We start from the raw sequence: 54,398 nt of genomic DNA, 5'->3' as shown, positions 1-54,398 counted from the left end.
CACAGGTGGCGGAAGAAACCAGCGGTTTCGCTGTTGGTGGCGTAGCGCTGGTTGCTGTTGGCCTTGATCACCGGACCGGCATTGAGCTTCGGGCCGTGGTTGGCGTCGTGACGGTCGGCATAGTTGGGGTGCACGCCATGGGCGTTGTCCGCGGAAACCAGCAGGGACTGCTGCAGGATCCGCACGAAGTCGTCGCCGTCCGGCAGCAGACGGCCGAGCACCTGCTCGAGGAAAGGGCCGTCGGCGCCGCAGGTGGAACAGGAGCCGATCTCCTCGTGGTCGGTGCAGACCAGCACGCAGCTTTCCGCGTCGCCGGCGGCGAGCAGTGCCTGCAGGCCGGCATAGCAGGACAGCAGGTTGTCGAGACGGGCGCCGGCGATGAAGTCTTGGCTCAGGCCGATCAGCGCCGCTCCCTGAGTGTCGTAGAAGCAGAGTTCGAAATCCAGCACCACATCGGCGTTGATCTCGTGTTCGCGCTGCAACTGCTCGGTCAGCAGGGCACGGAAGTCGCCCCGCTCTTCGCCGGCGATCTGCGCGAGGATCGGTGGCAATTCGTTCTGCGCGTTGATCGCCCAGCCCTGGTTGGCCTCGCGGTTGAGGTGGATCGCCAAGTTGGGAATGATGGCGATCGGCTGCTTGAAATCGAGCAGCTGACTCTCGACCCGGCCGGCACGGCGGAAGGTGACCCGTCCGGCCAGCGACAGGTCGCGGTCGAACCAGGGGGCGAGCAGGACGCCGCCGTAGACTTCCACGCCGAGTTGCCAGAAGCCCTGGCGATGCAGTTCCGGCTGGGGCTTGACGCGCAGGCAGGGGCTGTCGGTGTGGGCGCCGACCAGTCGCAAGCCGCCTTCCAGCGGCGAGCGCCGGCCGAGCTGAATGGCGATGATCGAAGAGTCGTTGCGGGTGACGTAGTAGCGTCCGCCAGGCTGGTTCGGCCAGGCTTCACGCTCGTTCAGACGCTGGTAGCCGGCGGCTTCGAGGCGCTGGACCAGGCTGGCGCAGGCGTGGAAGGGGGTGGGGGAGGTCTTGAGGAAGTCGATCAGGCCCTGATTGAGTTCTGTACGCATAGTGGACTCCAGACAGCGTTGCGGCGGAGTGTATCGAAAAGGGCGCTGGGCTGCAGTCAGACATCCGGCGCGCTCGCGCTGGGCGCTCAGAACGGCGCGGGGCTTTCGAAACGCAGGCGCTCGCCGCTCTGCGGGTGGCCGATGACCAGCAGGCTGGCATGCAGGCACAGGCGCCCGGCGGCGGCCAGGGCCTCGTCATGGGCATAGAGGCGGTCGCCCAGTAGAGGGTGGCCTATAGCTAGCATGTGCACGCGCAGCTGATGAGAGCGGCCGGTGATCGGGGTCAGTTCAACGCGGCTGTAGTGGCCGCAGCGCTCCAGTACCCGCCAGAAGGTCAGGGCGTGGCGGCCCAATTCGTGGTCGACCACGTGGCGCGGCTTGGTCGGCGGGTCGTAGCGCAGCGGTAGCTCGATGCGACCGCTGTCAGCTTTCGGTTCGCCCCAGCAGAGCGCGGTATAGGTCTTTTCGGTTTCCCGGTCGTGGAACTGGCGGGACAGTTCGCGATGGCTGTCGGCGTCGCGGGCCAGCACGATCAGGCCGGAGGTCTCCCAGTCGAGGCGATGCACGATGCGCGCCTCGGGATAGTCGTTGTCCTGCAGGCGGGTGACCAGGCAGTCGCGGTTGTCCTCGGCGCGGCCCGGCACCGAAAGCAGCAGGGTGGGCTTGTTGACCACCAGCAGGGCATCGTCCCGGTGGAGGATTTCGATGTTCGACAGGGGCATGGGGGGTATCCGGAAACGACAGCGGCGGCCAGAGCCGCCGCCGTTGCAGGGCGAACCGCTCAGCGATCCGGCAGGGTGACGTTGAGTTCGAGAATCGAGCAGTTGCCCTGGTCCTCCAGGACCACCTGCACCTGATCGCTATCGATATTGACGTACTTGCGGATCACTTCGACCAGCTCCTTCTGCAGGTCCGGCAGGTAGTCCGGCGTACTGCGCTGGCCGCGCTCGTGGGCGACGATGATCTGCAGACGCTCTTTCGCGATGGACGCAGAAGTTTCTTTTTTGCGTTCGCGAAAGAAGTCGAAAATATTCATTCACGTCCTCCAAATAGGCGCTGCAGGAGTCCCTTCTTCTGCGCATCGAGGAAGCGGTGCGGCGTTTCCTTGCCCAGCAGGCGCTCCACGGCATCGCTGTAAGCTTGGCCGGCGTCGCTCTGCTCGTCGAGGATTACCGGGATGCCCTGGTTGGAGGCCTTGAGTACCGACTGGGATTCGGGAATCACCCCGAGCAGGCGGATGGCGAGGATCTCCTCGACGTCTTCCACCCCGAGCATCTCGCCCTTGGTCACGCGCTCGGGGCTGTAGCGGGTCAGCAACAGGTGTTCCTTGATCGGCTCCTCGCCGTTCTCGGAGCGCCGCGACTTGCTGGCGAGCAGGCCGAGCATGCGGTCGGAGTCGCGAACCGAGGACACTTCGGGGTTGGTCACCACGATCGCTTCATCGGCGAAGTACATGGCCAGGTGCGCCCCTTTCTCGATCCCTGCCGGCGAGTCGCAGATGATGTATTCGAAGGACTCGCGCAGCTCGTCCATCACCCGGCCCACGCCTTCGGTGTTCAGGGCGTCCTTGTCGCGGGTCTGGCTGGCCGCCAGCACGTAGAGGTTTTCCAGGCGCTTGTCCTTGATCAGGGCCTGACTGAGTGTGGCATCACCCTGGATGACGTTGACGAAGTCGTACACGACCCGGCGTTCGCAGCCCATGATCAGGTCGAGATTGCGCAGCCCTACGTCAAAGTCGACGACGACGGACTTGTGCCCGCGCAGGGCGAGGCCGGTACCGATGGCGGCGCTGGTCGTGGTTTTGCCGACGCCACCCTTGCCGGAAGTGACTACGAGGATCTTAGCCAAGGTGATTCACCCCAAATGAAGAAAAACGAGAGCGGTGAGCCGCGCGGGTGGCTTGTGGAGTCCAGTCCGGTAAAGCCCCTGAAAATACAGAAGTATCCGTTAAAGGCGCGTGATGTTCAACACGTCGCCAGCCAGATGAATATGCACGGCCTCACCCCAGTTCGGATCGCGTCTGAGGTCTTCGGCAACCTTGTAGCGGCCAGCGATGGAGATTAGCTCGGCGGCCAGCATCCTGCAGAAAATTCGGGCCTGGTTGTTGCCTTTGATGCCTGCCAGGGCGCGACCCCGCATCGGGGCGTACACATGGATGTTGCCATCGGCGAGAAGTTCCGCGCCAGCGCTGACCGGGGCCAGGACCAGCAGGTCGCCTCCCGGCGCATAGATCTGCTGGCCGCCGCGTACCGGGGTGGTGATCACCCGCGTCGGGCGTATCGCCGGCTCGGCCGGCTTCTCGGGCTTTTTCGCCGGAGCTGGCGCGGCGGCAGCAGTGGCGCCGGGGCTGATCGGTCGCTCCCGCGCGCTGGAGGGAGGCAGGACCGGCAGGTCCAGCGCCTGGGCGGCGGCGACGTGGTCCGCCAGGCTGGCGCGGAGCGCCAGGGTGCGCAGGCCATGGCGCCGGCAGACCGCCAGCAGGGCGCGTAGATCGAGCTGTTGCGCGTCGGGCTGGAGCTTGTCCAGAGCCAGTACCAGGGGGGTGTTCTGGAAGAAGTTGGGGGCTTGCGCCACCTTTTCGCTCAACTGGCGGTCGAGACGGGCCAGGTCGTTGTGTGCCAGTTCCAGCACGGTGATGGCGAGCATGCTGCCCTTGAGCTGGAACACGGGGGCTGGGTCGAGGAGGTCGGCTTGGCTCATGATCTGCCCATTGCAATGAATGGCGGTCTTATAACGGGAAACGCCGCGACAGGCTAGCCGGGCGGAGAAAAACTGTCGGACGGGCCGACGGCGCGCACGCCTGGCGTGCCCGTGGCGCGTTGCCGCATGGCCTGGCGGTGGGTTGGAGGTCTACCGCGGGCGGCGAATCCTCTCAACGGCCCTGGTTGGCATTTTCCCGCTAGAATGCCGGCTTTTGCTGTTTTTGGGGCCATCATGGATCGTCCGCGCTTTCGTGCCTGTTTTCTCCATCCGCGTTTCTGGGGCCTCTGGTTGGCGCTGGGACTGTTCTGGCTGGTTGCCCAACTGCCCTATGCCTGGCTGCTGCGGCTTGGCCGCGGGCTGGGTGCGCTGACCTATCGCCTGGCCGGTTCGCGCCGACGCATCGCCAGGCGCAACCTGGAGCTGTGCTTCCCCGAGCTGTCCGCCGCCGAATGCGAGCGCCTGGTGAAGGAGAACTTCGCCTCGATGGGCATCGCCTTCTTCGAGATGGCCATCAGCTGGTGGTGGCCACGCCAGCGGCTGGCCCGGCTGGCGCACATCGAGGGGCTCGAGCATCTGCAGCGGGCGCAGGCCGAGGGGCGGGGGGTCATCCTCATGGCCCTGCATTTCACCACTCTGGAAATCGGCGCCGCCCTGCTCGGCCAGCGGCAGACCATCGACGGTATGTACCGCGAGCACGGCAACCCGGTCTTCGACTACGTCCAGCGGTGTGGTCGCGAGCGGCACAATGCCGATGCCACTGCCATCGAGCGCGAGGATATCCGCGCCATGCTCAAGGTGCTGCGTGCCGGTCGCGCCATCTGGTATGCGCCGGACCAGGACTACGGGCGCAAGCAGAGCCTCTTCGTGCCACTGTTCGGCATCCCGGCGGCGACCGTGACGGCGACGACCAAGTTTGCCCGCCTGGGCAAGGCGCAGGTGATGCCCTTCATCCAGACCCGTCTGGCCGACGGTTCCGGCTATCGGCTGACGATCCACCCGCCGCTGGCCGATTTCCCCGGTGAGAGCGAGGAGGCCGACTGCCTGCGCATCAACCGCTGGGTCGAGCAGGCGGTACGCCAGCAGCCTGAGCAGTACCTGTGGGCGCACCGGCGCTTCAAGAGCCGCCCGGACGGCGAGCCGAGCCTCTACCAATAGAGGGGCGGCCGCTACTCCTCGATCTGCAGCTGGCGGGCACGGGTGTAGACGTAACGGATCTGGTTGTACTCGAACGGCGAGTTGAGTTGTCCGTAGCGAAAGGGGATGCCGTCGCGCCTGTCGACGGCCTTCAGCGCGGATATTTCCGGATGGGCATCGCTGGCCGTGGCGACGTTCAGATAGTCGATCCGGTTGGCGGTCAGAAAGTCCGTCAGATGGCCGCCAGCATCGCGCAGGTTCGATAGCCCGAGGATCGGCAGCATCAGGTAGGGGTCTGTGGGCACGCCATAGGCGCCGAGAGTCTGGCCGAAATCCTCGCTCTGCCTGGGCAGCCCCATGCGGCTGGCCGGGTCCCGCAGGCCGGCGACTCCCAGGGTGTGGTGTTGAGCAGCAGGCGGGCTCCGGTGTCGAGGGCGCGCCTGCCCCGCAATTGCAGCAGGCTGTTGAGCAGGGTGGGTATCTCGGCGAGGTTGCCAAAGAAGTTGCGCACACTGCTACGCACGAATCCCGGGATGATGTAGCGATAGCCGCGCACCACCGGCAGCAGCACCCACTCGTCGAAGCGATAGTTGAAGTAGTAGACCCGCCGGTTCCAGCGTTCCCAGGGATCGTGGACGTTGAGGATGGCGAGGCTCGAGCGCTCGAATTCGTGCTGGTCGAGGCTGGGGTTGAAGTGCAGGCGGCTCAGCGGGCGCTTGAAGCCGTCCTCGTCGACCGGGGGCTCGACGGCGTGGGCCAGGCTGCCGGCGAGCAGCGCGGCGGTGATGAGCCACGGGCGTTCAACCACGGAAGAATTCCAGCATAGCCTGGCTGTTGACCCGGTAGTTGAGGTTGCCGCAGTGCCCGCCGAACGGATAGAGGGTCAGCCGCTCGCCGAAGGTGCGGCGCAGGAAAGTGAGGTCGCCGGGGCCAAGGATGAGGTCGTCGGCATTGTGCATCACGGCGATCTTGCGGCTGCCGGCCAGGTAGTCCTGCAGGGCCTGGAGGCTGATCTGGCCGATCAGTTGGGAGAGGCTGCCGCCGTTGTGGCGGAGGCGCCACTGGGGGATCAGTTGCTCGTTCAGGTAGCAGCCAAAGTTGCACTGCAGGGCACGGATGAAGAAGGGCGCGAGCGGGGTGTCCTCGTCGACCGGGTAGTTCGACGGGGTGATCAGCCCACGGCGATTGAGCAGGTCCGAAGTATAAGCGATGTCGGCGGCCGCGAAGCGGAACACCGAGCCGATCAGCATGGCCATTTCCTCGTCCGTCAGGCGCTCCTCCGACTGCTGGAGGCCGTACAGCAGGGCTTCGTTGAGGTCGATGTGGCCGCGGCGCTGGAAGTAGCGGGTCAGCTTGCCGAAAATCAGCTCGTAGACGGTCAGATTGCCGATGATGCCGGCGGCATCAGTCTGTACCAGACGGTCGAGATTGCGCACCGAGTTGTAGGGGTTGACCGGCGGGTTGAGCAGCAGCACGCGCTTGAAGTTGAAGCTCCGGCGGGTCTCGTCCAACTGGCTGACAAAGGCCGCGTGGAGGGCGCCGAGACTGTAGCCGGTCAGGTGGTATTCGGTGACCGGCAGGTCCGCCTGCTGCGCCCGCACCGCCTCCATGACCCGGTACAGATCGTCCGCATCCTCGCGGCTGAGACCGGGCGTGGCGGCGTGCGAGGCAGCGGTCATGAAATCGTAGCTGGTCGGCGAGGACAGCTGTACCACATGGAAGCCAGCCCCGTAGAACAGCCGCTTCAGGTATTCGGTGAGGCTGCTGGCGTAGTGCGCGCCGGTGCCGGAAATGACGAAGATCAGTGGCGCGTCATGTGCCTGGCGGGCCAGGCGATAGCGCAGATCCTGCACTTGGCGAAGGTTGCCAGGCAGCGCGAATGGGCGCTCGGGGCGTAGCTGCAAGCTGTAGTCCCGCTGATTGATCTCGCTGTCGAGCGGAAGGGCGGGGCGCAGTTCCGGCGGTGTGGTGGCGATGGTCGCCTCGAAGGGATTGTGCAGCGGAAAGCCGTAGCTCGCCGGATTGATGTCAGCCGCCGACAGGCAGCTACTACAGAGCAGCAGGCCGCCGAGCAGGGCGGCGATGGAGGGTAGGCGGGGCATGCAGGATCCAACCTCGTGGGTGATCTGACCATGGAACTGCTTTTAATGCAGGGAGCCCCATGATGGAAGCCCCCGCGCGCCGGCCGGGCACGCTGGAGCTTGCTTCCGTGCCGCCGCTGGTTATGCTGGCGGGCATTTGTCCTTGGAGTGCCCCATGTCCTCGCGCCAGCCCCTGATTGTCCTGCTGATCCTCCTGCCGCTTTGCCTGGCGGCCAGCTACGGGGTGCGTTTCGCTCTGATGGAGGATGGCCAGTGGGTCGGCCTGTGCGTCGAGCAGGCGCAGCGCTGGGAGTGTCAGTTGCGCTCCGGCCTGGGCCTGATGATCCACTTCCGCCTGCTGGCCTGGAGCGCCCTGGCTGCGGCGTTGACCGGCTTCCTGCTGCCCGGGCGCGCCGGCTGGGGGCTGGCGCTCTTGGGGCTGTGCCTGGCGATTCCGGCGCTGGTGCTCTATACCGCCAGTCTGGCAGTGTTCGCTGTGGCCATCGCCGCGCTACGCCTGGTTCGCCGTTGAGGCGGCTTCCGCCGCCACCGTCGCAGGCGCGGGCTTGCGCAGACGCAGACTGCGACCGAGCGCGACCATCAGCAGCAGGCTGACCAGGGCCCAGCCGAGCGCCTGCCGGTTGAGCAGGGTTTCCTGATACAACTGGGGCAGGACGCCGGCACCGATCAGGGTCAGCAACAGGGCGATCTCCCGGCGCGGGCCGGCTACCGGGCGGCACCCATAGAGCAGAGCGGGCAGCAGCAGGGCGACGCTGGGGAAGCTGCGGTAGCGGGCATCGAACACCAAGGCCAGCATCATCACCGCCCCGGCGAAGCCGGCGGCAGCCAGCCACCAGCCGCCGCGCGCCTCCAGCCAGGTGAACAGCCGGGCGCGGAAGCCCTGGCGGGCCGATAGCAGCAGCACGCCATGGAGCAGCACGATCAGGTTCAGGCCGATCAGCAGGGCGGCCCACAACCACTCGCCGGGATAGCGGCTGGTGATCCGCGCCAGCTCGCCCCACAGACCGATGCAGGCGCCACCGAGCGCGGCCAGCGGCGGCAGCAGCAGGGCCGCGGCGGTGGAGGCCGGATGTCCGGCGATGACCAGTGCGCCGGCCATGATCAGTCCGCCGATGCCCAGCCAGAACGGCCAGTGCGGCAGGTTGGAGATCGGGCCGGCGAGGATGTGCTTGTCCTCGCGGTCGGCATCCAGCAGCCCCCAGTAGCCGCCCACCGCGCCTTCGCTCTGGCGTTTCCACGGCTGGTCGAAGGCCTCGATCAGGTTGTAGCGCCAGCCGTGCTGCTCGGCCATGGCGACGAAGCCGCGGATGAAGAGGGCCTGGTTGACCCGGCTGGGCAGGGCGGTTTCGCGCTGGCGGCCCTCGCTGGGCCAGCCGGTTTCGCCGATCAGGATGTCCTTGGGCGCGAAGCGCTGGCCGAATTCCTGGCGGACGCGGGCGACCTGGGCGAGCGCCTCGTCGATCCCGGCCGGGTCGTCCTCCCAATAGGGCAGCAGATGGATGGTCAGGAAATCCACCGCCGGGGCGACTTCCGGGTACTTCAGCCAGAACTCCCAGACATCGGCATAGGTGACCGGCTGGCTGATGCTGCGCTTCACCCGCTCGATCAGCGAAGCCAGGTAGGTTGCGGTGACTTCCTTGCGCAGCAGGGTCTCGTTGCCGACGATCACCGTCTCGACCACATCGGGGTTGGCCCTGGCCGCCTCGATCAGCAACGCGATTTCGCTCTCGGTCTCCACCGGGTCGGGGTTCACCCAGGCGCCCAGCATCACCTTCAGACCGTGCTTGCGAGCCAGGGCGGGGAGCGCCCCCATGCCGGTCATGGAATAGGTGCGCACACACTGGAAGCGTTTGGCGAGCAGCGCCAGATCGGCGTCCATGCGTGCCTCGCGCAGCACGAACGGCTTGTCGAAGGGCGACTGGTCCTTGTCGAACGGGCTGTAGGACACGCACTGCAGCTTGTGCGTGGAGCTGACCACATCCGCCAGCGCGACCGGCTGGCCGGCGTTGTACCAGATGCCGCTCAGGGCCAGCAGGGCGAGGAGGGTGGCGAACAGGTAGGGCGGTAACGGAAAGCGCGAAGTGGCGGGCATGTTTCGAAATCATCTGGCAGCCGGACCGCGCATCTTAACCGCTTCCTCTATCGCACCGCACCGGGCCTCAGGCGTGGCGATGCAGCCAGTCGCGCTGCGGGCCCCCGGCTGGCTTGTCGCGAGCCTTTTGCAGGTTCTGCCAGATCTTCTCGTGGAAGTAGAAGCCCACCGAATTGCACAGGGGTTCGACAGCCGCCACCAGTCCGCCCACTGCGACGCTGCCGGTCAGCGCATAGGCGACGCCGAAGGCAATGCAGAAGTGCATCAGCGTGAAGGTCAGGGTCTTGAGCATGGCACACCTCGCAGGGGGACGTTCCTTGGTGGATTCAAGATAACGGCCGGGCGGGCGGTACTGAAATGGCTGCTTTCCATGGCTCCGATAGGGGCTGTCAATCCAGGTCGGCCCTGTCGCTGCCGATGACCGGCAGGCTTCGCTGCGCTGCCCGTTCGGTCACGGAGCAAAGCTCCTGCGACGACCCTCACATACCGACTTTGGTTCATTAGGAGTGAGGGGTTAAGACTAAGGTCGTCTGTTGTCTGTTGGGGGGAGATCTAGAGTGTGCCTACCCCGCAACTCCGTGAGGATAATAAAAGAAATGAACGACGACGGTATCTACAAGCGGATCGAGCAGAATCCGCGCTTCAGAGAACTGGTGGCAAGGCGTGAGCGGTTCGCCTGGCTGCTTTCATCCATCATGCTGGGCCTCTACTTCGCCTACATCCTGATCATCGCCTTCGTGCCACAGGTCCTGGGTGCCAAGATCAGCGCCGAATCCGCCACTACCCTGGGCATGCCCGTCGGTATTGGTCTGATCCTCCTCGCCTTCGTGCTCACCGGTATCTACACCTACCGCGCCAACGGTGAGTTCGATCGTCTGAATCAGGAAATACTCGACGAGGTGCAGAAATGATGAAGCGTTTTCTGACCGCTGCCGCCTTGTTGGCAGCCTCCCCCCTGCTGATGGCCGACGCCCTCACCGGCGAAGTGCAGAAGCAGGCGACCAACTGGACCGCCATCATCATGTTCGTGGTGTTCATCGCCATGACGATGGGCATCACCAAGTGGGCGGCCAAGCGCAACACCTCCACCTCCGACTACTACACCGCCGGCGGCAGCATCACCGGCTTCCAGAACGGCCTGGCGATCGCCGGTGACTTCATGTCCGCGGCATCCTTCCTGGGGATTTCCGCCCTGGTGTTCACCTCCGGCTACGACGGCCTGATCTATTCGATCGGCTTCCTGGTCGGCTGGCCGGTGATTCTCTTCCTGATGGCGGAGCGCCTGCGCAACCTCGGCAAGTTCACCTTCTCCGACGTGGCCTCCTACCGCCTCGGGCAGACCCAGATCCGCGTCCTGTCGGCATTCGGTTCGCTGATCGTGGTGGCCTTCTATCTGATCGCCCAGATGGTCGGTGCCGGCAAGCTGATCCAGCTGCTGTTCGGTCTGGACTACTACGTCGCCGTGGTTCTGGTGGGCATCCTGATGGTCATGTACGTGCTGTTCGGCGGCATGCTGGCTACCACCTGGGTACAGATCATCAAGGCGGTCCTGCTGCTCTCCGGTGCTACCTTCATGGCCATCATGGTGATGAAGCATGTGGGCTTCGACTTCGGCACCCTGTTCACCGAAGCCGTGAGTATCCACACCAAGGGCGAAGCCATCATGAGCCCCGGCGGCCTGGTCTCCGACCCGATCTCCGCGATCTCCCTGGGCTTGGCCCTGATGTTCGGTACCGCTGGTCTGCCGCACATCCTGATGCGCTTCTTCACCGTGGGCGACGCCAAGGAAGCTCGCAAGAGCGTGTTCTACGCCACCGGCTTCATCGGCTACTTCTACATCCTGACCTTCATCATCGGCTTCGGCGCCATCCTGCTGGTCGGCACCAATCCGGAGTTCAAGGACGCAGCCGGCGCCATCATCGGCGGCACCAACATGGTGGCCATCCACCTGGCCAGCGCCGTCGGTGGCAACCTGTTCCTCGGCTTCATCTCTGCCGTGGCCTTCGCCACCATCCTGGCGGTGGTCGCCGGTCTGACCCTCGCTGGCGCTTCGGCCGTGTCCCACGACCTGTACGCCTGCGTGATCAAGAAGGGCAAGGCCAAGGAAGAGGACGAAATGCGCGTGACCAAGATCACCACCCTGTCCCTGGGCGTCGTGGCGATCCTGCTCGGCATCATCTTCGAGAAGCAGAACATCGCCTTCATGGTGGGTCTGGCCTTCTCCGTCGCCGCCAGCTGCAACTTCCCGGTCCTGTTCCTCTCCATGTACTGGAAGGACCTGACCACCCGCGGTGCGCTGATCGGCGGTACTCTGGGGCTGTCCGTCGCCATGCTGCTGACCATCCTCAGCCCGACTGTCTGGGTTGACGTGCTGGGCAACGCCGAGGCGATCTTCCCCTACAAGTACCCGGCGCTGTTCTCCATGGTCGCGGCCTTCACTGGCGTGTGGTTCTTCTCGATCACCGACAAGTCGAAGTCTGCTGCAGAGGAGCGTGAGCGCTTCCTGCCGCAGTTCGTCCGCTCGCAGACCGGCCTGGGAGCCAGTGGCGCCGTCGCCCACTGATCCTTCCTTCGGCAGGTCAACAAGGCAGCCCTCGGGCTGCCTTTCCTGTTTCCGGGACAGGGCTCCGCCCGGAGCTACCCGCCCTGAGCCGGGTGTCGGCGGGCAGTGCTATGGTTGTTTCACGAGTCGGCAGCGAGGCCGCACCGCCAACGGTGAAGGGTGGTCGTAGCGATGGAAACGGGTCTGCTGCTCCTGCTGATCCTGTTCAACGGCGTCTTTGCGATGGCGGAAATCGCCGTCGTCTCCTCGCGCAAAGCCCGCCTGCAGAAGCTCGTCGACGAGCAGCGGCATGGTGCGCTGGTCGCCCTGGCGCTGCAGGAGGACCCTTCGCGGTTCCTCTCCACCATCCAGGTCGGCATCACGACAGTCGGCATCCTCAGCGGTGCGCTCGGCGAAAGCCTGCTGGCCCGGCCGCTGGCGGAGCGGATCGCCGGACTGCCGGTACTGGCGCCCTATGCCGAGGGCATCGCCCTGCTTCTCACCGTGGCGGCGATCACCTACCTGTCGGTGGTGGTCGGCGAGCTGGTGCCCAAGCGCCTGGCACTGCTCTCGCCGGAAACCATCGCCGCTGCCATCGCCCCGCCGATGCAGTGGCTGGCGCAGGTCGCCGCGCCGCTGGTGTGGCTGCTGTCGTTCTCCAGCAACCTGTTGCTGCGCCTGCTCGGGATCAGGCAGCAGAACGAGCCGCCGATCACCGACGAGGAGATCCGGGTGCTGATGGAACAGGGCGCCGAGGCCGGGGTCTTCCATGAGAGCGAGCAGGCAATCGTCTCCAATGTCCTGCACCTGGACGAGCAGCCGGTCGGTGCGATCATGTCGCCCCGCCAACAGGTCTATGCCATCGATCTGGACGCGCCGCGGGAGGAGCAGCTCAGACGGCTCGCCGAGAGTCCCTACACGCGTGTCCTGGTGTGCCACGGCAGCCTGCAGCAGGTGGTCGGCGTACTGCACCGCGGCGACCTGCTCGGGCCGGCCTTGCAGGGGCTGCCGCTCGATCTGCAACGGGACATCCGCCCGCCGCTCTATGTGGAGGAAAGTGCGAGCAGTACCGGTCTGCTGGAAAACTTCCGCAGGACGCGCAGCGAATTCGCCATCGTGGTCGACGAGTTCGATGACCTGCAGGGCATCGTCACCCTCAAGGATGTGCTCACCGCGATCGTCGGCGAGATCCCCGACGAGCTGCAGGACGGCGAGCCGGCGATCGTCTGCCGCGAGGACGGCTCCTGGCTGGTCGACGGCGGCATGGGCATCGAGCGGCTGAAGGCCGCGCTGGACATCGCCACGAGCTTTCCGGGGGAGGCGGATAATGCCTATCACACGCTCGCCGGTCTGGTCATGCATCACCTGCAGCGCGTGCCGAACATCGCTGATCACTTCGAACTCGACGGCTGGTGCTTCGAGGTGGTCGACATGGACCGGACGCGCATCGACAAGGTGCTGGTGGTGCGCCTGCCCGTGCCCGCGGCCTGAGCGCCGGGGCGCCCACGGAGGTTTCCATGCTTTACCGGTTAGCCGCAGACGCGCTGCTGATGGTGCATCTGCTGTTCATTCTCTTCGTGCTGCTGGGCGGCCTGCTGCTGCTGCGCTGGCCTGTCCTGGCCGTGGTGCACCTGCCGGCGATGGCCTGGGGCGCCGCGACCGAGTTCTTCAGCCTGCCCTGTCCGCTTACCGACTGGGAAAACGCTCTGCTCCGGGCGGCCGGGGAGCCCGGCTACAGTGGCGGCTTCATCGAGCATTACCTGTTGCCGCTGATCTACCCGGCCGGCCTGACGCCGGACATTCAGTTCTGGCTGGGGACGCTGGTACTGCTGGTCAATGCGCTGGTCTATCTCTGGGTGCTCGGGCGGCGGCGCTGAGCGCGTGGCTCAGTCCAGCCACCCCTGCGGTATGTCCCGTTTCGCCATCAGTTGACACTGCTGGCTGTCCGGCTCAAAGACGATCAGCGCCTCGCCGCTTTCCAGCGCCTGGCGGACGCGCTGTACGCGGGTCGCCAGCGGAGTCTCGTCGCCGTTGTCGGTGCCTTCGCGGGTCACGAAATCCTCGATCAGCCGGGTGAGGGTGTCGGTCTCCAGCAGGTGGTGGGGGATGAGCATGAGGATTCTCCAGGATTCGAAGCGGGCGAGTTGTCCGCCCGCCTCAATTGTCCACCAGCGTCCGGACTGACAGGTAGCGCTCCACAGTGGCGTGCAGCAGCTGCTTGTCCACCGGCTTGCCGAGGAAGTCGTTCATCCCCACCTCGAGGCCGTATTCGCGGTGCTCGTCGAGGGTGTGTGCGGTGAGAGCGATGATCGGTACCGCCGGCCATTTGCGCAGGCGCTCCAGCAGGCGGATCTGCAAGGTGGCCTCGAAGCCGTCCATCTCCGGCATCTCGCAGTCCATCAGGATCATCTGGATCGAGCTGGGCGAGCGGTGGTATTCGGCCACCGCCTCGGCGCCGTTGCCCGCCAGGCGCACATTGTAGCCACGTTTCCTCAGCAGCTCCTGGACCACCAACTGGTTCACCGGGTTGTCCTCGGCGATGAGGATGCAGGGCACGTGGTTGTCGCCCGCGGGGTCCTCGATCGGTACCAGTGGATGGGCAGGCTCCATGTGCAGCTCCACGAGCTTCTTGCGCAGCGCCGCGACGCCCACCGGCTGGGGCAGGCCGAGCATGTGCAGGCTGCTGCGACTGGCCGGCAGCTGCCGGCACTGCTCAGGTGGGCAGAGCAACAGCAACCGCTGGCCGGGGGCCAGGTGCGGATAGAGGGCGTCCAGCCAGTACTCGACGCTGCCCGGCCAGGGCGAGATCAGCAGCAGCAGCGGCGGCTCGTCGAAGCCCGCCAACTGCTCGGGCAGTTTTTCCGGAATCCGGCAGCGCTCGGTATGCATGCCCCAGCGGCCGAGCAAGCGGCCGACGGCGTCCAGTGCGAAGCCGTCCAGCGAGGCGAGCAGCGCGGTGCGTCCGACCAGCAACTGGAACAGCTCGTCGCGAGCCTCGCCGCTGCGCTGCAGGGGAATGTCGAAGGTGAAGCGGCTGCCGAGACCCGGGGTGCTCTGCACCTCGATGTGGCCGCCCATCATTTCCACCAGCTCCTTGCTGATCGCCAGGCCCAGGCCGCTGCCGCCGTAGCGGCGAGTGGTGCTGGAGTCACCCTGGCTGAAGGATTCGAAGAGCCGCGCCTGGGCTTCCTGGCGGATGCCGATGCCGCTGTCACTGACGCTGAAATACAGGCGCTCCGAGCCGTCGCTCTTGCGCCGGCGACTGACATCGAGCCGCACCTGGCCCTCGGAGGTGAACTTCAGCGCGTTGCTCAACAGATTGGTCAGTACCTGCTTGAGGCGGGTCGGATCGCCCTGAATATGGCGCGGCACGCCCTCGTCGAGGCTCATCTGCAGGCGCAGGCACTTTTCCATCGCCTGGGCAGTGAACAGGTTGAGGGTGTCGGAAAGCATCTCCTCGAGATCGAACTCGATATGCTCCAGACTGAGCTTGCCGGACTCGATGCGCGCGTAGTCGAGGATATCGTTGATCACCGCCATCAGGGTGCTGCCGGAACTGGCGATGGTGTCCACGTAGAAGCGCTGGCTGTGGTCCAGGCGGGTTTCCCTGAGCAGCTGCAGCATACCCAGCACGCCGTTGAGTGGCGTGCGGATCTCGTGGCTCATCTTGGCCAGGAAGCGGCTCTTGGCCTGGTTCTGCAGGAGCGCTTCCTCGGCAGCCTGGTGCGAGTACAGGCCTTCCTTGCGAAGCTGCTGGAAACGGTCGGCCAGGCCGACGGCGAGGACCAGCAGGTTGACGGCGGTGCCCAGCTTGGCCAGCACCATCCCATGTTCGCCGAGCAGGTCCAGGCCCAGCGCAGCGCTGGCCATGCCGCCCAGCGAAACCAGCAGGAGCGACCAGGCAGCGAGGTGGTAGGCGCCAGCGCGCAGGCTCTTGCGCCACACATGGGCGCCGCAGCCGGGCAGTAGCAGGGCGCCGATCAGGGTGGCGAGATTGGCGAGGGTGCCCCAAGCCGGCAGGCCGATCAGCGGGGCGGCGAGCAGTGCAGCACAGAGGCCGAGCATCCACAGGCGCAGGGCGCGATCGAGCAGGGGAAAGTACCGGGGGATATTCAGGAAGTGCCGGGTGAGCTGGGTTGCGGTCAGCCAGAAGGTGAAGCTCAGCAGATACACGGCTACTTGCTGCAGGTCGGGCGTCCAGTGGAGCAGGTAGCCGTCGAAGCTGAGCGCGAGCAGGATGGCGTTGAGGCTGTAGAGCAAATACCAGCCCTGGCTGGGCTCGCGCAGGAACAGGAAAAGGAACAGCTGGTAGCAGAACAGGGCCAGCAGCACGCCATAGAAGGCGCCGTTCAGGCCTTCCAGCCGCTCCTGGGCGGCCACGCTGGCCCCGCTGGTGCTGAAATACAGCGGCACGGTGATTGCGCTGCTGCTCTTCACCCGGACCAGCAGGGTGCTGTTGCCCGGCGACAGTTCCAGGGGGAACCAGAGGTTGCGCACCGGCACCGGGCGCAGCTGGAGCGGCCGGGAGTCACCGCTCTCCTGATGCTGCAGCTGGCCGTTCGGGGTCAGCAGGCTCAGCCGGACATCGTCGAGCAGCGGGTAGTTGACCTCGAGAAAGCCAACCAGGGGCAGGGTGCGGGCGTTCTGCAGGTCGACCCGGAACCACCAGACCGAGCGGCTCTGGCCCAGGTTGGCCTGGTTACCCTCGATCGGCCGGAAGGCCTCGTCGGGCAACGCCAGCACCCGGGCGACGTCGAGGCTGGCGTCGCGGTCCTCGAGGTAGCTGGTGTGCGGCCCCAGGGACAAGCGGATCTCCTGATCGGCGAGCACGGCTGGCTGGGCGGCCCAGGCCGACGCGCCACTCGACAGCAGCAGCAACAGCGTCCAGACAATACGCACCATATCCATTCCTCTGCTAGTAGAGCCTGCCATCAATTGTTTTCCCGATAGCCTTGCCGCCTGCTATCGGCCCGGGCAAGGCGCCACCTGCAGGAGGGGTCATTTTCTGGTCGAAGACGGCAACGTTGCATGATCTGTCCCGGTTGGGCGTCAAATTCAGGCGCACCCCGAAGGGCCGGGCCTGTTTTGGCACAGGGCCGCGCTGCTCGTCGCTCCTTTGGAATGACCAACCGCTCTCCTCAGGCAATTCACAGGGATGTGGTGAATGCAGCAAGCCCGCAGGGAGCGGGCGCTGCCTTGCCCTGTAGCCAAACAGGCTCTGCCGCAACGCGGAAAACCTTGATGACAAGCCTGACTGGTGCGAATTTTTCTGTTAGGAGTTCCGTCTCAAGAGCAGACTTTGCCCGGATGCGGCGAGCGCTTCAAGCGTCTGGTTTGTGCTTGAGTAGACTATCCACGGTGGGCACGCGGGTTTCGCTTTCCATCTGGGCATCGTGTTCCAGCTGACGGCTGAACCGTTTCAGAGAATTGCTCTGCGGTCTGGCGTCGCTGGCGAACACCGGCGGGCTGAGCAGGTAGGCGCCGATCAGCCGGCTCAGGGCCGCGAGGCCGTCGATATGGGTACGCTCGTAGCCATGGGTGGCATCGCAGCCGAAGGCCAGCAGGGCAGTGCGGATGTCATAGCCGGCGGCCACCGCCGAATGGGCGTCGCTGTGGTAGTAGCGGAACAGGTCGCGGCGCACCGGTATCGCGTGATTTTCCGCCAGGCGCAGCAGATGGCGCGTCAAGTGGTAGTCGTAAGGGCCACCGGAGTCCTGCATGGCAACGGTCACCGCCTGCTCGCTGGACTGCTGGCCAGCGGCGACCGGAGCGATGTCGATGCCGACGAATTCGCTGACGTCCCAGGGTAGTGCAGCGGCAGCGCCGGAGCCGGTCTCCTCGGTGATGGTGAACAGCGGATGGCAGTCGATCGGCGGCTCCTGGCCGCTGTCGAGCACGCTCTTCAGCGCGGCGAGCAAGGCGGCGGCGCCGGCCTTGTCGTCCAGGTGGCGAGCGCTGATGTGGCCGCTCTCGGTGAACTCCGGCAACGGGTCGAAGGCGACGAAGTCGCCGACCGCCACCCCCAGGGCCTGGGTTTCGGCCTGGCTGGTGGTCATGGCGTCGAGGCGCAGCTCGATGTAGTCCCAACTGATCGGCATCTCGTCCACCTGGGTGTTGAAGGTATGTCCGGAGGCCAGCAGCGGCAGCACGCTGCCGCGCAGCACACCCCGGTCGCTGAACAGGCTGACCCGACTGCCCTCGGCGAAGCGGCTCGACCAGCAGCCCACCGGTGCCAGGCCGATTCGGCCGTTGGCGTGGATCTCGCGGACGATGGCGCCGATGGTGTCGAGGTGCACCGCCATCGCCCGGTCCGGGCTGTAGCGTCGCCCCTTGAGAGTTGCGCGGATGGTGCCGCGACGGGTCAGTTCGAAGGGAATGCCGAGCTCCTCCAGTCGCTCGGCGACATAGCGCACGATGGTGTCGGTGAAGCCGGTCGGGCTGGGGATGGCGAGCATTTCCAGCAGCACGCGCTGCAGGTAGTCGAGATCGGGTTCTGGAAGATTGCTGGACATGGGGGGCTCCAAAGGCATGACCTCGTATAGCGAGAATCTATTGCACATGCACAAGTTGTGCCCAAGGACGGATGCCTTGCCATGGCTCACTCAAGGAGCGAACGGGGGGGCTGCATTCCTTTGCTCGTGAAAGGCGTCCCAGGCACTGTTCTTGTCAGGACGGCGGGTGTGGAAACCGGTTCATTTATGAGTGGAGGGCAAAAATCACGAATTAATTCGCTCCTGTTTCACGCCGTCGAAGACAGGGGAGGATGCTTCGGCGGCGTGCATGACAGGGGCGGAAAGGATTCAGGAGGGCGATTTGCTGAGAGGGAACAGCAAGTCGACGAAGCGCTCGGCGGTGGGCTGGGGCTCGTGGTTGGCCAGGCCGGCCCGTTCGTTGGCCTCGATGATCACGTACTCCGGCCGCTCGGCCGCTTCCACCAGCAGGTCGAGGCCGACCATGGGAATGTCCAAGACACGGGCGGCACGCACGGCTGCCTCGACCAGCGCCGGATGCAGCTTGGCCGTCACGTCCTCAAGGCTGCCGCCGGTGTGCAGGTTGGCGGTACGCCGTACCGCCAGGTGCAGGCCCTCGGGCAGCACGCTGTCGTAGTCGTAGCCGGCCTGCCGCAGGGTGCGCAGCGTTTCGTCGTCCAGCGGGATGCGGCTTTCGCCACCGGTGGCAGCTTGGCGGCGCCGGCTCTGGGCCTCGATCAGCGCGCGGATGCTGGTGCGGCTGTCGCCGATCACCTCGGCGGGATGGCGCAGAGCGGCGGCGACCACCTCGAAGCCGATCACCAGGATGCGCAGGTCTTGGCCTGCGTGGAAACTCTCCAGCAGCACCCGACTGTCGAAGCGGCTGGCCGCCTCGATGGCCTTCTCCACCTCCTCGGGCGTCTCCAGGTCGACCGCCACGCCATGCCCCTGCTCGCCGTTCACCGGCTTGACCACCAGGCGCCGGTGCTCGGCAAGGAAGGCCGCGTTCTCTTCGCTGCTGCCGGCCAGGCGCTGGGCCGGCAGGTGCAGCTCGGCGCGGCTCAGCCAGCGGTGGGTCAGCTGCTTGTCCTGGCAGAGAGTCATGCTCACCGCGCTGGTCAGGTCGGACAGCGACTCGCGGCAGCGGATCCGCCGCCCGCCGTGGATCAGGGTGAACAGGCCGGCGGCGGCATCGTCCACCTGCACCTCGATGCCGCGGCGGTTGGCCTCGTCGACGATGATCCGCGCATAGGGGTTGAGTTCGGCCTCCGGACCGGGGCCGAGAAACAGTGGCTGATTGATGCTGTTCTTGCGCTTCACCGCAAAGATCGGCAGCTCGCGGAAGCCCAGCTTGGCGTAGAGATTCTTCGCCTGCCGGTTAGTGTGCAGCACCGACAGGTCGAGATAGGCCAGCCCGCGGGACATGAAGTGTTCGATCAGATGGCGCACCAAGGCCTCGCCGACCCCCGGGCGCGTGCAGGTCGGCTCCACCGCCAGGCACCAGAGGCTGCAGCCGTGCTCGGGGTCGTTGTACGCCTCCACGTGGTTTAGCCCCATGACGCCGCCGATCACCGCCTTGCTGTCGCTATCCTCGGCCAGCCAGTAGACCGGGCCACCTTCCTCGCGCGGGGTCAGCCGCTCGGGCTCCACCTGGAGCATGCCGCGGGTCTGGTAGAGGCGGTTGAGTCCGTCCCAGTCCGCCTCGCTCTGCACCCTGCGGATACTGAAGCCGCGAAAGGTACGCCGCGCCGGACGGTAGTCGCTGAACCACAGGCGCAGGGTGTCTGATGGATCGAGGAACAGCTGCTGCGGCGCCTGGGCCAGCACCTGATGGGGCGCGGCCACATAGAGCGCGATGTCGCGCTCGCCGGGCCGCTCCTGAAGGAGGTCCTGGGCCAGATCGGTGGCGTCGGGGTAGGTATGGCCGATCAGCAGACGGCCCCAGCCGCAGTGCAGCGCCACCGGCGGCTGCCGTTCGCTCTGGCCATCCTCGGCCAGGCGCGCCTGTAGGCGTTGGTAGGAAGGCGTCTGGCCGCGCAGCAGGCGCTGGCCATAGGCAGGAGATTTCTGCATCGATCTGGGTCCTTATAATCCTTGTTCGCTGAGCCAGAGGTTGAGTGCCGCCAACTGCCAGAGCTTGGAGCCGCGCAACGGGGTCAGTTGGCCCTGCGGATCGCTCAGCAGACGGTCGACTTCGGCCGGGTTGAACAGGCCGCGGTCCTGGCTGGGGTCGAGCAGCAGCTCGCGCACCCAGTCCAGGGTCGCGCCCTGCAGATGCTTGAGGCCCGGCACCGGGAAATAGCCCTTGGGCCGGTCGATCACCGCAGCCGGAATGACCTGGCGAGCGGCCTCCTTGAGCACGTACTTGCCGCCGTCCGGCAGCTTGAAGCGCGGCGGGATGCGCGCCGACAGCTCGACCAGGCGGTAGTCCAGAAACGGTGTGCGCGCCTCCAGGCCCCAGGCCATGGTCATGTTGTCGACCCGCTTGACCGGGTCCTCGACCAGCATCACGGTACTGTCCAGGCGCAGCGCCTTGTCCACGGGATCCTTGGCGCCTGGCATGGCGAAATGCTCGCGGACGAACTGGCCGGCATGGTCCTCGCCGCGCCACTTCGGCTGCACGGTGGCCAGGTATTCGTCGTGCTCGCGGTCGAAGAAGGCCGCCCGATAGGCGCTGAAGGGGTCGGCACTGCCCGCAAGCGGCGGATACCAGTGGTAGCCGGCGAACAGCTCGTCGGCACCCTGGCCGCTCTGCACCACCTTGCAGTGCCTGGCGACTTCCCGCGAGAGCAGGTAGAAGGCGATGCAGTCATGGCTGACCATCGGTTCGCTCATGGCGCGGAAGGCCGCCGGCAGCTGTTCGATGATCTCCCGCTCGTCGATGCGCAGCTGGTGATGGCGGGTGGCGTAGTGACGAGCGATCAGGTCGGAATACTGGAACTCGTCGCCGCGTTCGCCACCGGCGTCCTGAAAACCGATGGAGAAGGTCAGCAGGTTCTCCACCCCGGCCTCGCGCAGCAGGCCGACCAGCAGGCTGGAGTCGACCCCGCCGGAGAGCAGCACGCCGACGTCCACCGCCGCGCGCTGGCGGATTTCCACCGCCTCGTGCAGACTGACGAGCAGTGTGTCGCGCCACTCCGGCAGCTCGAAGCCGCGTTCGTCGTCCCGCGGGCCGTAGTCCAGCTGCCACCAGGTGCGCTGTTCGCGCTTGCCCTCGGCGTCGATGCGCAACCAGGTCGCCGGCGGCAGCTTTTCCACCTCGGCGAGCAGGGTGCGCGGCGCCGGCACCACGGCATGGAAATTCAGGTAATGGTTGAGCGCCACCGGGTCCAAGGCTGCGCCGATGTCGCCGCCCGCAAGCAGGGCCGGCAGGCTCGAGGCGAAGCGCAGGCGATGGCCGCTGCGCGAGAGGTACAACGGCTTGACGCCGAGACGGTCACGGGCGAGGAACAGCCGCTGGCGGTCGCGTTCCCAGATGGCGAAGGCGAACATGCCGTTGAGCTTCGGCAGCAGAGCTTCGCCCCAGGCGTGATAGCCCTTGAGCAGCACTTCGGTATCGCCGTTGGAGAAGAAGCGGTAGCCGAGGCTTTCCAGCTCTTCGCGCAGTTCCGGGTAGTTGTAGATAGCACCATTGAAGACAAGGTCGAGGCCGAGTTCGCTGTCGATCATCGGCTGGCCCGAGGCTTCGGCCAGATCCATGATCTTCAGCCGGCGATGGCCCAGGGCGATCGGCCCCCGGGTGTGCACGCCCCAGGCGTCGGGTCCGCGGGGGGCGAGGTGATGGGTGATGCGTTCGACCGCCGCGAGGTCGGCCGGACGCTTGTCAAAACGCAGTTCTCCAGATATGCCGCACATGAATCCTTACCGGTTTTGCCGTTGGGGAGGGTGTCCGCGCGCCCGCTTCAACGCGGGGGTGCTGTCGGCGGATCCAGATCTCATAAAACGGATCTGGATCCGCCGGCCAAGCGCACACTTTTACACCAAAGCAAGAAAATGCTTTGATGTCAAAGATTGATTACCTATATTTATACTGTCATGAACGATAAAGAAGTTTTATATCGAAGTGATATTTCAGCTTTCGAGTTGCCGCTGTTCCAGGCTATGCGGCGTCTGCAGCAGGCCGGGGAGGTGCATGCCAAACGGGTAGTGCGCTATGGCGGGCTGACTCCGATGCAGCTGCTGATCCTCCAGGTGCTGGCCGATGAGACTCAGTTGACGGCGAGTGCTCTGAGCCGGCGGGTCAGCCTCACCGCGGCGACCCTGTCCGGCTTGCTTGACCGGCTGGAGGAGCGCGGCCTGCTGCAGCGCCAGCGCGACGAGCAGGACCGCCGCCGGCAATGGCTGCTGCTCGCCGAGGCCGGCCGTGCCCTGCTGCAGGAGGCGCCGCCCCTGCTACCGCCGGAGTTCCGCGTGCGCTTTGCCGCGCTGCCGGAGTGGGAGCGGCACGCCCTGACCGCGGCGTTGCTGCGGGCGGCGGAGTTGTGTGGGGGGGAGTAAGAGGGGGCGGTTGCACCGCGGGCTGTGGGAGCGGCCTGGTGTGGCAGTCCCGCCTCACTTCCCCCGAATCAACTTCCGCAACCCGAACCGGTTGGGATGACAGGCCTCCGCCACCGCCCTCGGCACCGGCAGCGGTTCGTCGTCCAGCCAGGCGGCCAGCAGTTCCCCGGCCAGCGGCGCGCTGAGCAGGCCGCGCGAGCCGTGGCCGCTGCTCACGTACAGGCCCTCCAGCCAGGGACAGGGACGCTGCGGCGCCTGCCGGGCGTCCTTGCCGAGCACCCCGTAGGCTTCGGCGAAGGCCTCGCCGTCGGCCAGGGGACCGACGATCGGCAGGTAGTCCGGGCTGGTGCAGCGGAAGCCCGCCCGCCCTTCGAGAGCCATCGGATCGAGCCGGTCGAGCTGCAGCCGCTCGGCCAGGTCGGTGGAGATCTCCCGCAGCAGTTGCAGGTTCTCGGCATGCTCCTCGGCGTTGAGCGCCAGTTCCGTGCTGTCGAAGCGGAAGCTGGCGCCCAGGGTGTGCTCGCCGTCGCGCGGCGGGGCAACGTAGCCTTCGGCGCAGAGCACGGTCTGCAGGGCGCCGCTGGCGGCGGTGGCCGGCAGGCGGCTGATCTGCCCGCGGATGCGCTTGAGCGGCAGTCCGGCGGCCTGGGGAAAGCGGGCGATTTCCGCCGCGCCGGCCAGCACCGCGACTGGCGCCCGGGCGAGCAACTGGTCGCCGGCCCGGGCGCTCCACTGGCCATTCTCGCGGCATAGGTCGAGGACTTCCCGGTGTGTCAGCAGGCGGATGTTCGGCTGTGCGGCCAGGCGGCGACAGAGCGCCGGCGGATGCACCCAGCCGGCTTCGGGGTAGAACAGTCCGCCGCTGGCCAGGGCGATCCCGGCCTGGGCCTCGGCCTCCTCGTGGCTCAGGCTGTGCAGCAGGTCGGCGGGAAAGGCCGCGGCCAGCTCGGCCTGGCGCGCTGCCTCCTTGGCGTCGAAGGCCAGCTGCAGCACGCCGCAGGGAGCCCAGTCGCGGCCCGGCTCGAGGCTCTGCAGCAGCCGGCGGGTGAAGCCGAAGCCGGTGAGGATCAGCCGCGAGAGCGCTGTGCCGTGGGCCGACAGCTTGAGATAGAGCACCCCCTGGGGGTTGCCGGAGGTTTCCTCGGCGACCCCGTCGCGGCGCTCCAGCAGGGTCACCTGCCAGCCGCGCCGGGCCAGGCTCGCCGCCGCGGCGCAGCCGGCCAGGCCGGCGCCGATCACCAGTGCTTCGCGGGCGCCGGTGGGGCGCGGCGGGCGGGCGAACCAGGGCTTGGCGGCGTTTTGCGGCGTTCCTTCGAAACGCCCGGCGAGCATCTCGCGCTTCTGCCCGAAGCCCTTGACCCGCTGCATGGTGAAGCCTGCCGCGTTCAGCCCGCGGCGCACGAAGCCTGCGCTGGTAAAGGTGGCAAGGGTGGCGCCAAGGGCGGACAGCCGGGCCAACTCGGCGAATAGCTCGGGCGTCCACATCTCGGGGTTCTTCACCGGGGCGAAGCCATCGAGGAACCAGGCGTCGATGCGCGCATCCAGCTCGGGCAGACGCTCCAGCACATCGCCGACCAGCAGGGTCAGCACCACCCGGCCGCCGGCGAAGACCAGCCGCTGGAAGCCCGGATGCACGGCGACGTACTGCGCTAGCAGCGCGTCGGCATACTCGGCCAGCTCCGGCCAGAGGGCCAGGGCCTGGCGCAGGTCGGTGTGGGTCAGGGGGTACTTCTCTACGCTGACGAAGTGCAGGCGGGCGTCGGTTGGTGCCGTGCGCTCGAACAGCTGCCAGGCGCAGAGGAAGTTCAGCCCGGTGCCGAAGCCGGTCTCGCCGATGGTCAGCCGTCCGCCGGCCGGCAGGGCGGCGCAGCGCCGCGGCAGCTCGTTGTGGCCGAGAAACACATAGCGGGTTTCCTCCAGCCCCGAGGCGCGGGAGAAATACACGTCGCCGAAACCGCGCGACAGTGGCTGGCCTTGCTCGTCCCAGTCGAGCTGGGCGTGCTGGAAATCGGACATGGGCGCTCTCTTGGAAAATCAGCGGCGCATTCTAACCGAACCCCCGGCTGGGGCCGGACAGTGCGCCGTCCATCCGTTACGCTGAGGGGACCCTTGTGCCAGGAGTTGTTCATGTTCGAGTCTGCGGAAATCGGCCATATGATCGATAAGGCCACGTTCGATGCCGAAGTGCCGGCATTGCGCGAGGCGTTGCTGGAGGCCCAGTTCGAATTGAAGCAGCAGGCGCGCTTTCCGGTGATTGTGCTGATCTGCGGTATCGAGGGCGCGGGCAAGGGCGAGACGGTCAAACTGCTCAACGAATGGATGGATCCGCGGCATATCGAGGTCAGCACCTTCGATCAGCAGACCGACGAGGAGCTGGCCCGCCCGCCGGCCTGGCGCTACTGGCGGCAACTGCCGCCGAAGGGGAAGATCGGCATCTTTTTCGGCAACTGGTACAGCCAGATGCTGCAGGCACGGGTGCACAAGATGATCGACGACGCCCGCCTCGACCAGGCCATCGATAGTGCCGAGCGCCTGGAGCGCATGCTCAGCGACGAGGGCGCACTGATCTTCAAGTTCTGGTTCCACCTCTCCAGGAAGCGCATGCGGGAGCGCCTGGAGACCCTCAAGGACGATCCCCTGCACAGCTGGCGGCTCAGCCCGCTGGACTGGCAGCAGTCGAAGACCTATGACAAGTTCGTGCGTCATGGCGAGCGGGTGCTGCGCCGCAGCAGTCGCGACTTCGCCCCCTGGTACGTGATCGAGGGGGCAGACGAGCGCTATCGCAGCCTGAGCGTCGGGCGCATCCTCCTCGAAGGTCTACAGGCGGCCCTCAAGCATCGCGGCCGGGTGACCCACCGCCCGCATGCGGCGCCGTTGGTCTCCAGCGTGGACAACCGTGCCTTGCTGGATGCCCTGGACATGACCCAGGTGCTGGCCAAGGACGATTATCAGGAGCAACTGATCACCGAGCAGGCACGGCTGTCCGGAGTGATACGCGACAAGCGCATGCGTCGGCATGCTCTGCTGGCGGTGTTCGAGGGCAACGACGCGGCGGGCAAGGGCGGGGCGATCCGGCGCGTCACCGGGGCGCTGGACCCGCGCCAGTACCGCATCGTGCCGGTCGGCTCGCCGACCGACGAGGAGCGCGCGCAACCCTACCTGTGGCGCTTCTGGCGGCATATCCCGGCGCGCGGAAAGTTCACCATCTTCGACCGCTCCTGGTACGGACGGGTACTGGTGGAGCGGGTCGAGGGCTTCTGCAGCGAAGCCGACTGGCTGCGCGCCTACGGCGAGATCAATGATTTCGAGGAGGAGCTGACCAGCGCCGGGGTGGTGGTGGTCAAGTTCTGGCTGGCCATCGACCAGCAGACCCAGCTCGAGCGCTTCAAGGAGCGCGAGGCGACGCCCTTCAAACGTTTCAAGATCACCCCGGACGACTGGCGCAACCGCGACAAGTGGGACGCCTACTGCGATGCGGTGGGCGACATGGTCGACCGCACCAGCACCGAGATCGCCGCCTGGACCCTGGTCGAGGCCAACGACAAGTACTTTGCCCGGGTGAAGATCCTGCGCACCCTCAACGAGGCTCTGGAGAAGGCATTTCACAGCTGAGGCGCGTCTTCCTTCCAACCGTTCGTCGGCTACCCGGGCCTTCGGCTGTGTGCCGACGAGCGGGCATCCCGCCCCCCTGCGGCTGGAGCCTCCAGGCAGGGTCTGCCGAGGCAATGAGCTGTCATTCCGGTAACTATGCTTACGCGGGTTGACTGACACTGGGCATGGCAAGGCGATATCGCTTCGCTGGTAGCCCTGCCCACACGAGGTCGACGGACTGCCAGTCCGTGCCCCGGATGCTTTCCGGGAGGGGCAGGTGGGTTGTTGCATCGCCCTGTCCAAGACCGCTCAGTCTGCACGGCTGGTACACCCTCAATAGAGTCGGATGGACGCGAGAGAGGTGGCTACCATGCCAACCCGCCAGGTTCTGTTCGGGCTAGCCCTGCTCGGTGCCGCTGGCACCGGCTGGACTGATGACTCCATGTTCAATGTTGCCGCCGGGCGCAGCGGGCCGACAGGCACCGGTTCCGGCGCGCAGGCCGGCGATGCCGTTCCGCCACTGGGCAATCCGGCCGCGCTCGCCGTGCTGTCCGCGCGCCCTGCCGGTCATGGCGCCTGGCCGGCGCCGGTCGGTTTCGGCCTTGACTTCGGGCACTCAGCCAACAAGGCCGCCGGTGGTGACGCGGGGGCGCCCATGCCGGGCGGCTTGCTGGTCGGGCAGGGGCTGGGCGAGCGGGCCAGCGTCGGCTTCGGCTTGTACGAAGGCTTCGCTCCGCCCATGGCGGGGGGCACCGATCTGACCAGGAGCTACCTGAGCCCGGAACCTGCACTGACCGGCCTGTCCGCACAGCCGACCTTCGCCTACCAGATCAGCGATTCCCTTTCCATCGGAGTCGGCCCGCGCTTCGTCCACGGCGCCGTGGTCGGCGGCGCGGCTCCCGGCAGCGATCCGGCCGATGCGCCGCCGGCCTATCGCGACAGCGACACGAGCGCCGGCCTCAATCTGGGCCTGCTGTACCAACTGGGCGAGAGCACCTGGCTGGGGCTGGCCTATGCCAGCCGCTACGAACTGGATCTCGACGAGCGTTCCGGCGTCGCCAATCCCCTGGTGAACCTCGCCCAAGGGCGCCCGGAAACCAACCGGCTCGTCGCCGACCTGCGGGCGCCGAGCACCGTCACCGCGAGCATTTCCCATCGGCTCGACAGCGGCTGGATGCTTTCGGCCAGTGTGGGGTGGCTGGGCTGGAGCGGGCTCGAAAGGGCTGCCGGCGAGGCGCAAGCGATCGGTGCCGTGACCGCGGGCGGCGCCGAGCGCCAGTACCGGGACACCTGGCGTCTCGCCCTGGGTGCGGAGCAGCAGCTCAGCGAGCGGTTGCGCTGGAACATGGGGGTGAGCTACGACTCCTCGCCGCTGGCCGGCAACGAGCGGAACCTGGATGACCCGATGCCGGAGAACCTGCGTCTGGCCGCGGGGTTGAGCTATCAGATGGACGAAGGGGTGGAGCTGCAGCTCGGCTACAGCCTGATCTGGCTAGGCGAGTCGCAGGCCTGGCAGAACAACCGGACGCGCACCGACAGTGTCCTGTCCGTCGAGCCGCCCAGCAGCACCCTGCACGTCATCGGCGGCGGGGTGGTCTGGCGTTTCTGAGAACCGACCGGGACAGGCAGCCTCCGGGCTGCACCGTCCTGCGCCCGACAGCTGGGCGGGTCGGGAAAGCCGATTCGCTGGAAGCAGCACTTAGCGGGGCTGTTGTGCCCGGCACTGGCGGATATAGTCCTCGACGCCCTTCAGGGCTTCCTCGCGACTGGCATAGGGGCCCATCAGTTGACCCTCGCGGGTGTCGAAAAAGAATTCGTGATTGACGGCGCAGATGCGCTCGCTGCGAAAGCGGGTGACGGGAGCCGTGTCGGTCGAGCGCTGTGTAGACATGGCGATACTCCTTGCAAGGGGTGTTGCAGACAGGGGAGAGCGGATCGGGGCAGGTCGCCCCGCGGAATTGGGCACGATGCTATCAGAGTTGCCGGCTGGACGTCCTGTCTGACAAAAGGCGAGGTTTGACCGCGTGGTCCGGGACGCTCGATGCCCCCGACTGCGTGGTTGAAAGCGCCTTCCTGCGCTCCTGCGCGCCCCTTCAGCTGTGCCGGCTGGCCTCCAGCATGTCCTGCGGACGCACCCAGGCATCGAAGTCCTCGGCGCTGACGTGGCCCAGCGCCAGGGCGGCCTCGCGCAGGGTAGTGCCCTCTTCATAAGCCTTCTTGGCGATTTCTGCGGCCCTGTCGTAGCCGATGTGCGGGTTCAGCGCGGTCACCAGCATCAGGCTGCGCTCGAGGTGCTCGGTCATCCGCTGCGGGTCCGGCTCCAGCCCCTCGACGCAGTGCAGGCGGAAGTTGTGGCAGCCGTCGGCGAGCAGGCGCACCGACTGCAGCAGGTTGTAGATGATCACCGGCTTGTAGACGTTGAGCTGCAGGTGCCCCTGGCTGGCGGCGAAGGCGATGGTGCTGTCGTTGCCCAGCACCTGGCAGGCGAGCATGGACAATGCCTCGCACTGGGTCGGGTTGACCTTGCCGGGCATGATCGAGCTGCCTGGCTCGTTGGCCGGTAGGCGCACTTCGGCGATTCCGGCGCGTGGGCCGGAGCCGAGCAGGCGCAGGTCGTTGGCGATCTTCGTCAGCGCCACCGCCAGGGTCTTCAGCGCACCGGAGAGGTGTACCAGCGGCTCGTGGCCGGCGAGGGCGGCGAACTTGTTCGGCGCCGAGACGAAGGGCAGCCCGGAAAGTGCCGCGAGCTCGGCGGCGATGGCTTCAGCGAAGCCCGGCGGCGTGTTCAGCCCGGTGCCCACCGCGGTGCCGCCCTGGGCCAGCTCGCAGACCGCCGGCAGCGCCGCGCGGATGGCCCGCTCGGCGCAGTCCAGCTGGGCGACGAAGGCCGACAGCTCCTGGCCGAAGGTGATTGGCGTAGCGTCCATCAGGTGGGTGCGACCGGTTTTCACCAAGTGGGTATGCCGCGCCGCCTGCGCGGCGAGGGCGCCGCCCAGTTCGGCGATCGCCGGCAGCAGCTCGTGCTGCACGATGCGCACTGTGGCGATATGCATGGCGGTGGGGAAGCAATCGTTGGAGCTCTGTGCGTGGTTGACGTGATCGTTGGGGTGTACCGGGCTCTTGCCGCCGCGCTGGCCGCCGGCCAGTTCGTTGGCGCGCCCGGCGATCACCTCGTTGACGTTCATGTTGCTCTGCGTGCCGCTGCCGGTCTGCCAGACCATCAGCGGAAACTGCTCGTCGTGCTTGCCGGCGAGGACCTCGTCGGCAGCCTGTTCGATCAGCCGGGCGATGTCCGGCGGCAGCTCGCCGATGCTGTCGTTGACCCGCGCGGCGGCTTTCTTGATCAGTGCCAGGGCATGCAGCACGGCCAGCGGCATGCGCTCCTGGCCGATGGCGAAATTGATCAGCGAGCGTTGTGTCTGGGCGCCCCAGTAGGCCTCGTCGGGAACCTCGATCGGCCCCAGGCTGTCGGTTTCAGTGCGGCTCATACGGCAAGTCTCCACGGAAGTGGGAAGTACCGAAGTGTAGACGCAGCCTCCGTCGGCCTCCCTTGAGCCCCCACCGGCTTGGGCGCAGAATGGCCTGGCCGGGAAGGTCCCGCCGGGGGCTTTTTCCCTTTTGCCTTGCTTAGAAGGATGTCCGAATGTCCCGTTTTAGAGTGTTCTGTGCCGCCACCCTGCTGCTCTGCGCCAGCGGTCAGGCATTGGCCGATACCACCAGCCATGCCGCCGCCGCGGAGAAATTCCTCCAGGTGGTACGGGCAGACAAGCTGACCGTGCCGGTCTACGCCCAGGTGCAGCAGATGTTCGCCCAGCGCTTCGCCGAGGCCAAGGCGCCGCAGAGCAAGCAGCCGTTGCTGGAGCGCTACCAGGCCAGGGCCAATACCGCGCTGGACCGGGCGGTCGGCTGGGACAGGCTCAAGCCCGACATGGTCAGGCTCTACACCGGCACCTTCAGCGAAACCGAGATGAAGGAGCTGGTCAGGTTCTACCAGTCGTCGCTGGGGCAGAAGGTCCTGCAGAGCATGCCGGCGCTCACCGCGCAATCGGCGCAGATGACCCAGGCGGCGCTGGAGAAGGCGGTGCCGGAAGTGAACCGACTGCTTGAAGAAATGCAGAAAGAGCTGGGAGAGGCCAAGAAATGACCCTCAAGAGCGAACGCATCAAGACCGCCCTGGCGGCCCTCGAACCCCAGTACCTGGAGATGCTCGACGAAAGCCACATGCACAGCCGCGGTCTGGAGACCCACTACAAGGCGGTGATCGTCAGCCCGCAGTTCGCCGGCCTGGGCGTGGTGAAGCGCCACCAGAAGGTCTACGCCACCCTCGGCGAGCTGATGGGGCAGCTCCATGCCCTGGCCCTGCACACCTACACCCCCGAGGAATGGACGGAGCGCGGCGTCGCGCCGGATTCGCCGCTCTGCGCCGGTGGCAGCAAGCACGACCACTGAGGACGTGGGAGGCGGCAGTTCGCCACAGTCCGCCCGCCCGGTCCCCCTGCGGTAAACTTCTCCCCGCGCCGGCATCCGCCGGCGCAGCCATTTTCAGGGCATCGACAGCTTTTTTGTTTTTTGCCGGCCACAGGCCACACTCTGGCCCGGCTGACTACGATCAAACCATTCTCCCACAAGCGCTACGGAGTTCGTATGAGTGAGCGCCTGCTCTATGTAATGGATCCGATGTGCTCCTGGTGCTGGGGCTTCGCCCCGGTGGTCGAGGAGCTGGCCAGTCAGGCGGCGCAGGCAGGCGTACGGCTGGACTGGGTGGTCGGCGGCCTGCGCCAGGAGCGCTCGCCGCTCGGCGAGCCGGTCCGCGCGCGCATCCTCGCCCACTGGCAGGCGGTTCACGCCAGCACCGGCCAGCCCTTCAACTTCACCGAGGGATTGCCCGAGGGCCTGGTCTACGACACCGAGCCGGCCTGCCGGGCGCTGGTGGTGGCGCGCCACCTCGCGCCGCGGCGGGTAGCGCGCCTCGCGCGGCTGATCCAGCAGGCCTTCTATCTGGAAGGCCGCGATGTCACCCATGCGCGTGTCCTGCTGGAGCTGGCCGAAGCCGCCGGATTCACCCGGTGCTGCTTCGCCGAGGCCTTCGACAGCGCCGAGCAGCAGGCCGCCACCTGCGCCGATTTCGCCTGGGTCGAGCGGCTCGGCATCGCCGGCTTTCCGACCCTGCTGGCCGAGCGCAACGGTATGCTCGCCCTGCTGACCAACGGCCATCAGTCGATCGAGCGCCTGGCGCCCCTGCTGGAGCGCTGGCTGGAGCGTGTCGCCCATGCCTGAACCGCCCGACCGCCTGAGCTGGGCGGAGATCCGCCGGCTCGCCCTGCATCACCGCAAGGCCCTGCTGCTGGCCAATGCCGTCGCCGTGCTGGCGGCCCTGGCCAGCGTGCCGATCCCACTCTTGCTGCCGTTGCTGGTCGACGAGGTGCTGCTCAAGCAAGGCGACGCGGCGTTGCGGATGATGGACCGCCTGCTGCCCGGCGCCTGGCAGAACGCAGTCGGCTACATCGGCCTGATGCTGCTGGCCACCCTGCTGCTGCGCGGCGCGGCGCTGCTGTTCAACGTGGTGCAGGCGCGGCTGTTCGCCGGACTGTCGAAGGACGTCGTCTACCGTCTGCGCATGCGCCTGATCGAGCGGCTCAAGCGTATATCCCTCGGCGAATACGAAAGCCTCGGCAGTGGCACCGTGACCGCGCACCTGGTCACCGACCTGGACACCCTGGACACTTTCGTCGGTGATACCCTGAGCCGCTTCCTGGTCGCTGTCCTGACCCTGGCCGGCACCTCGGTGATCCTGATCTGGATGCATTGGCAGCTGGCTCTGTTGATCCTGCTGTTCAATCCCCTGGTGGTCTACGCCACGGTGCTGCTCGGCAAGCGCGTCAAGCACCTGAAGAAGCTGGAGAACGACAGCACCGCGCGCTTCACCCAGGCGCTCGGCGAAACCCTCGAGGCGATCCAGGAGGTCCGCGCCGGCAACCGTCAGGGCTTCTTCCTCGGCCGCCTCGGCCTGCGTGCCCGGGAAGTGCGCGACCGCGCCGTCGCTTCGCAGTGGAGGACCGATGCCTCGAGCCGTGCCAGCGGCCTGCTGTTCCAGTTCGGCATAGACGTGTTCCGCGCTGCGGCGATGTTCACCGTGCTGTTCTCCGACCTGTCGATCGGCCAGATGCTCGCGGTGTTCAGCTACCTGTGGTTCATGATCGCCCCAGTGGAGCAATTGCTCGGCCTGCAATACGCCTTCTACGCTGCCGGCGGCGCGCTGACTCGCCTCAACCAGCTGCTCGCCCGCGCCGACGAGCCGCAGTACCCCGGCGGTGTCGACCCCTTCCGGGGGCGCACTACGGTAGGCATCGAGGTGCGTGATCTGCGCTTCGCCTACCGCGACGAGCTGGTGTTGGACGGCCTCGACCTATCCATCGCCCCTGGGGAGAAGGTCGCCATCGTCGGCGCCTCGGGGGGCGGCAAGAGCACCCTGGTGCAGCTGCTGCTCGGCCTCTACAGCCCGCAGTCGGGGAGCATTCGCTTCGGTGGCTCGACCCTTCAGGAAATCGGCCTGGAGCGGGTGCGCGAGCAGGTCGCGGTGGTCCTGCAGCAGCCGGCGCTGTTCAACGACACAGTGCGCGCCAACCTCACCCTGGGCCGCGAGCGTAGCGACGAGGCCTGCTGGCAGGCGCTGGAGATCGCCCAGTTGGCGGCGACCATCCGCGCCCTGCCGGAAGGGTTGGACAGCGTGGTCGGGCGTTCCGGCGTGCGCCTCTCCGGCGGCCAGCGGCAGCGCCTGGCGATCGCCCGCATGATCCTCGCCGAGCCCAAGGTGGTGATCCTCGATGAAGCCACCTCGGCCCTCGATGCGGCTACCGAATATGCCCTGCACGAGGCACTGGCGCGCTTCCTCCAAGGCCGTACCACTCTGATCATCGCCCACCGCCTGTCCGCGGTGAAGCAGGCCGATCGGGTGCTGGTGTTCGACGACGGGCGCATCGCCGAGGAGGGCGACCATCACCAGCTGATCGCCGAGGGCGGGCTGTACGCCAAGCTCTACGGGCACCTGCAGCAGCACTGAGCTGCCGATATGGGAAAAGTCGCGGGGCAAAGGCATTCTTCTACCAGTTGCAGGGCTGCGGCGGGCGGATGAACCACTCCCCCGGCCCGCCCTCGTGGAGCGTCACTGGGCTCCACCACTGGGCGACGTGGCCGATGTCCTCCCGGTCGCCGCTGGCGAGAGCGCGGCTGAGGAACCAGCCACCGGGCACCGCGCGTCCGCCGAAGACATGCCCGCTGGGCGTGGCCGTGATGATTGCGCAGGTCGGCGCGGGGAGATCCGGGTCTTCCACCAGCACCGTGCGGATCGATTCGCTGCGCTTGCCGCGCCGGTTGGTCGCGCCGTAGGTGCAACTGTAGCGGCCGGTGCGGCGGGTATCGACCCTGCAGTCGGCGCCGACTGCCAGCTCGCCGTCCCTGGCATCGGTGGCGCGAGCGCCGGGATCGACGAAGCGCTCGCCGAGCGCCAGGCGCAGTGGGTTGGGCCCTTCTATGGTCAGCTGCGGGCGGTCGGCCGGCGTCCCGCCGTCGCGAGGGTGGCGGGCGAAGAATTTCCAGAGGATGTCCGGATGGCTGGGACCACGGCGCAGCGCATAGTTGCCGTCGCGGCCATGTTCGCCGCCGATCCAGTAGTGGCCACGGTCGGTATCGTCCGCGGCCGGGGTTTCCAGCGGTCCCAGGTAGAACAGCGTCTCCACCAGCGAGCGGCTGGCGCTGTTGCCGTCGGCGCTGAAGACCTCGTGGCGGCAGTCGTAGTCGTCATCGCCGAATACCGGGATGCAGTGCCCCTGCGCCGCCAAGGTGGTGGCCGGGGTGTCGAATGGCGCCTTGCCGAACACCCGCAGATGGGCGTCGCGCAGGCGGCGCCCGGCGCTCTGCACCACGGTGCAGTCGTGGTCGTTCTGCACGACCAGCAGCGGGATCGGGTAGGGCTCGTCGAGCTCGGCACGTATGTCGGCGACCACCCGATCGACGCTGTGCAGGCTGGCACTGCTCAGCGGGCAGCTGGCGGAGGATACCGCCCGCGCCTCCTCGCCGTAGGGCAAGCCGGCCACACTGGCCGCCGCGGCCCAGTATTCGTTGTGGGTGGTCGCTGCCACCACGCTCATCGCCGCGCCCGAGGACAGCCCGGCGATATAGCGGCGCGCCGGGTCGATCCCATGGCGGGCCTCTACCGCCTGGGCGATGCGCAGCAGATCCTCCGCCTCGCCGCGGCCCTCATGGCGCTGCCCGTCGATCCAGAAGCCCCAGCAGTTGGGGTTGCGCGGCTCGCTGTAGCTGGTGACGAAGGGGGCGACCAGGATGAAGCCATAGCGGTCGGCTGCCGCAGTCAGGCCCCAGTCGCGGAGCACGTCGTCGTGATCCATCCGGCAGCCATGCAGCGCCATCACCAGGGGCGCTGGCTGGGGCAGCACGTCCGGCAGGTAGACCTTGTACTGGCGCTCGCGCGAACCGGGGTAGTCCGCGGCGGGCAGGCTGTGGGACTCGGTAGTGCCGGCCCAGGCGGCAAGGCTGGGCAACATGAGCAGGGGGATGGCAGACAGGCGGAAGATCCATTTCCAGGGCATTGCGGCGTTTCCTCCTCGGGCTTGGCGGTCATTCGCTCGCTGCAGGGTAAATGTCTCCTGCGGCGCTGGCCAGTACAGGCTGAAGGGAGCGGAGTCGATTGCGGTATGCCGAATTCTGTCCGGCGGGCGGCCCGAGGCGGGTTTCTGGCCGATAATTCATCCATTGTTTGTGTGAGTTGGTGACAGCCATGAACCTCTTCCGGCCCCTTTGCGGGTACGTCCTCGGCATTGCCCTGCTCGCCAGCGGAGCGAGTCTCGCCGGGCCGGCGGCAGTGCCTTTCCAGGCGCGTGTGGACGCCGACGGCGTGCAGCGGGTGACCCTGGTGGGCGGCAGCCATTTCTTTCGCCCCGAGCATATCGTCGCCCGGGCCGGCCCGCCGCTGGAGTTCACCTTGAGCATGGAGCCCGGCATCGTTCCGCACCGTTTCGTACTGGAGGCGCCGGACGGCCAGGTGCTGGCCGACGTCGATCTCGGCGAAACGCCGCAACGGCTGCGCCTGAGCCTGACGGCCGGCGACTACGTCTTTTACTGTCCGAACCGGCTGTTGCTCTTCAGAAGTCATCGCGAGAAGGGCATGGCCGGTCTGCTTGAAGTCAGGGAGTAGCGCATGCTATGGGCAATGTTCGTGTTCGCCCTGCTCGGTGAAACCATGAACGACCCGCTGGCCGAGGCAGAAAGCCGTTTCCAGGCACTGACCACCTATCGGGTCACGGTGCGCTCGACTGCCGGCGACGGCGAGCGGCATGTGCTGCGCTACTTCTATCGCAAGCCTGGCTGGGTGAGGATGGAGTTCATCCAGCCGTACGAGGGGTTGGTGCTGATCTACAATCCCGGCACACACCGGGTGAGGGGCTGGCCGTTCGGCCTGAACCGTCTGCCGAGGTTCAATGTCGCCCCGGACAATCCGCTGATCCGCGGCCCACGTGGTCATCGGGTCGACCGCTCGGATGTCGGCACGCTGCTGGCCCAGCTCCGGGCCTTGAGCACGCGCGGCAGCCTGACGGTACTCGGCAATGCGCAAATCGGCGCACGGCCAGTCGCCGGCTTCGAGATCCGCGACGGGGCCGGGGGGAACCCGTCCGGCGCGCAGTACTACCGGGTATGGCTGGCGCAGGACAGCCTGTTCCCGCTGCGGGTCGAACGTTTCGGGACCGGTGGGCGCTTGCTCGAGAGCGTCGACATGGCGGACGTGGAAATCGACGCGCCCTTTCCCGAGCGGTTTTTTACCCCCTGAGCCGAGGGAAATCCATGGGCGCGGCCAACCGCTACCACCTGACCACCCTCTGGCAGCTCGAGGCACCGCTGGCCGCGGTATGGGAGGCGATCGTCCAGGCCGAAGCCTGGCCCGGCTGGTGGCGGGGTGTCGAACAGGTCGTCACCCTGGAGAGGGGGCCCGATTCCGGCGGTCTTGGGACCCGCCAGCGCTTCACCTGGAAGGGCGCCTTGCCCTATCGGCTGTCCTTCGTCTCCTGTGTGACCCGCTTCGAACCGTTGTGCCTGCTCGAAGGGCGGGTCGAGGGCGAGCTCGAAGGTGTCGGCCGCTGGCGTTTCGGCCGCGACGCCGGGCAGACGTGGGTGCGCTTCGACTGGCGGGTGCGCACTACCCCCGCCTGGATGAACCGGCTCGCCCCGCTGGCGCGGCCGCTGTTCCGCTGGAATCACCGGGTACTGATGCACACCGGCGGTATCGGCCTGGCCCGGCAGCTCGGGACACGCCTGGCCTTCCAGGCGACCTGGTCGTCCTGAACGACCGGCCACGACTGCGGGGGGCGACGGCGTTCGACACGCTTTCCCCGCCGGGGAGTCGGCTGGGATGAGGGGACAGGTCCGTGCACTCTTGCCTGGGCCAGACTAACCAGGCAGGTCGGACATGCGGGAAAAACCTAATGCCGATCCTCCCTCTTGCTCTGTTGCTCCTCATAGGCTTGGTAGTCGGCGGTTTCCTCGGCGTTGGGCGCCTCGAACGGGCTGATCACCAGTTCGCTGGCGTTCACCCGGATGACGCCATGCACCGCGCGGGCCAGCTGCAAGGCCTCGTTGCGTTGCCGGTGGCTGTTGGCCGTGCCGCTCAGGAACACCTCGCCGCCGTGGGTCTTGACGTGGATGTCCTGGCCGCGGGTGCCTCTGGCCAAGGCCAGGGAGGACTTCACATTGGCGGTGATCCAGGTGTCGTGAATGGTGGTGCGGAGGCGGTGGGGAGTGTGGCTGGACGATTGGGTTTTCATGGTGGCGAACCTCTCGAGCAGAACAGGCGTGGGCTCGGTTACTCATCTCGGGCCTTTCATCGATTGTTTGCAGCCGGGAAACCATCGGTGACAACCTTCAATTATAGTTGCGCCCCTGCCGGCAACTGCCCGAGGGCGACCGGGCGTCGCTTGGCCGCCACCAGCTGTCAGAAAAGCCTGACGGGACGGCCTGCGCTCCACGGTGCGCGGCCACTTTTGGCGGCGCTGCAAGGACAGTCTGCCAGCCGTGCGGCGTTGCGTCCGGCGCCGGACAGCGGCTGCCACTTGCCTCGTGGAGGGTCTTCGCCTGTGCTGAAGGTATCAGTGCAAGTTTTGATCATGAGGAGGCAAAATGAACGCCAAACCGGAAAGCACCCCGCACAACCCTATCGGCACCGACGGCTTCGAGTTCGTCGAGTTCACTGCGCCGAACGCCGAGGGTATCGCCCAGCTGCGCGGGCTGTTCAACGCCATGGGCTTCACCGAAACCGCCCGCCACCGCTCCAAGGAAGTCTTCCTGTTCCAGCAGAACGGTATCAACTTCGTCCTCAATGGCAGCCCCGGAGGGCCGGTGCATGCCTTCGCCGAGCGGCACGGGCCGAGTGCCTGCGCCATGGCCTTCCGAGTCAGGAATGCCGCCCAGGCCGCTGCCTACGTGCAGAGCCAGGGGGCGACGCTGCTGGGCAGCCATGCCAATTTCGGCGAACTGAATATCCCCAGCGTCGAGGGCATCGGCGGCTCGCTGCTCTACCTGGTGGATCGCTACGGCGAGCGCAGCATCTATGACGTCGATTTCGACTTCATCGAGGGCCGCACGGCCCACGACAACGCCGTCGGTTTGACTGTCATCGACCATTTGACCCACAACGTCGAGCGTGGGCAGATGGACATCTGGGCCGGCTTCTACGAGCGCATCGCCGGCTTTCGCGAGACCCGTTACTTCGACATCGAAGGCAAGCAGACTGGCCTGCTGTCCCGCGCCATGACTGCGCCCTGCGGGAAAATCCGCATCCCCATCAACGAGTCGGCCGACGACCACTCGCAGATCGCCGAATTCATCCGCGACTACCATGGCGAGGGCATCCAGCACATCGCCCTGGCCACCGACGATATCTACGCCACGGTGCGCGCGTTGCGCGCCAAGGGCGTAGAGTTCATGCACACCCCGGATACCTACTACGAGAAGGTCGATGCTCGCGTGCCCGGCCACGGCGAGCCGCTGGAGAGGCTGCGCGAGCTGAACATCCTGATCGACGGCGCGGCGGGCCGGGAGGGCATCCTGTTGCAGATCTTCACCCGCCCGCTGATCGGCCCGATCTTCTTCGAGATCATCCAGCGCAAAGGCAACCAGGGCTTCGGCGAGGGCAACTTCCGCGCCCTCTTTGAATCCATCGAGGAAGACCAGATCCGCCGCGGTGTATTGAAAGGATAGGGCGGGTAGGTTGGGAAACGGCCGCAGGCCTTTCCCACCATTGCCATGGTCATGGTGGAAAATCGCTGCGTGAGTTTTCCACCTACGACGCGCAAGACTCGGCGGGATATGGAGGTGCGTTCGTATTCATTGTGAGCGGCGATTGCCACTGCTGCAGCTCACGGCGCCCACTCTTCCAGGGGAATTCGCGCATCCTGGCGCCAGATGCGCCGCCACAACAGCCAGAGATGTTCGAGGCGGCCGCGGTTCATCGGCAGGAGCTCCGCCTCGGGCAGCACTTGCCAGCGGCCGCCGCGCTCTTCGGCCATGACGAAGCGGAACGGATGGGCGCCGGGCATGCCCAGGCGCAGATCGGTGACCACCAACTGCCCGTCGATTTCGTCGTAGCGCAGCCAGTCCTGGGTGAACCAGCGCAGCCGCGCATGCTGCGGCAAGTCATGCAGCCTGGCCGCCAGGGCGTTACCACGAGGCAGGCGGATCAGCTCCGGCGGGCGGCGGTCGAACCAGCTAACCAGCGCCTCATGGTAGTCCTCGCCGTCGCGTACCAGCACCCGCCAGAGCAGGCTGTTGAATGGCGTCGGCCCGCTGAACAGCGCCTCGGCGCGGATGCCCTGGCGTTCCAGTTCCGCCGTCACGCGGCTTTCGGCCATATGCTTGCCGGCCAGGGTCAGGCCCAGGTATAGGCTCGACAGGCCCAGCGCCCAGTACTGCCAGCGCAGGCCCCGGCCGCGCAGGCTGCACAAGGCTCCGCCCAGCACCGCGCCGAGCAGCGGCAGGGTGTACAGCGGGTCGAAGATGAACACGCTCGACCAGTTCACCGGCGGCGTGGTCAGCGGCCAGAGCAGCTGGGTGCCGTAACTGGTCAGGCTGTCCAGCAGCACATGGGTGACCAGTACCAGCCAGAGGGCGAGGAACAGGCGTCCGCCACCGTAGCCCGGATGCGGCCTGAAGCGCCGCACCAGCCAGGCGAGCAGCAGCGCCAGGCCATTCAGGACCAGCAGCGAATGGCTGAAGCCGCGGTGGTGGGTCACGTTGGCGACCGCGTCGCCGTAGTCGATCAGCACGTCGAGATCGGGCAGGGTGCCGAGCAGAGCGCCGTAGAGCAGCGCCTTGCGCCCCTGCCAGCGACCGAGCACGGCGCCCTGCACACTGGCGCCGAGCACGGCCTGGGTGAGTGAATCCATCGGGGAATTCCGTAGAGCGGATGAACGATGGATACGGTAGCCGAGGGGGGCGGGCGAATGGAAATCTGGTTGTGGGCGGGCGATGGCTTCCAGCCGCCCGTCGAGCCATGACACGACAGGCGGCGTCGGGCTGAAGGGTGGGCGTTCGCCCGCTCCTACTTGTCGTCGGGCTCCTGGGCAGGCTCGAAAATCACCCGCCCATCCGCCGTCGGTACAGGAGAGATCGCGAGGGGGAGACCGCTGTTCGAGGCCTCCACCGTCCCGGCTTGCAGGCAAACTTCATTCGAACCTTGCCGGATGATCACCTCGACCGCCTCCTGCATGATCCGGTAGGTGATCGCCATGTCCTCGTAGGTGAGCCTCAGGCTGTGCTTTTCCTGCTGCTCGACGATCTGGGCGAGGACCGGGTGCGAGGAGTAGCCGATCTCGATCCCTTCCGGAAACGGCAGATAGTCCTCCCGCTCCGCGGGCCAGAGGAGCTTGCCGCAATAGAGGTAGCTGTCTTCTTCCTCGGCTGCGCTGCTCTGGCAGAGGCCGAGCAGCAGTCCGCAGGCAATCAGGGTTTGGCTGAGCGTGTTGATGATCCGGCCCTCCCTTGGGTATGAATTCCGGTTCGTGCGGCGGGTGGTCCCTGCATGAACGGACTTCCGGTCCACCCGCAGACAAGCATGGTGCAGTGCGCCGCATGCGCCAGGTATAAGCATCACCTTCAGGGGGGGCGGTGTCCGGTTTGACGGGGGTCACTCCAGCTTGCGAGCGCCGAGGCGCCTCGGGCTCGCCGAACAAGGGGCCGAATCGTTCGGCCCTGTCCATCTTCCATCTGCTGGGGGGCATGGTTGCACCGACAAGGCGAGCGAGGGACATGTCCTCGGAGATTGATGCCGGTCGCCTGGTTTGCATGAGTGAACCCAAGTGTGATCGCTCAACCCGGCTGTTGCAGGCCGGCGGCCGTCCAGGAGTGCAGTGCCGGATCGTTCAGGCGTTGCTGTCCCTTTCCGGCGCTGATGACGCTTTCGGTGCTGTTGGTGCTGACACCGCTGGAACCGATGGCTCCGAAGGTACCGATGGCTCCGAAGGCTCTAAGGGAGATGTCACAGTCTCCGGTTCCGTCTTCGCACTCAAGCTTTCCAGCGTCTTTTGAAGCCAGGCCTTGTAGGCCGATTGAATCTGATTGAACGTCGAAGCCTGCTCGCTGATATCGGCCTGATACTGCTTGACGATGTTGAGGCTGGCTTCCAGATAGGAGGCCAGGAATTGTTGTGGGGATGCGGCACCCTGCATGGCTTCGGTAACCTGCTTGCCGGTCTCCATGGTGGTGGTCAGGAAGCGCATATAACAGTCGCTTTCCTTTTCCTGTGCGGCCAGTTGGATCTCGGCCAGCTCCTGGTAGGCGGCAAACAGGGCGGAGGGGCTCATCCAGTTCGTGCCGGCAAGCGTCCAGCCGCTGTCTTGCATTGACCCCATGATTTGTTGGGTGATCTGGAGGGTATCCTTGACCGGCGTAATGGCTTCGAACAAGACATGTACGTTTTGAGCGCTCTCGCTCGCATACTCATTCCAGTGTTTGAGGGCGTCGGACAACTGCGGATCGATCTGTGCATTTGATGTGATGACATCCATGGTGTTTCTCCCTTATGCAATGGGCTGTGACTCAGGGTCGGGGCTCGGCAAGGCGGGTGATCATCTTGTGGATGGTGCGCAGCCGGAGGGCGTTGCAAGTGAAGTCGTCAGGGGCCGGATCACCCGGCGAGGAATAGCCCCAGAAGTCCCAGCAGCCTTCGGGATTCAGCGGCGATGCGCTGGATGGCTGCACTTGGGGGTAGAGCATGATGAGGTCGTTGGCCTCGGCCATCTGATTGTAGTCGGTCTGGGCGTAATACTTGTCGCCGATGACTTTCGCACCCTGTTCGCACCCATGGAACACCATATGAATAGGACGGCTTTTGCCGGTCTGGCAGGCTGTCGGGACATAGGCATAGGCCGTGTTGCTCATGCTGCTCATGCTGGTGTAATCCCAGTCGATGAACTCCGACTGGTCAAAGGCGATGGTTGCGCTGCTCAGGTATCCGGCAGGCGGCTTCAGGCCCGGATAGATCTGATTGAGCATGACGGTGGGTTGTTCGAAATCGTAGTCATTGATGAAGGGGGGCTGGGCCTGGGGACATGAAGTGTCCGCGCTCTTGTCGTATTTGATGGAGGCCTCCGGCACGCCGATGGATTTGAAGAACTCCCTGGTTTGATTCACTACCGGGGGCGTGCCGGTTTTGTCCCTTGTCCCGCTGAAGATATAAATATGGTCATCCTTGAGATTTTCCAGCGGGACTATGTAGTCGTATTCGGCCAGCAAGGCAGCATACTTGACCAAGACTGGGGTATTGGGACCGGCCCCGGGGGGCAGAGGCTTCATGCAAGTGGTCATGGCGTTCCTCACCAGGGTGTTGCCCGCCCAGGACTTCGCGCACAAATAGGGCCACCGGCGACAATGCCGGTTTCCACCATGATGTCTGAAAACACCATATAGGGCTGGGGGGTCATGAAGGCACCGGATGACAGCCCCGATACCGAAGTCTTTTGAATGTCCGCGCCGTTAGATGGCAATTTAACGGTTCGGGGTTGGGCATCGGTAGTGGCAAAGGCCAGTAGCGTGGCCACTGCACGTCCTGTCTTGATACGAATTCCCGGTATCTGTTTCATCGTTCCGTGCGAGAGACCCCGCCGTTCCGGGGGGAGGGATAGCATGGCCGCCTGGGGCGCCCCTGTACTCGCTGCCTCCTTTCTGAGTGGGTGCTATCTGGATTGAGGATGCAAAAATTCGCCATGCTTCGGCGAGGACCATTGGAGTATGGACAAAAGGTGCGACAGTGCAAGGCTGAAGCGGGAAAGCTGTATCGAACAGGAGCTTGCGGCGGGTTTCGGCTCCGCGATTTGTCCGTTTTGTATCAAGTCGGCTGTTCAGGCGGCTTGTTTCCACGCAGTGCAACAAGTGCGCTGTCCTGCGGTATGGCGACTACAACTTGTTGCTTGATAGTTGATCGCTAAATATTTGGAGCGGAGGCCAGGCGCGGCGTTGTAATGAAGGGCAGGCTACCGCCAGGCGCTGTCGCGGATTGAGATGGTAAGTTGCAGGGCTGAGTAATTCATGATTCATGCAGATCCCTTGAGTCGCTGTTTATGGCGGAATAATTTCAAGTTTTTGGCAAAGTGCCAAGCTTGGGGCCGCCACGTAATTGCTGAATGTAAGTAAGTGTGTTTAGGCTGATATCCAGAATAGTTTGCATTCGGAGGGGAACATTTCTCGTGGCAATGGCCTGCGTGCTTTCCGACCAGTGGCGTGGTCCTTGCAAAGCTATACGAAGCGAATAGTGGCTTCGTTTGAATAAATTAAATGGCGATACTGCATATATGCCAGTAACCCGTTTTTGTGGTTGGCAGGTTATCCTGCCCGCCACTTTTTCGAGCGAGCGCGCCATGCTGGAAATTTCCAATGCCGTCCACCTGTCTGACCATGAGATCGAACTGAGCGCCATCCGCGCCCAAGGGGCCGGCGGGCAGAACGTCAACAAGGTGTCCAGCGCGGTGCATCTGCGTTTCGATATCTGCGCCTCGTCCCTGCCAGCGTTCTACAAGGAGCGCCTGCTGGCCCTGCGCGATCAGCGCATCAGTGGCGAGGGCGTGGTGGTGATCAAGGCGCAGCAGTACCGCACCCAGGAGCAGAACCGCGCGGATGCCCTGGTGCGTCTGGCCGAACTGATCCGCAGCGTGGCGAAGGTGGAGAAGAAGCGCCGCCCGACCCAGCCGACCTACGGCTCGAAGCAGCGCCGGCTGGAGGGGAAGGTCAAGCGCGGGGTGGTCAAGGCCGGGCGCGGCAAGGTGGAATATTGAAAGCGCCGGCGCCACAGAGCAGCGCCGGCGCTCGCGGCCGTCAGGCGATGGCGCGGATTTGTGCCTGGGGTTCCTCCAGGGCGCCGAGGAAGTCGTCGCCCCAGCGGCGGATATCGTTGAATGCGACGATGTCGAACAGCTCGCGCAGGCGTGCCTGGGCCTCGCTCCTGGGCATGTTCAGCGCCAGGTTGCAGTGGTGCACCAGATCGGCGGTGTCGTGGGGGTTGGTCAGCAGGGCGCCCTTGAGTTCGGCGGCGGCGCCGGCGAATTCGGAGAGCACCAGCACGCCGCTGCCGTCCAGCAGGCCCTGGGTGGCGACGAATTCCTTGGCCACCAGATTGAGGCCGTCGCGCAGCGGGGTGATCCACATGACGTCGGCCATGGCGTACCAGCCCACCACTTCCTCGAACGGCAGGCTGCGGAAGAAGAACTGCACCGGCGTCCAGCCGACCCGCGCGAAGCGGCCGTTGATGCGCCCCACGGCCTGTTCGATCTGCCCCTGCAGCTCATCGTAGATGGTCATTTCCCGCGCCGCCGGGACGCAGATGCTGGCCAGGGTGACCTTGCCCTGCAGCTCGGGGTTGTCCGCCAGCAGCTGTTCGTAGGCCTTGAGCTTCTCCAGCACGCCCTTGGTGTAGTCCAGACGCTCCACGGCGAGGATCAGCCGCACGTCGCCCAGTTCCGTGCGCAGGCGGGCCATCTGCTGCTGCACGGCGTTCCGGGCCAGGGCGTCGCGCACCCGGTCGAGGTCCAGCCCCACCGGATGGGCGCCGAGCCTGACCTGGCGCATGCCGGTGTCGATCGCGGTGGTCATGCGTTCCAGGCCGACCGCGCAGCCGTAGGTGACGAAGCGCGGCGCACAGTTCTGCCGGCCAAGGACTTTCAGCGGGGTCACGCCACGGGCAACGTCGACGAAGTTCTCCACCTGGCGTGGGATGTGGAAGCCGATGTAGTCGCACTGCAGCAGGCTGCCAACGATCTGCCGGCGCCAGGGCACCACGTTGAAGACGTCCGCCGAGGGGAAGTAGGTGTGGTGGAAGAACGCCAGCTTGAGGTCCGGGCGTAGTTCGCGCAGGTAGGCCGGGACCATCCACAGGTTGTAGTCGTGCAGCCAGACGGTGGCGCCTTCGGCGGCTTCCAGTGCGGTGCGTTCGGCGAAGGCGCGGTTGACCCGCAGGAAGACCTGCCAGTCGTCTTCGTTGAAGATGGCACGCTCCCAGAAGGTGTGCAGGGTCGGCCAGAAGGCTTCCTTGGAGAAGCGCTTGTAGAAGGTGTCGATGTCGGTCTTGCCCAGCGGCACACGGGCGGCGGTCAGGCGTGGATAGCGTTCGGCGTCGACTGTGGTGTGACTCTCGAAGTCGCCGTCGCCCTCCTCGTGTTCGGCCCAGGCGACCCAGGAGCCCTTGCGCCCGTCGGCGAAGAAACTGAGCAGGGTGGGGATGATGCCGTTGGGCGAGGTCGGCCGGCGGCGCTGCAGCCGGCCGTTCTCGCGGGATTCCTCGTAGGGCAGGCGGTGATAGACGATGACCAACTCGGCCTGCCCCGGCTCGGTCGCCTGGCGGGTTTCGGCGGCGAAGCCGTGTTCGCCGAGGAAGCCGAAGTGGGAGAAGGCCTGGATGATGCCGCCGCAGCCTGGGCTGTCGGCGTGCAGGACGCGGGTGCAGTTGAGCGTGCGGGCCAGCAGGCTTTCCTCCGACTGCCCGACGCAGACCCCCTTGAGGCCGCAGCTGAGCATGCTGAGGTCGTTCATGGTGTCGCCGGCGACCAGCACTTGCTCGGGGTCGAGGCCGAGGTGCTCGACCAGCCGCAGCAGGCTGCTGCCCTTGTTCACCCCGCGTGGCAGGAAGTCCAGGTAACGCTCCGCCGAGTACAGCAGGTCGCAATCGAGGCTCTCGGCGATGGCCTGCAAGGCCGGGTCGGCGGCCCGTTCCGGAGTGCAGAAGTAGGAGCAGCGGCGCGCCTGGGGCACGTCCTGGCGCTGCAGGTCGGGGAGATCGGTGAGGGCGCCGGCAATCTGGCTTTCGCCGGGCCAGCGGGCATCGATCTCGTGCTGCAGGGGCTGGATCGGCTGCAGGGTTTCGCCGTGATAAAGGCTGGCGCCGACGTCGGCGATGATGTAGTCCGGCTGCGGCAGGGTGGGGTCGGCCAGCAGCGGCAGGACGGCCTCCAGACTGCGGCCGGTGACGTAGGCCAGCTGGATGTCGGGATGGGCGGTGATGGTTTGATAGAGACTCAGGCGATCCTGCGGATTGCCGGCGAGAAAGGCTCCATCGAGATCGGTGGCAAGTAGCATGCGCTGTCTTCTCTTAGTAGGGCAAGTTGACGCGCCGACCTGGGCCGACGAGTTGTTATTGTCCGGGGCCTCCATGGCGCCGGAATCAGGTACAGACTTCCTCCTTCGCTGCGTTCAGTTCCGCCGCGGTGGGCTCCAGGGGGGCTTCGGCCGCGCTTTCCGGCGCCTCGGGCATCAGTTCGAGCACGGTGTGGCTGGTGCGCAGCATGGGGGTGAACTGGGCGTGCGGCTCGCTGAGCAGATCGCTCACCCGGCGCAGGCGGTAGAAGGTGTAGAGCGCCAGCAGACCGAGGACCACTGCGCAGTAGAGCGGCAGTCCCCGAGGGCCGAGCAGATGCATGGCCAGACCGGCGAGCAGTGGTCCGCAGGCCGAGCCCAGGCCATTGACCAGCAGCAGGCCGCTGGAGCCGGAGAGAATCTCGTCTGGATGCAACTGGTCGACCATCCGCGCCACGGCGATGGAGTAGATGGAAAAGGCCAGCCCGCCCCAGAGGAAGAAGGCGCCTAGCAGCAGCTTGCCGGTGGGCAGCTGGCTGATCGCCAGCGCCACGAGTGTGGCCAGCACCACCACGCAGAGCATCACCTTCGAGCGGTCATGACTATCCGAATAGCGCCCGATCGGCCACTGCAGCACTGCGCCACCGAGGATCGTCATGCCCATCAGCAGGCCCACTCCGGTGGCGTCGAAACCGCTCTGGCTGGCGTACACCGGCGCCAGGCCCCAGAACGCGCCGAGGGCGAGGCCGGACATTCCCGAGGCGGTCACCGACAGCGGGGTGATCCGCGCCAGCTGGCGCAGCTGGGTGTGCGGGGTGTCGGGCAGGGTCGGCTGGGCCTGGCGGGTCAGGGTGATGGGGAGCAGCGCGGCGCAGATGAGGATGCCGGCGAGGGCGAAGAGCAGAAACTCCAGCGGGCTGGCGAGGTTCAGCAGCTGCTGGGCGAGGGCCAGGGCGCCGAGGTTGACCGCCATGTACAGGGCGAACACCCGGCCGCGGCTGTCGCCGCTGACCCGCGCGTTGAGCCAGCTCTCGATGACCATGTAGAGGGTGACCAGGACGATGCCGTAGACCACCCGTAGCGCCATCCACATCCAGGGGTTGACCAGGATCAGATGGAGCAGCGCGATGATGGCGCCCGAGGCGGCGCAGCAGGCGAAGGCGCGGATATGGCCGATACGGCGGATCAGCGGCACTGTCAGCCAGGTGCCTAGCAGGTAGCCGACGAAATAGCCGGACATCAGCAGGCCGAGCAGCCCGGTGGAGTAGCCTTCGGCGACGCCGCGCAGGGTCAGCAGGGTGTTTAGAAGTCCGTTGCCGAGCAGGAGTAGCGCGACCCCGCTGAGCAGCGAACTGATGGGGGCAATGTTGGACCACATGGCGACCCACCCTAGGGAAGTTGCCGACGAATGGCAACCCTGAGTCTTCCTGCTGGACTTGGATTTCGCTTTTAATTAATTGTTTTATAAGGAAATATTTAGCGACGAACGGTCGTCGGGTTTTTCGAGCCGGCAGGCCGTCACTGCCGCAGCGGTGGCCCGGCTATGGCCGTCCGGGCTCTACGCCAGCGCGTCGGTGCGCGCCGCCATGATGAAGTCGTTGCGGTGCAGGCCGCGGATCTTGTGGCTCCACCAGGTCACGGTGACCCTGCCCCATTCGGTGAGCAGCGCCGGGTGGTGTCCTTCGGCCTCGGCGAGCGCGCCGACCGCGTTGGTGAAGGCCAGGGCCTGGGCGAAGTTGCGGAACGGGAAGACCTTTTCCAGTTGCAGGATGCCGTCGCGGTTTTCCACGTTCCAGTCGGGGATCTGCCTGATCAGCTCGGCGAGTTCGGCTTCCGAGACTTTCGGTGCGTCGGCGCGGCAGGCTTCGCAGTGGGCTTGGGAGAGGGCGGTCATGGGCAGGCTCCGGGTTGGGGGGATTGGGGGCGGGTGGATGCCGTCTTGCGCATCCACCCGGCATCTGGGGTCAGGCCGCCTTCGGCGGAAATTTCGGCGGATGCAGGCCGAGGCGCATGGCCTGGTGCACCAGTGCCATGATGTCCTGGCCAGCCAGCTCGAACAGTCGGCGGAGCTCCGGCAGCACGAAGTAGAGTGGCTGCAGGATGTCGATGCGGTAGGGCGTGCGCATCGCCTCGAACGGGTCGAAGGGCAGGTGCTCCGGCACCTCGGACAAGCAGTAGAGGGTTTCCTTCGGCGAGGAGAGGATGCCGCCGCCGTAGATGCGCCGGCCCGCCGGGGTGTCGACCAGGCCGAACTCCACGGTCATCCAGTACAGCCGCGCCAGGTAGACGCGTTCCTCCTTGCTGGCCGCCAGGCCCAGCCGGCCGTAGGTGTGGGTGAAGGCGGCGAACCAGGGGTTGGTCAGCATCGGGCAGTGGCCGAACAGCTCGTGGAAGATGTCCGGCTCCTGCAAGTAGTCCAGCTCCTCCACCCGGCGGATGAAGGTAGCCACCGGAAACTGCCGGTCGGCGAGCAGCTCGAAGAAGGTCTGGAAGGGGATCAGCGCCGGCACCCGCGCCACCCGCCAACCGGTGGCGGCCTCGAGCACGCGGTTGATCTCGCCGAGCTGCGGAATGCGTTCCCGCGGCAGGCCGAGCCGCTGGATGCCGTCCAGGTATTCTGCGCAGGCGCGTCCCTCGACCAGCGCCAGCTGGCGCTCGATCAGGGTCTGCCAGACAGCATGTTCGGCCTCGCTGTAGTGGATGAAGCCCCGCTCGTCCGGTTGCCGGGCCACATAGGGCGTCGCGGTCATCTCGGTGCCTCCTGCGCAGCTGCGCACATTTTCCCTCTTATCAGGCATAGCGCGAATGGGCTGGATCTGCACGGTGGCGGCGCTTCGCTCTGCGCAGACAGCGTCAGTCGTTCTGCAAGGAATTTCTGCCGGTCTTCCGAAGCTGTGCATGCCGACAGCCTTGCTGGTTGTGGCAATTTGCCACATATTTCTACCGGGAAGCGCCCCCGCTTGCCACTCGTCGATCCATCACGCCAACAGTCCGGGCTCCGCCATGCGCGTCGAGACTCTCTGCCAGAGCCGGGTCGGCGCTCCTGCGCGATATCCTCGACCTCGTGGTCGCGTCCGAAATCGACATCGCTCGCGACGGAATCGGCGGCCGCTTCGAAAAGGCCGTATTGCAGTGCCTGCTCGGCGAATACCCTAGCAGTTCCTGCTGGCTCGCCGCCTCGGCGTGTCGCACGCCACCATCGCCAACAAGCTGCGCCAGCATGGGCTGGGCTGGGAGTAGTAAGGCGGGCCTGAAGTGCCTTGAGCTATGGCCTGCCCTGGAGGGGGCCGGCGGATGCGTCTGCAACCGGCTGTTGCTCAGAAGGTAGTTCGACCACCCGCCGCTGGGTCTTTACTTCATTAAGCGAGTGTCTGCCGCAACAGGCTGCGTACGCCATCCGCGGCACCCTGCGCGGTACCGCCGCACCTGGTGTGCAACCATGCGGCTGCAGAGAGGGTCATAAAGGCTTTGGCTGCTTGCGCTTTTTCCACGGATTCGGGCGGCTGTAGTCCCGAAGGCATCAAGCCGTGGAATGGCGACTGCCGTTTTCGTAACAGACGAGCCGAACGGTTTTCTTCGCCCAAGCCAACAGGAGAATGGATATGTCCAGCGTCGGTTATCACGAGCCCATCGAAGAGCTTTCCGCCGAAACCCGGGACATGCACCGGGCCATCGTTTCGCTGATGGAAGAGCTCGAAGCCATCGACTGGTACAACCAGCGGGTCTCTGCCTGCAGAGACCCGGAACTCAAGGCCATCCTCGCGCACAACCGGGATGAGGAGAAGGAACACGCGGCCATGGTGCTGGAGTGGATCCGCCGCAAAGATCCCAAGTTTTCCGGAGAGTTCAAGGAATACCTCTTCAGCGAAGGGCCGATTAACCATTAAGACAAGGACGCTTGAGCGCACGGCCCGGAGAGCGCCCGGTTGAGTTCGCCTGGAAGGGGCAGCCCGGTTCGCCGTAAGTGCTCGAAGGACAGATCCGCCCCAATTGCCAGCGAAATGCACGGTGCGGCAAGGCTGTCAGCAATAGGAGCCCGGCAAGCGGTAACGCCGCACAAGCAGCTTGACGCCGCAGCAGTCCCCGTCCTTTCAGCTTTGCTGCGAGCCAAGCGAAAGGACGGAAAGGCTGTCTGCAGCTGCATTCTTCTGAGAGGTTGTGAAAAAATCGAACAGTGCCGTGAGAGCCTCTCCAATCCCCTTCAAAAAGGCGTGCCATGTGAAAAGCGGGAGAGTTTATGAGCCAAATGGTCTTACTTTTCACGTAGCGCAACGTTTTAGCGGCTGTTTTGAAGGGGGGGGCGCAGCAGCCGCTTGAATTTTTCACAACCTCTGAGTCGAGACAATGCTCGAAACCGCTTCGAGCGATCCACTGCTTGAAGGCTTGGTTATTATTAATCCGGCCCAAGAGTAGATTTTCTGTAGAGCCCGGTCTTTAGCGGTCTCTACGGCCCTTTCCGGAATCTATTTAAGGGCCTTCTTATAGCAGACCCTTTCAAGGTCTTTTGCCTTTCGAGGCTTTGATTGCACAGGCCGTAGAGAGATGAGCGCGGGCTGTGGCGCCATCGACCCAGTCCCTGGTCTTTTTCACCTTGGGGCCACGCTTGCTGGTGGCCACCTGGCTGGGCTTGATGTACCGCGCCAACGCCAACAGGCGCTGTGCCAGTGTGCAGGCCGAATCGTCGGCCCAGGCCGGCCAGTGCTCCACCGGCAGCGCGACGAGCATCCCCTCGTAACGGCTTCTGACCTGGACCGCCAGGTGGTAGGGGGACGCCTCCCAGCCCTCGGGAAGCTGTTCGCGATGGGTCTGTTCGACACTGCGCTCGAGCACCGCCTGGAGGTTGCAGGCCAGCACCGCCACGGCAAACCCCAGCAGCGCCGCCAGCGATACGGGCAGGTTGTCCATCGGGCGCGCGGTGGCATGCAGCGAAGGGCGCAACCCCAGGGAAACCAGCGACATCAGCTCGACCACAGTGGAAAACAGCAGCTCGCGTGGACACTGGCGTTGCCGGTTGGCCTCGAACACGTCGTCGACCCAGGCGGCCGGCATCGCCCGCTCCAGCGTCAGACGCGCCATGACACTGGCCGGTGCCTACTTCTCGAACCGCGCCAGAACCGCATCCCACATCGTCTTACCCTCCCGATCGATTATAGGGGGAGAGTTTACGCAAAGACCTTGAAAGGGCTGCTTCTTAATAGTAGTAGTTCGCCTCCCCATTGCTCTCTGCTTCGGCAGCCGCCTCTTCCAGCTCCTGCAGTCGCAGCTCATAGGCGGCACATTCGTTGGGGAGCGATTCGGCGGTGTATTCGCGCCGCATTCTTCGAACTTTCCTGTAAATCTCGACAGCTTTCTGCGGATCGCTCTGGGTGAGCCAATGCACATTGGCTGCGAGTTCCTTGGCCTTGATGGTGATTTCATCCGGGGTGCAGGCGAAGCTAGGCAGGGAGGTCAGCAGGGCGATGGCGACGGTGAGTCCGAGCAGGGTTTTCATGGGCTTTCCCTCCTTCTCGCGAATTCCCCGGTGGATTGCGAAATCGCTGGGAAAGTTCAGGAAGAGGCGCCGAATGCCGTCGAGCCATAGTTCATCGTTTCGCTCGAACTCGGTTGGAAAGGGCCTGTCACCTAATAGGAAGGACGCAAGTAAGAAGGCTGTTTTTCCGACATCGCACCACCACCTGCACGGGGCGGTGGCTTGCAGAGAAATCAAGGTGGACAAGACCATGCCCAGACCTACTGAACGCACTCCACGATCCAACAGCCGGAAAGGCCTTCCGGCAAGCAATGTTTTCCACGAGCCGCCAGAAGAAGCAGTCGATCAGGTGACCAGCGAAGCCAAGCGGCAAGTCAAGAGCAAGGACCCGCTGGAAACCTACACTCAAAGTGCTGCGGATGAGCTGGAGAAGATTGCCGAGGGTGCCCGTGCTGCGGCTTGCGAGCTTGAGGAGCAGGACGAGCAGAGGCTGTCGAACTACGTGCTGGACGCCGCCGACCGCCTGTTCAAATTTGCCGACCAACTGCGCGGCAAGAGCGCCGAACAACTGTTCCATGAGGCGAATCGCCTGGCCAAGGACAACCCGGCGCTGTTTCTCACTGGCAGTATCGCTGTCGGTTTTGGCCTGACCCGTTTCGCCCGCGCCTCCGGGCACCGCTCACCGCAACCCTCCCGGCAAGCGGAAAGCGGGCTGTCCCGGCCCATGCCTGGCAGCGCGCTCGACCAAGAGAGCGCCGGTCTGGGGCTGACTGGCAGTCAGGCGGGCTCAGACGTCACGAGGACCACGGTTACCGCCACGCCGGACGGCACCGTCAGCACCAGCAAACCCATCGGCAGAAGCACCCAGCCGTTGCCGCCTGGCGATATCAGCATGACCGGTTCCACCCAGACAGGCATCCAAAGCACGGGGCCGACCAGCCAAAGCGACAAAGGCTCGAACTGAGGAGTGAAGCGATGAACGAATCGACCGGCAACCGGAACTATTCACCGAACCAGGCCCGGCCCGACGCGGCCCGGCCTGATGCGGCACAGCCCGAGACGGCGAGCTCTGACACGGTCCGACCGGATGCAATACGATCGGACACGGGCCGGCCCAGTGCGACCATTCATCCACATACCGCCCGCACCGATGCCGAGAAAGGCGGCACTAGCATCGTGGGCCTGCTTGGCCAGTTGGGCAGGGAACTGCCCTCCTTGATCACCAAGGAACTGGCCCTGGCCAAGGTGGAGATCAGTGAGTCGATCAATGCCACCAAGGCGGGCATTGTCTCTCTGGCAGGCGGCGGCGCGGTGCTGCTCGCTGGCCTCATCATTCTCCTGCAGGCCGCGGTCTACGCCCTGAGTCAGGTGATGGATGCCTGGCTGGCGGCGTTAATCGTTGGTGTGGTGGTGGTGGTAATCGGCTATATCCTGGTCCAGGGCGGCAAGAAGAAGTTCGCCCCGTCCGCGTTCAAGCCGTCGCGCACGTTGCACACCCTGCAGAAAGATAAAGCTGCCATTCGGGAGGCTGCCCAATGAGCACGCAGAGCAGAATCGACCTCGAAGCGCAGAAGGATCCGGATACCCTGGAACGGGAAATCGACCAACAGCGTGCGGAAATCAGCAACATCGTTCATGCCTTGGAAAACAAGCTGTCCCCCGGCGAACTGCTGGACAAGGCGCTGGGTTATACCAAGGGGCATGGCGGTGAATTCATGTCCAACCTGTCCAACACTGTCGCCGCCAATCCGATGCCGACCGTGCTGACTTCGGTCGGATTGCTATGGCTGTTAACCAGCCAGAACCGCACGCTGAGGACCCAGGTCTATGCCGGCGATGCTGCGATGGAGTCGAGCGGCCCCTCCTTGACGGAGAAAGCCAGGCAACGGGCCGCCGGCATCCGCGAGAAGGCCGAGCATCTGGGCGAGGGGGTGAGTGACAGTCTAGGCTCGGCGCGGCAGCACCTGAGCGACTCCAGTCAGCATGCCGCCGACTCCCTGCGCCATCGGGCGCAGCAAGCACGGAGCGGCTTCGACACCCTGCTGCACGAACAGCCGTTGGTGCTGGGGGCGCTCGGCATCGCAGTGGGAGCGCTGATCGCCGGCATGCTGCCGACCACCCAGCAGGAGGACCAACTGCTCGGAGAGGCCAGCGACAACCTTACCGACAAGCTCAAGGTAACGGCCGAGGAGGGGCGCGAGGTGGCCACCGAGCTGGGGCTGGAAATGACCGACCGGCTGCGCGAGAGGATCGCCACGCCACAGCCCGGTACAGGGCAGCAGCCCGGGCTGAGCGGCGGGGCTGTCTGAGCCTGGCGTTTCCAGCCGGCAGCAGTCGGTTGTTAGACCTTGGTGCAATGCCTCGCTCCACGGGCGGTCGGATATAAGGAAAACGTCCTGGATCAGGAGATTCGATCCAAGTGTTTTGTTTGCATTCCTAGTGGAATGATGGGCGGGCGACCTCGAGTCGCCCTCTTTTTTGCCCATTCCCGACGCTGTTCCATCTCTTCGCTTTTCTTCGCCCTTTTTCGTTCTGCCGATATCCCGCGTCCGAGCTTGCGATGCATGGGTTGGCGCGCTTTGATCGTCCGGCACGATCCCGGGTTCGGGCATCATGCCATTTCCCGTAACGAGAAGAAGCGAGAGGACAGCCATGCATCCAGCCCCCATCCGTTCCGCCCTGTTCGTCCCGGCAAGCCGCCCGGAGCGCATCCCCAAGGCTTTGGCCTGCGGTGCCGACGCGGTCATCGTCGATCTCGAGGATACGGTCGAGGAAAGCCTCAAGGCCGAGGCCCGCGCCAGTCTGGACGCCTTTCTGACCGACTATCCGCAGGCCCGGCTGCTGGTGCGCATCAATGCTCCGGTTCATCCCCAGCAGGCCGCGGATCTGGAGCTGTGCCGCCGCCAGCCGGGCATTCTCGGCGTGGTGCTGCCCAAGGTGGAAAGCGCGGTGCAGGTCAGCCTGGTGGCCGCGTCCGGCAAGCCGGTGTGGCCAGCCGTCGAGAGTGCGGTAGGACTGCATGCTCTGCCAGCGATCGCCCGCGTTCCGGGGGTCGAGCGGCTGACCTATGGTGGCCTCGATCTGGGACTGGATCTGGGGCTGGCCGCCGG

The 54,398-nt window shown here is 65.7% G+C and carries 52 protein-coding genes and 3 pseudogenes (2 of these 55 only partly in view); 24 read left to right on the top strand and 31 right to left on the bottom strand.

The genetic code is table 11. The features are described from left to right. From ACYVD0_RS20600 to minC, 5 genes are all read right to left on the bottom strand, one after another. Positions 1 to 1,067 carry the 5' portion of a M18 family aminopeptidase gene (locus tag ACYVD0_RS20600; RefSeq protein ID WP_460428527.1) on the bottom strand. It extends 223 nt beyond the left edge of the window, so 1,067 of the gene's 1,290 nt are visible here — the first part of the coding sequence; it begins with the start codon at positions 1,065 to 1,067; its stop codon lies beyond the left edge, outside the window. Between the two features lie 86 nt (positions 1,068 to 1,153). After that, a complete protein-coding gene (locus tag ACYVD0_RS20595) occupies positions 1,154 to 1,789 on the bottom strand; it encodes an RluA family pseudouridine synthase (RefSeq protein WP_460428526.1) in 636 nt (211 codons plus the stop codon). A 59-nt stretch (positions 1,790 to 1,848) separates the two neighbouring features. Continuing rightward, positions 1,849 to 2,103 carry a cell division topological specificity factor MinE gene (gene minE / locus ACYVD0_RS20590; protein WP_460428525.1) on the bottom strand — a complete coding sequence of 85 codons (255 nt, stop codon included), beginning with the start codon at positions 2,101 to 2,103 and terminating at the stop codon, positions 1,849 to 1,851. Beyond that, positions 2,100 to 2,915, bottom strand: a complete 816-nt coding sequence (gene minD, locus ACYVD0_RS20585; protein WP_460428524.1) for a septum site-determining protein MinD — start codon at positions 2,913 to 2,915, stop codon at positions 2,100 to 2,102. The genes minE and minD overlap by 4 nt, the downstream gene beginning before the upstream one ends. Positions 2,916 to 3,014: 99 nt before the next feature. Further along, positions 3,015 to 3,767 (bottom strand): septum site-determining protein MinC, encoded by a 753-nt coding sequence (gene minC, locus ACYVD0_RS20580; RefSeq protein WP_460428523.1) that lies wholly within the window; start codon positions 3,765 to 3,767, stop codon positions 3,015 to 3,017. Positions 3,768 to 4,001: 234 nt separating this feature from the next. On the opposite strand from minC, the gene ACYVD0_RS20575 reads away from it, so the two are divergent. Continuing rightward, a complete protein-coding gene (locus ACYVD0_RS20575; protein WP_460428522.1) occupies positions 4,002 to 4,925 on the top strand; it encodes a lipid A biosynthesis lauroyl acyltransferase in 924 nt (307 codons plus the stop codon). 11 nt (positions 4,926 to 4,936) lie between these two features. On the opposite strand, the pseudogene ACYVD0_RS20570 reads toward ACYVD0_RS20575, so the two are convergent. Next, positions 4,937 to 5,691 (bottom strand): annotated as a pseudogene (locus ACYVD0_RS20570) (MlaA family lipoprotein). Between the two features lie 13 nt (positions 5,692 to 5,704). Beyond that, positions 5,705 to 7,006, bottom strand: a complete 1,302-nt coding sequence (locus ACYVD0_RS20565; protein WP_460428521.1) for an alpha/beta fold hydrolase family protein — start codon at positions 7,004 to 7,006, stop codon at positions 5,705 to 5,707. A 154-nt stretch (positions 7,007 to 7,160) separates the two neighbouring features. Between ACYVD0_RS20565 and ACYVD0_RS20560 the strand changes: the two genes are divergently transcribed. Then, on the top strand, positions 7,161 to 7,517 hold the full coding sequence (locus ACYVD0_RS20560) for a hypothetical protein (protein ID WP_460428520.1): 357 nt from the start codon (positions 7,161 to 7,163) through the stop codon (positions 7,515 to 7,517). On the opposite strand, the gene ACYVD0_RS20555 is transcribed toward ACYVD0_RS20560, so the two are convergent. Both ACYVD0_RS20555 and ACYVD0_RS20550 read right to left on the bottom strand, forming a co-directional pair. Continuing rightward, complete coding sequence (locus ACYVD0_RS20555) at positions 7,497 to 9,098, bottom strand: glycoside hydrolase family 17 protein (RefSeq protein ID WP_460428519.1); 1,602 nt, start codon at positions 9,096 to 9,098, stop codon at positions 7,497 to 7,499. The two genes, ACYVD0_RS20560 and ACYVD0_RS20555, sit on opposite strands and share 21 nt — an antisense overlap. A gap of 67 nt (positions 9,099 to 9,165) precedes the next feature. Further along, a complete protein-coding gene (locus ACYVD0_RS20550) occupies positions 9,166 to 9,390 on the bottom strand; it encodes a DUF2061 domain-containing protein (protein ID WP_460428518.1) in 225 nt (74 codons plus the stop codon). A gap of 304 nt (positions 9,391 to 9,694) precedes the next feature. On the opposite strand from ACYVD0_RS20550, the gene ACYVD0_RS20545 reads away from it, so the two are divergent. The 4 genes from ACYVD0_RS20545 to ACYVD0_RS20530 all read left to right on the top strand — a co-directional run bounded on the left by ACYVD0_RS20545 (position 9,695) and on the right by ACYVD0_RS20530 (position 13,517). Beyond that, positions 9,695 to 10,009 (top strand): DUF485 domain-containing protein, encoded by a 315-nt coding sequence (locus tag ACYVD0_RS20545; protein WP_460428517.1) that lies wholly within the window; start codon positions 9,695 to 9,697, stop codon positions 10,007 to 10,009. Further along, positions 10,006 to 11,661: a cation acetate symporter gene (locus ACYVD0_RS20540; RefSeq protein WP_460428516.1), complete on the top strand. Its 1,656-nt coding sequence runs from the start codon at positions 10,006 to 10,008 to the stop codon at positions 11,659 to 11,661. Before ACYVD0_RS20545 ends, ACYVD0_RS20540 begins: the two co-directional genes overlap by 4 nt. A 171-nt stretch (positions 11,662 to 11,832) precedes the next feature. After that, on the top strand, positions 11,833 to 13,131 hold the full coding sequence (locus tag ACYVD0_RS20535) for a hemolysin family protein (protein WP_460428515.1): 1,299 nt from the start codon (positions 11,833 to 11,835) through the stop codon (positions 13,129 to 13,131). Between the two features lie 26 nt (positions 13,132 to 13,157). Next, positions 13,158 to 13,517, top strand: coding sequence for a DUF2784 domain-containing protein (locus tag ACYVD0_RS20530; RefSeq protein ID WP_460428514.1), 360 nt, complete (start codon positions 13,158 to 13,160; stop codon positions 13,515 to 13,517). Between the two features lie 9 nt (positions 13,518 to 13,526). On the opposite strand, the gene ACYVD0_RS20525 is transcribed toward ACYVD0_RS20530, so the two are convergent. From ACYVD0_RS20525 to ACYVD0_RS20505, 5 genes are all read right to left on the bottom strand, one after another. Next, positions 13,527 to 13,754, bottom strand: coding sequence for a YheU family protein (locus ACYVD0_RS20525; RefSeq protein WP_460428513.1), 228 nt, complete (start codon positions 13,752 to 13,754; stop codon positions 13,527 to 13,529). Positions 13,755 to 13,797: 43 nt separating this feature from the next. Further along, positions 13,798 to 16,542: a hybrid sensor histidine kinase/response regulator gene (locus ACYVD0_RS20520; protein WP_460428512.1), complete on the bottom strand. Its 2,745-nt coding sequence runs from the start codon at positions 16,540 to 16,542 to the stop codon at positions 13,798 to 13,800. Between the two features lie 419 nt (positions 16,543 to 16,961). Beyond that, positions 16,962 to 18,152 carry a zinc-binding metallopeptidase family protein gene (locus ACYVD0_RS20515; RefSeq protein WP_460428511.1) on the bottom strand — a complete coding sequence of 397 codons (1,191 nt, stop codon included), beginning with the start codon at positions 18,150 to 18,152 and terminating at the stop codon, positions 16,962 to 16,964. A 288-nt stretch (positions 18,153 to 18,440) separates the two neighbouring features. Continuing rightward, positions 18,441 to 20,183: an N-acetylglutaminylglutamine synthetase gene (gene ngg, locus ACYVD0_RS20510; RefSeq protein ID WP_460428510.1), complete on the bottom strand. Its 1,743-nt coding sequence runs from the start codon at positions 20,181 to 20,183 to the stop codon at positions 18,441 to 18,443. 12 nt (positions 20,184 to 20,195) lie between these two features. Further along, positions 20,196 to 21,965: an N-acetylglutaminylglutamine amidotransferase gene (locus ACYVD0_RS20505; protein ID WP_460428509.1), complete on the bottom strand. Its 1,770-nt coding sequence runs from the start codon at positions 21,963 to 21,965 to the stop codon at positions 20,196 to 20,198. 180 nt (positions 21,966 to 22,145) lie between these two features. On the opposite strand from ACYVD0_RS20505, the gene ACYVD0_RS20500 reads away from it, so the two are divergent. Then, positions 22,146 to 22,607 carry a MarR family winged helix-turn-helix transcriptional regulator gene (locus tag ACYVD0_RS20500; protein WP_460428508.1) on the top strand — a complete coding sequence of 154 codons (462 nt, stop codon included), beginning with the start codon at positions 22,146 to 22,148 and terminating at the stop codon, positions 22,605 to 22,607. 54 nt (positions 22,608 to 22,661) lie between these two features. Here the strand turns inward: ACYVD0_RS20500 and mnmC are convergent, their stop codons facing one another. Beyond that, the gene (gene mnmC / locus ACYVD0_RS20495; protein WP_460428507.1) at positions 22,662 to 24,623 is read right to left on the bottom strand and encodes a bifunctional tRNA (5-methylaminomethyl-2-thiouridine)(34)-methyltransferase MnmD/FAD-dependent 5-carboxymethylaminomethyl-2-thiouridine(34) oxidoreductase MnmC; all 1,962 of its coding nucleotides are present in this window, start codon (positions 24,621 to 24,623) and stop codon (positions 22,662 to 22,664) included. A 111-nt stretch (positions 24,624 to 24,734) separates the two neighbouring features. On the opposite strand from mnmC, the gene pap reads away from it, so the two are divergent. Continuing rightward, the gene (pap, locus tag ACYVD0_RS20490) at positions 24,735 to 26,219 is read left to right on the top strand and encodes a polyphosphate kinase 2 family protein (protein ID WP_460428506.1); all 1,485 of its coding nucleotides are present in this window, start codon (positions 24,735 to 24,737) and stop codon (positions 26,217 to 26,219) included. A gap of 349 nt (positions 26,220 to 26,568) precedes the next feature. Next, positions 26,569 to 27,807, top strand: a complete 1,239-nt coding sequence (locus ACYVD0_RS20485; protein ID WP_460428505.1) for an OmpP1/FadL family transporter — start codon at positions 26,569 to 26,571, stop codon at positions 27,805 to 27,807. A 90-nt stretch (positions 27,808 to 27,897) separates the two neighbouring features. Here the strand turns inward: ACYVD0_RS20485 and ACYVD0_RS20480 are convergent, their stop codons facing one another. Further along, positions 27,898 to 28,089 carry a DUF6316 family protein gene (locus tag ACYVD0_RS20480; protein ID WP_460428504.1) on the bottom strand — a complete coding sequence of 64 codons (192 nt, stop codon included), beginning with the start codon at positions 28,087 to 28,089 and terminating at the stop codon, positions 27,898 to 27,900. Positions 28,090 to 28,291: 202 nt separating this feature from the next. Further along, positions 28,292 to 29,686, bottom strand: coding sequence for a class II fumarate hydratase (locus tag ACYVD0_RS20475; protein WP_460428503.1), 1,395 nt, complete (start codon positions 29,684 to 29,686; stop codon positions 28,292 to 28,294). A 155-nt stretch (positions 29,687 to 29,841) separates the two neighbouring features. Here ACYVD0_RS20475 and ACYVD0_RS20470 point away from each other — a divergent pair, with 155 nt between their 5' ends. From ACYVD0_RS20470 to ACYVD0_RS20455, 4 genes are all read left to right on the top strand, one after another. After that, the gene (locus ACYVD0_RS20470; protein ID WP_460428502.1) at positions 29,842 to 30,342 is read left to right on the top strand and encodes a DUF2059 domain-containing protein; all 501 of its coding nucleotides are present in this window, start codon (positions 29,842 to 29,844) and stop codon (positions 30,340 to 30,342) included. Continuing rightward, positions 30,339 to 30,647, top strand: a complete 309-nt coding sequence (locus ACYVD0_RS20465; protein ID WP_460428501.1) for a BolA family protein — start codon at positions 30,339 to 30,341, stop codon at positions 30,645 to 30,647. The genes ACYVD0_RS20470 and ACYVD0_RS20465 overlap by 4 nt, the downstream gene beginning before the upstream one ends. Before the next feature lie 195 nt (positions 30,648 to 30,842). Further along, entirely contained in the window at positions 30,843 to 31,475 is a 633-nt protein-coding gene (locus tag ACYVD0_RS20460; protein WP_460428500.1) for a DsbA family protein, read from the top strand. Continuing rightward, positions 31,468 to 33,258 carry an ABC transporter ATP-binding protein gene (locus ACYVD0_RS20455; protein WP_460428499.1) on the top strand — a complete coding sequence of 597 codons (1,791 nt, stop codon included), beginning with the start codon at positions 31,468 to 31,470 and terminating at the stop codon, positions 33,256 to 33,258. The genes ACYVD0_RS20460 and ACYVD0_RS20455 overlap by 8 nt, the downstream gene beginning before the upstream one ends. A gap of 40 nt (positions 33,259 to 33,298) precedes the next feature. Here the strand turns inward: ACYVD0_RS20455 and ACYVD0_RS20450 are convergent, their stop codons facing one another. Then, a complete protein-coding gene (locus tag ACYVD0_RS20450; RefSeq protein WP_460428498.1) occupies positions 33,299 to 34,804 on the bottom strand; it encodes an extracellular catalytic domain type 1 short-chain-length polyhydroxyalkanoate depolymerase in 1,506 nt (501 codons plus the stop codon). A gap of 188 nt (positions 34,805 to 34,992) precedes the next feature. On the opposite strand from ACYVD0_RS20450, the gene ACYVD0_RS20445 reads away from it, so the two are divergent. From ACYVD0_RS20445 to ACYVD0_RS20435, 3 genes are read left to right on the top strand one after another with little or no spacing between them, the layout of a single operon-like run. Beyond that, the gene (locus tag ACYVD0_RS20445; protein WP_460428497.1) at positions 34,993 to 35,409 is read left to right on the top strand and encodes a cupredoxin domain-containing protein; all 417 of its coding nucleotides are present in this window, start codon (positions 34,993 to 34,995) and stop codon (positions 35,407 to 35,409) included. Between the two features lie 3 nt (positions 35,410 to 35,412). Next, positions 35,413 to 36,039 carry a LolA family protein gene (locus ACYVD0_RS20440; protein WP_460428496.1) on the top strand — a complete coding sequence of 209 codons (627 nt, stop codon included), beginning with the start codon at positions 35,413 to 35,415 and terminating at the stop codon, positions 36,037 to 36,039. 14 nt (positions 36,040 to 36,053) lie between these two features. Next, a complete protein-coding gene (locus ACYVD0_RS20435) occupies positions 36,054 to 36,551 on the top strand; it encodes an SRPBCC family protein (RefSeq protein WP_460428495.1) in 498 nt (165 codons plus the stop codon). 137 nt (positions 36,552 to 36,688) lie between these two features. Here ACYVD0_RS20435 and ACYVD0_RS20430 read toward each other — a convergent pair whose 3' ends face one another. After that, positions 36,689 to 37,030, bottom strand: a complete 342-nt coding sequence (locus tag ACYVD0_RS20430) for a BON domain-containing protein (RefSeq protein WP_460428494.1) — start codon at positions 37,028 to 37,030, stop codon at positions 36,689 to 36,691. 352 nt (positions 37,031 to 37,382) lie between these two features. Between ACYVD0_RS20430 and hppD the strand changes: the two genes are divergently transcribed. After that, positions 37,383 to 38,462 carry a 4-hydroxyphenylpyruvate dioxygenase family protein gene (hppD, locus tag ACYVD0_RS20425; RefSeq protein WP_460428493.1) on the top strand — a complete coding sequence of 360 codons (1,080 nt, stop codon included), beginning with the start codon at positions 37,383 to 37,385 and terminating at the stop codon, positions 38,460 to 38,462. A gap of 158 nt (positions 38,463 to 38,620) precedes the next feature. On the opposite strand, the gene ACYVD0_RS20420 is transcribed toward hppD, so the two are convergent. The 6 genes from ACYVD0_RS20420 to ACYVD0_RS20395 all read right to left on the bottom strand — a co-directional run bounded on the left by ACYVD0_RS20420 (position 38,621) and on the right by ACYVD0_RS20395 (position 43,116). Continuing rightward, positions 38,621 to 39,646 (bottom strand): metal-dependent hydrolase, encoded by a 1,026-nt coding sequence (locus ACYVD0_RS20420; RefSeq protein WP_460428492.1) that lies wholly within the window; start codon positions 39,644 to 39,646, stop codon positions 38,621 to 38,623. A 155-nt stretch (positions 39,647 to 39,801) separates the two neighbouring features. Further along, on the bottom strand, positions 39,802 to 40,302 hold the full coding sequence (locus ACYVD0_RS20415; protein WP_460428491.1) for a hypothetical protein: 501 nt from the start codon (positions 40,300 to 40,302) through the stop codon (positions 39,802 to 39,804). A gap of 319 nt (positions 40,303 to 40,621) precedes the next feature. After that, the gene (locus ACYVD0_RS20410; protein WP_460428490.1) at positions 40,622 to 41,266 is read right to left on the bottom strand and encodes a hypothetical protein; all 645 of its coding nucleotides are present in this window, start codon (positions 41,264 to 41,266) and stop codon (positions 40,622 to 40,624) included. Between the two features lie 31 nt (positions 41,267 to 41,297). Then, a complete protein-coding gene (locus ACYVD0_RS20405) occupies positions 41,298 to 42,053 on the bottom strand; it encodes a poly(3-hydroxybutyrate) depolymerase (RefSeq protein WP_460428489.1) in 756 nt (251 codons plus the stop codon). Between the two features lie 20 nt (positions 42,054 to 42,073). After that, entirely contained in the window at positions 42,074 to 42,340 is a 267-nt protein-coding gene (locus ACYVD0_RS20400; protein WP_460428488.1) for a hypothetical protein, read from the bottom strand. Positions 42,341 to 42,831: 491 nt separating this feature from the next. Next, positions 42,832 to 43,116, bottom strand: coding sequence for a hypothetical protein (locus tag ACYVD0_RS20395; RefSeq protein WP_460428487.1), 285 nt, complete (start codon positions 43,114 to 43,116; stop codon positions 42,832 to 42,834). Here ACYVD0_RS20395 and arfB point away from each other — a divergent pair. Next, a complete protein-coding gene (arfB, locus tag ACYVD0_RS20390) occupies positions 43,115 to 43,528 on the top strand; it encodes an aminoacyl-tRNA hydrolase (protein ID WP_460428486.1) in 414 nt (137 codons plus the stop codon). The genes ACYVD0_RS20395 and arfB overlap by 2 nt on opposite strands. A 40-nt stretch (positions 43,529 to 43,568) precedes the next feature. Here arfB and ggpS read toward each other — a convergent pair whose 3' ends face one another. The 4 genes from ggpS to phhA all read right to left on the bottom strand — a co-directional run bounded on the left by ggpS (position 43,569) and on the right by phhA (position 48,568). Beyond that, positions 43,569 to 45,821 (bottom strand): glucosylglycerol-phosphate synthase, encoded by a 2,253-nt coding sequence (gene ggpS / locus ACYVD0_RS20385; protein WP_460428485.1) that lies wholly within the window; start codon positions 45,819 to 45,821, stop codon positions 43,569 to 43,571. 85 nt (positions 45,822 to 45,906) lie between these two features. Next, on the bottom strand, positions 45,907 to 47,196 hold the full coding sequence (locus tag ACYVD0_RS20380; protein ID WP_460428484.1) for an MFS transporter: 1,290 nt from the start codon (positions 47,194 to 47,196) through the stop codon (positions 45,907 to 45,909). A gap of 180 nt (positions 47,197 to 47,376) precedes the next feature. Then, entirely contained in the window at positions 47,377 to 47,712 is a 336-nt protein-coding gene (locus tag ACYVD0_RS20375) for a 4a-hydroxytetrahydrobiopterin dehydratase (protein ID WP_460428483.1), read from the bottom strand. 70 nt (positions 47,713 to 47,782) lie between these two features. Next, the gene (gene phhA, locus ACYVD0_RS20370; RefSeq protein ID WP_460428482.1) at positions 47,783 to 48,568 is read right to left on the bottom strand and encodes a phenylalanine 4-monooxygenase; all 786 of its coding nucleotides are present in this window, start codon (positions 48,566 to 48,568) and stop codon (positions 47,783 to 47,785) included. A 344-nt stretch (positions 48,569 to 48,912) separates the two neighbouring features. Between phhA and ACYVD0_RS20365 the strand changes: the two are divergent. After that, positions 48,913 to 49,058: pseudogene (locus ACYVD0_RS20365) on the top strand (TyrR/PhhR family helix-turn-helix DNA-binding protein); the annotation flags it as partial. Between the two features lie 362 nt (positions 49,059 to 49,420). Continuing rightward, on the top strand, positions 49,421 to 49,705 hold the full coding sequence (locus tag ACYVD0_RS20360; RefSeq protein ID WP_460428481.1) for an encapsulin-associated ferritin-like protein: 285 nt from the start codon (positions 49,421 to 49,423) through the stop codon (positions 49,703 to 49,705). A 985-nt stretch (positions 49,706 to 50,690) separates the two neighbouring features. On the opposite strand, the pseudogene ACYVD0_RS20355 reads toward ACYVD0_RS20360, so the two are convergent. Continuing rightward, positions 50,691 to 50,894, bottom strand: a pseudogene (locus tag ACYVD0_RS20355) (IS4 family transposase); the annotation flags it as partial. A gap of 115 nt (positions 50,895 to 51,009) precedes the next feature. Then, on the bottom strand, positions 51,010 to 51,309 hold the full coding sequence (locus ACYVD0_RS20350; RefSeq protein ID WP_460428480.1) for a hypothetical protein: 300 nt from the start codon (positions 51,307 to 51,309) through the stop codon (positions 51,010 to 51,012). 328 nt (positions 51,310 to 51,637) lie between these two features. On the opposite strand from ACYVD0_RS20350, the gene ACYVD0_RS20345 reads away from it, so the two are divergent. The 4 genes from ACYVD0_RS20345 to ACYVD0_RS20330 all read left to right on the top strand — a co-directional run. Then, positions 51,638 to 52,252 carry a hypothetical protein gene (locus tag ACYVD0_RS20345; protein ID WP_460428479.1) on the top strand — a complete coding sequence of 205 codons (615 nt, stop codon included), beginning with the start codon at positions 51,638 to 51,640 and terminating at the stop codon, positions 52,250 to 52,252. A 161-nt stretch (positions 52,253 to 52,413) separates the two neighbouring features. Further along, positions 52,414 to 52,827, top strand: a complete 414-nt coding sequence (locus ACYVD0_RS20340) for a phage holin family protein (protein ID WP_460428547.1) — start codon at positions 52,414 to 52,416, stop codon at positions 52,825 to 52,827. Next, positions 52,824 to 53,597 (top strand): DUF3618 domain-containing protein, encoded by a 774-nt coding sequence (locus tag ACYVD0_RS20335; protein WP_460428478.1) that lies wholly within the window; start codon positions 52,824 to 52,826, stop codon positions 53,595 to 53,597. Before ACYVD0_RS20340 ends, ACYVD0_RS20335 begins: the two co-directional genes overlap by 4 nt. Positions 53,598 to 53,940: 343 nt before the next feature. Continuing rightward, positions 53,941 to 54,398, top strand: the 5' portion of a protein-coding gene (locus tag ACYVD0_RS20330) for an HpcH/HpaI aldolase/citrate lyase family protein (RefSeq protein ID WP_460428477.1). It continues 370 nt past the right edge of the window; the window shows 458 of its 828 coding nt (coding positions 1-458); the start codon lies at positions 53,941 to 53,943; its stop codon lies beyond the right edge, outside the window.

Source organism: Azotobacter armeniacus (genome assembly GCF_054779355.1).
Note: the sequence above shows the minus strand (reverse complement) of the source record. Positions and strands in the feature narration are given on the sequence as shown.

Excerpts from the sequence above, each read along its gene's own strand:
- ACYVD0_RS20410 (WP_460428490.1), bottom strand. The coding sequence starts at position 41,266 with ATGGATGTCATCACATCAAATGCACAGATCGATCCGCAGTTGTCCGAC.
- ACYVD0_RS20565 (WP_460428521.1), bottom strand. The coding sequence starts at position 7,006 with ATGCCCCGCCTACCCTCCATCGCCGCCCTGCTCGGCGGCCTGCTGCTC.
- ACYVD0_RS20435 (WP_460428495.1), top strand. The coding sequence starts at position 36,054 with ATGGGCGCGGCCAACCGCTACCACCTGACCACCCTCTGGCAGCTCGAG.
- ACYVD0_RS20380 (WP_460428484.1), bottom strand. The coding sequence starts at position 47,196 with ATGTGGTCCAACATTGCCCCCATCAGTTCGCTGCTCAGCGGGGTCGCG.
- ACYVD0_RS20505 (WP_460428509.1), bottom strand. The coding sequence starts at position 21,965 with ATGTGCGGCATATCTGGAGAACTGCGTTTTGACAAGCGTCCGGCCGAC.
- ACYVD0_RS20480 (WP_460428504.1), bottom strand. The coding sequence starts at position 28,089 with ATGTCTACACAGCGCTCGACCGACACGGCTCCCGTCACCCGCTTTCGC.
- ACYVD0_RS20445 (WP_460428497.1), top strand. The coding sequence starts at position 34,993 with ATGAACCTCTTCCGGCCCCTTTGCGGGTACGTCCTCGGCATTGCCCTG.
- ACYVD0_RS20465 (WP_460428501.1), top strand. The coding sequence starts at position 30,339 with ATGACCCTCAAGAGCGAACGCATCAAGACCGCCCTGGCGGCCCTCGAA.
- ACYVD0_RS20420 (WP_460428492.1), bottom strand. The coding sequence starts at position 39,646 with ATGGATTCACTCACCCAGGCCGTGCTCGGCGCCAGTGTGCAGGGCGCC.
- ACYVD0_RS20450 (WP_460428498.1), bottom strand. The coding sequence starts at position 34,804 with ATGCCCTGGAAATGGATCTTCCGCCTGTCTGCCATCCCCCTGCTCATG.
- ACYVD0_RS20515 (WP_460428511.1), bottom strand. The coding sequence starts at position 18,152 with ATGTCCAGCAATCTTCCAGAACCCGATCTCGACTACCTGCAGCGCGTG.
- ACYVD0_RS20560 (WP_460428520.1), top strand. The coding sequence starts at position 7,161 with ATGTCCTCGCGCCAGCCCCTGATTGTCCTGCTGATCCTCCTGCCGCTT.
- minE (WP_460428525.1), bottom strand. The coding sequence starts at position 2,103 with ATGAATATTTTCGACTTCTTTCGCGAACGCAAAAAAGAAACTTCTGCG.
- phhA (WP_460428482.1), bottom strand. The coding sequence starts at position 48,568 with ATGACCGCGACGCCCTATGTGGCCCGGCAACCGGACGAGCGGGGCTTC.
- ACYVD0_RS20595 (WP_460428526.1), bottom strand. The coding sequence starts at position 1,789 with ATGCCCCTGTCGAACATCGAAATCCTCCACCGGGACGATGCCCTGCTG.
- ACYVD0_RS20470 (WP_460428502.1), top strand. The coding sequence starts at position 29,842 with ATGTCCCGTTTTAGAGTGTTCTGTGCCGCCACCCTGCTGCTCTGCGCC.
- ACYVD0_RS20375 (WP_460428483.1), bottom strand. The coding sequence starts at position 47,712 with ATGACCGCCCTCTCCCAAGCCCACTGCGAAGCCTGCCGCGCCGACGCA.
- ngg (WP_460428510.1), bottom strand. The coding sequence starts at position 20,183 with ATGCAGAAATCTCCTGCCTATGGCCAGCGCCTGCTGCGCGGCCAGACG.
- ACYVD0_RS20550 (WP_460428518.1), bottom strand. The coding sequence starts at position 9,390 with ATGCTCAAGACCCTGACCTTCACGCTGATGCACTTCTGCATTGCCTTC.
- ACYVD0_RS20500 (WP_460428508.1), top strand. The coding sequence starts at position 22,146 with ATGAACGATAAAGAAGTTTTATATCGAAGTGATATTTCAGCTTTCGAG.
- mnmC (WP_460428507.1), bottom strand. The coding sequence starts at position 24,623 with ATGTCCGATTTCCAGCACGCCCAGCTCGACTGGGACGAGCAAGGCCAG.
- pap (WP_460428506.1), top strand. The coding sequence starts at position 24,735 with ATGTTCGAGTCTGCGGAAATCGGCCATATGATCGATAAGGCCACGTTC.
- ACYVD0_RS20455 (WP_460428499.1), top strand. The coding sequence starts at position 31,468 with ATGCCTGAACCGCCCGACCGCCTGAGCTGGGCGGAGATCCGCCGGCTC.
- ACYVD0_RS20540 (WP_460428516.1), top strand. The coding sequence starts at position 10,006 with ATGATGAAGCGTTTTCTGACCGCTGCCGCCTTGTTGGCAGCCTCCCCC.
- arfB (WP_460428486.1), top strand. The coding sequence starts at position 43,115 with ATGCTGGAAATTTCCAATGCCGTCCACCTGTCTGACCATGAGATCGAA.
- ACYVD0_RS20520 (WP_460428512.1), bottom strand. The coding sequence starts at position 16,542 with ATGGTGCGTATTGTCTGGACGCTGTTGCTGCTGCTGTCGAGTGGCGCG.
- ACYVD0_RS20440 (WP_460428496.1), top strand. The coding sequence starts at position 35,413 with ATGCTATGGGCAATGTTCGTGTTCGCCCTGCTCGGTGAAACCATGAAC.
- ACYVD0_RS20535 (WP_460428515.1), top strand. The coding sequence starts at position 11,833 with ATGGAAACGGGTCTGCTGCTCCTGCTGATCCTGTTCAACGGCGTCTTT.
- ACYVD0_RS20530 (WP_460428514.1), top strand. The coding sequence starts at position 13,158 with ATGCTTTACCGGTTAGCCGCAGACGCGCTGCTGATGGTGCATCTGCTG.
- ACYVD0_RS20485 (WP_460428505.1), top strand. The coding sequence starts at position 26,569 with ATGCCAACCCGCCAGGTTCTGTTCGGGCTAGCCCTGCTCGGTGCCGCT.
- ACYVD0_RS20405 (WP_460428489.1), bottom strand. The coding sequence starts at position 42,053 with ATGAAGCCTCTGCCCCCCGGGGCCGGTCCCAATACCCCAGTCTTGGTC.
- ACYVD0_RS20350 (WP_460428480.1), bottom strand. The coding sequence starts at position 51,309 with ATGAAAACCCTGCTCGGACTCACCGTCGCCATCGCCCTGCTGACCTCC.
- ACYVD0_RS20400 (WP_460428488.1), bottom strand. The coding sequence starts at position 42,340 with ATGAAACAGATACCGGGAATTCGTATCAAGACAGGACGTGCAGTGGCC.
- ACYVD0_RS20555 (WP_460428519.1), bottom strand. The coding sequence starts at position 9,098 with ATGCCCGCCACTTCGCGCTTTCCGTTACCGCCCTACCTGTTCGCCACC.
- ACYVD0_RS20575 (WP_460428522.1), top strand. The coding sequence starts at position 4,002 with ATGGATCGTCCGCGCTTTCGTGCCTGTTTTCTCCATCCGCGTTTCTGG.
- ACYVD0_RS20525 (WP_460428513.1), bottom strand. The coding sequence starts at position 13,754 with ATGCTCATCCCCCACCACCTGCTGGAGACCGACACCCTCACCCGGCTG.
- ACYVD0_RS20475 (WP_460428503.1), bottom strand. The coding sequence starts at position 29,686 with ATGAGCCGCACTGAAACCGACAGCCTGGGGCCGATCGAGGTTCCCGAC.
- ACYVD0_RS20460 (WP_460428500.1), top strand. The coding sequence starts at position 30,843 with ATGAGTGAGCGCCTGCTCTATGTAATGGATCCGATGTGCTCCTGGTGC.
- minC (WP_460428523.1), bottom strand. The coding sequence starts at position 3,767 with ATGAGCCAAGCCGACCTCCTCGACCCAGCCCCCGTGTTCCAGCTCAAG.
- ACYVD0_RS20360 (WP_460428481.1), top strand. The coding sequence starts at position 49,421 with ATGTCCAGCGTCGGTTATCACGAGCCCATCGAAGAGCTTTCCGCCGAA.
- ACYVD0_RS20395 (WP_460428487.1), bottom strand. The coding sequence starts at position 43,116 with ATGGCGCGCTCGCTCGAAAAAGTGGCGGGCAGGATAACCTGCCAACCA.
- ACYVD0_RS20545 (WP_460428517.1), top strand. The coding sequence starts at position 9,695 with ATGAACGACGACGGTATCTACAAGCGGATCGAGCAGAATCCGCGCTTC.
- ggpS (WP_460428485.1), bottom strand. The coding sequence starts at position 45,821 with ATGCTACTTGCCACCGATCTCGATGGAGCCTTTCTCGCCGGCAATCCG.
- ACYVD0_RS20335 (WP_460428478.1), top strand. The coding sequence starts at position 52,824 with ATGAGCACGCAGAGCAGAATCGACCTCGAAGCGCAGAAGGATCCGGAT.
- ACYVD0_RS20430 (WP_460428494.1), bottom strand. The coding sequence starts at position 37,030 with ATGAAAACCCAATCGTCCAGCCACACTCCCCACCGCCTCCGCACCACC.
- hppD (WP_460428493.1), top strand. The coding sequence starts at position 37,383 with ATGAACGCCAAACCGGAAAGCACCCCGCACAACCCTATCGGCACCGAC.